Origin of the sequence: Pseudomonas tensinigenes (assembly GCF_014268445.2) — a bacterium.
GTDB classification, from domain to species: domain Bacteria; phylum Pseudomonadota; class Gammaproteobacteria; order Pseudomonadales; family Pseudomonadaceae; genus Aquipseudomonas; species Aquipseudomonas tensinigenes.
Window position 1 is genome coordinate 1,791,114 of the sequence record NZ_CP077089.1, and the last position, 55,529, is coordinate 1,846,642.

Here is a 55,529-nt window from a genome sequence, read left to right on the forward strand (position 1 = left end):
CAGCATCCAGGCTGGCGATACCGATGCGGGCGCCGTCGGTGCCGGTGAGTTCTTCGAAGTGCAGATTCATCGTGACCTCGATCGGGAATTTGAACGATCAGTATGATCGTTGTGTGGGAAAGTGCCGGATCTGCATCAGATCAATTGACAAGCGTGGTCGGCTTTCCTAGGGTTCGCCCCATTGTTTTTGCCGGGTATGACCATGACTGCTGACGACCGTATCAAACTCGAACCGAGCTGGAAGGAGGCACTGCGTGCTGAGTTCGACCAGCCTTACATGGCAGAGTTGCGCCAGTTTCTGCAGCAGGAGCGGGCGGCCGGCAAGGAAATCTATCCGCCGGGGCCGATGATTTTCAATGCCTTGAATTCAACACCGCTGGATAAAGTGAAGGTGGTGATCCTCGGCCAGGACCCGTATCACGGCCCGGGCCAGGCCCACGGTTTGTGCTTCTCGGTGCAACCGGGCGTGCCGGCACCGCCGTCGCTGGTCAACATCTATAAAGAGTTGAAACGCGACCTCAACATCGACATTCCCAATCACGGTTACCTGCAGAGCTGGGCCGATCAGGGCGTGTTGATGATCAACACGACCATGACCGTCGAGCGCGCCAACGCCAATGCGCACAAGGACAAGGGCTGGCAGTTCTTTACTGATCGAATCATTGAACTGGTCAGCGAGCGCCAGCCGCATCTGGTGTTCATGCTCTGGGGCGCCCATGCGCAGAGCAAGCAGAAACTGATCGACGCGACCAAGCATCTGGTGCTGACGTCGGTGCATCCGTCGCCGCTGTCGGCGTATCGCGGGTTTTTGGGGTGTGGGCACTTCAGCCGGACCAACAAGTTTCTCGAGCAGAATGGTGAAACGCCGATCGAGTGGCGTTTGCCGCCGATTTGATGGGCTGCCGGCCCCTTCGCGAGCAGGCTCGCTCCCACAGGGTTTTGAGGTGTACACATAATCTGTGGCACCCACAAGAACCTGTGGGAGCGAGCCTGCTCGCGAAAAGGGCGACGCGGTCTTACTCCGGATTACGGTTCCAGTACTTGAACAACGGCTCCGCCAGAAACAGCACAAACAACAACCGCATCACCTGCATCGCTGTCACCAGCGGCACCGACAATTGCAGGGTCTCCGCCGTCAGGCTCATCTCGGCAATCCCGCCGGGCATCATGCCCAGCGTCAGCGAACGCAGATCCAGATGGGTCAACGCACTCAGCCCCAACGCTGCCAGTGTCGCGATCAACATGGTCAACGCCGTGCCGATCAACGTCCGCCCCATGAATGAAGGCGCGCGGCGGAAAAACTGCCGGTTGAAGTGACAACCCAAACCGCTACCAATCAACCACTGACCAATCTGACTGCCACCATTGGGCAAACCAATGTGCAGATCCCAGCCAATGCTCACCGCCGCACTCACCAGCAACGGCCCGAACAACCACGGATTGGGTTGGCGCAAACGCTGCCAGAGCCACGCAAGCAAACCGCCCGCCGGAAACAGAATCGCCAGCCAGCGCCAATCGACGCTGCCGGCATGAGAAATCGGATTGCCGTCGCCCAGCAGATATTTGAACGCTGCCGGTACACACAGCACCACCACCAGCACCCGCAAACTTTGCCCTGCCGCGACATGGCTGAGCATCGCGCCATTACGCGCGCCAAGGTTGACCATCTCCCCGGAACCGCCGGGCATGCTCGAGAAAAATGCCGTGGCGCGATCCTCACCGGTGCTGCGCATCAACCACACGCCGACCACCGCCGAGACACTGGTGACCAGCGCACCAAAGAAGATCAAACCAAAATGACTGAGCACCTGCTCCATCACCACCGGGGTGAAGTGCAGGCCGATGCCGATGCCGACAATCCACTGGCCGCACTTGCGGCCGCCAGGGATTTCCGTGAGTTGCCACGGGGTCAGGCAGCGCACGAGGATGATCGCCAGCAACGAGCCGACCATCCACGGCAGTGGCCAGCCGATCTGGCTGGCGAGGTAACCGCCGAGCAGACCGACCAGCGGGGTTCCCCACCAGGATTTCAGTGAGGCGCGATCAAACATCGGCGATGGCGCGACGCGCGACCGAACGTTTGCGCCAGATGCGCAGCAGCGGCATCAGCAGCATGATCGCGGTCAGCACCCAGACACCGAAAGTGATCGGGCTCGACCAGAGGATTTCCAGCGCACCGTTGGAAATCGACAGCGCCCGACGCAGGTTCTGCTCCATCAGACCACCGAGGATGAAGCCCAGCAGCACCGGCGACAACGGGAAGTCGAGCTTGCGCAGGATGTAACCGAAGATGCCGATACCGACCATCAGGAACAAGTCGAACGTGGTGGCGTGCACCGCGTAAACGCCGATCCCGGTGATGATCGCGATCACCGGCACCAGTGCCCAGTTCGGCACGGCAAGGATGCGGGTGAAGATGCGGATCATCGGGATGTTGAGGATCACCAGCATGATGTTGGCGATGAACAACGACGCGATCAGGCCCCAGACGATGTCGGGTTGTTGCTGGAACAGCAGCGGGCCCGGCGTGATGTTGTACAGCGACAGGGCGCCGATCATCACTGCCGTGGTGCCCGAACCTGGCACACCCAGCGTCAGCATTGGCACCAGCGCACCGCAGGCCGAAGCACCGATGGCAGTTTCCGGCGCAGCGAGGCCACGGGCATCACCCTGACCGAATTTGCCACTGGCACCGGCGATGCGTTTTTCGGTCATGTAGGCCACGGCACTGGCCAGCGTCGCACCAGCACCCGGCAATACGCCCATGATAAAACCGAGCAGGCCGCAACGGATGTTCACCACGAACACCGACGACGCTTCCTTGAAGTTGAACATCATCCGCCCGGTGGCTTTCACCGCTTCCTGGCCGCGATGGGTTTTCTCCAGCAGCAACAGAATCTCGCTGACCGAGAACAGGCCCAGCACCAGCACGACGAATTGAATGCCGTCAGTCAGGTGAATGTTGTCGCCGGTGAAGCGGTAAACGCCGCTGTTGGCGTCGATGCCGACGCTCGACAGGAACAGACCGATCAACGCCGCGATAAAGGTCTTCAACGGTCGGTCACCGGCCATGCCGCCGAGACAGACAATCGCAAACACCATCAGCACGAAGTATTCCGCCGGGCCGAAGGCAATCGCCCATTTCGCCAGCAGCGGCGCGAACAGGACCATGCCGCAGGTGGCGATAAACGCGCCGATAAACGAACTCCACGCCGACAGCGACAGAGCCACACCGGCCAGACCTTTGCGGGCCATCGGGTAACCGTCGAGGGTGGTCATCACGGTCGATGCTTCGCCGGGAATGTTCAGCAGGATCGAACTGATCCGGCCGCCGTATTCGCAACCCAGATACACCGCTGCCAGCAGGATCAATGCCGACTCTGGCGGCAGGCCGAGGGCGAAAGCGATCGGGATCAGCAAGGCCACGCCATTGATCGGGCCAAGGCCCGGCAGCAGGCCGACGACGGTGCCGATCAGTGTGCCGGTCAGGGCCGTGACCAGGTTGTACGGGCTCAGCGCGACGCCGAAGCCTTGACCCAAATAACCGAGGGTATCCATATCAGTTCTCCAGCACGTCGAGCAGGCCAAGGGGCAGCGGAACGTCCATCACACGGTCGAACAACAGGTATAGACCGATGGCCATCAGCGTGGTCACCACGATGCTCGGCATCCAGCGACCGCCATACAGGCGCGCCATCGGAATGCCGATGAGGATGCTGCTGAGGATGAAACCCAGCGGTTCGAACAGACCGGCGAACACCAGCAGCAGTGCGACGCAAATGGCGATCTTGGTCAGGGTTTCGCGATCCAGTGGCGGCTCGTCGTCGCTGTGTTTGATCGGCGCCGGGCGGAACACCATGTACAGCAGCGCCGCGCCCATCAGGCCGAGCATCAGCAGGGGGAAGGCGCGCGGGCCGACCGGTTCGTAGGAAAAGGCCGCTTGGTACGGCCACGCCATCAATGCCAGGCCGGCGCAAGCCAGCAACAGCACGGAGGCGAAAATGCGTTGAATAAGCATGGGAGCTCCTGTGCCGCGTCCCCGCAACCGGGAACGCAGCCGCTAGACAGAGGCGATCACTGGATCAGGCCGAACTCTTTGGCCAGCACTTTGTAGTCCGCGACTTGCTTCTTCACGTAGGTGTCGAGTTCCGGGCCGGTCATGGCGAAGGGGAACAGTTCACGCTGGTCGCGCAGCGTGGCGAACTCGTCGGAGGCCAGCAGTTTGTCGAACGAGTCTTTCCACCAGGCGTAGTCTTCGTCGCTGACTTTTGGCCCGAGGTAGAAGCCGCGCACTACTGGCCAGACAATGTCGTAGCCTTGCTCGCGAGCGGTCGGGATGTCTTTCATTTCCGGCTCGTCGAGACGCTTGTCGGCGAACACCGCGAGCAGGCGCATGTCGCCGCTCTGGATGTGCGGCATGGAGTCGGAGATGTCGGTGCTGCCGACCTGAATGTGGCCGCCGAGCAGGGCCGTGGCGATTTCGCCGCCACCTTCGAGCGCCACGTAACGCAGGTCGCGCGGGTTGATCCCGGCAGCCTTGGCGATCAGTGCGGTTTGCATCCAGTCCTGGCTGCCAACGGTGCCGCCGGAACCGATCACCACCGAGCTTGGATCTTTCTTCAGTGCCTGAACGAGATCGTCGAGGGTCTTGTAAGGCGAATCGCTTTTCACCGCGATGGCGCCGTAGCTGGTGCCGACCGCTGCGAGCCAGCGCACGTTGGTTTCATCGAAACGACCGAACTTGCCCTGGGCCAGGTTCAACAGCGAACCGCTCGACCACGCCACCAGCGTGCCGGCATCCGCCGGACGTTGCGCGACCACGGCGTTGTAGGCCACCGCGCCGACACCGCCGGGCATGTAGGTCACGCGCATCGGTTTGCTCAGCAGTTTCTGGTTGACCAGTGCGCTCTGCACCAGTTTGCAGGTCAGGTCGAAACCACCGCCGGGGGAGGCCGGGGCGATACATTCCGGACGTTTCGGTTCGGCCATCAGTTGGCCGGCAAACAGGATGCAACTGGCGGCCAGTGCAACTTTACGCAGTGACAGGTTCATTCGATTCTCCACGGGCATTGTTGTTATTCGACGTGTTTTTCACTTACGGGCATTTACCAAAGGGCAACGCTGTAGCTCACCAGCAAACGCACTTCGTCTGCATCGCGAGCCGAGTAGTTGGAGCGGTAAGTGGCATTACGCAAACGCACGGCGACATCCTTCAAGGCGCCGCTTTGTACTACATATTTGATCTCGGTGTTGCGCTCCCACTCTTTGCCTTCTTCACCGTTCTTGAGCTTGATGTTGTCACCGCTCAAGTAGCGGCTCATGAAACTCAGGCCAGGAATGCCGAGCTTGGCGAAGTCGAAGTCATAGCGAGCCTGCCAGGAGCGCTCTTCAGCGCCGGCAAAATCGTTGATCTGCACGAAGTTGACCAGATACGGGTCGCTGCCATCGACGTAAGGGAAAGCGCTGTCGCCAGACATGTGCTGATAACCGGCGCTGAACTTGTGGCCGCTCAGGGCATAGCTGACCAGACCGTTGAGCGAGCGGTTGTCGATCTCGCCGCCACGGGCTGCGCCTTGGTCATCGCTGACGGCGAAACGCAGATCGGTTGCAAACGTGCCGGGGCCCATCGGCCGCGAAGCAACGAGGCCGAAGAAGTGCTGGTTATAGACTTCGTCGAGTTGGGCGAAGTGGTAACTGCCGGTGATCTTGTCGGTGAACTTGTAGTCCACGCCGCCAAAGTCGAAGTGTTTGCCAGCGGCGGTGCCGGCAAAACGGCTGTTCTTGTTGTTGAGGGCGATGTCCTCGAAATCGGTGCTGTCGCGATCCTTGGCTTTTTCCAGTCGACCACCGGTGAAGGTCAGGTTCTTGATCTCTTTGGAGGTCAGCAAGCCACCTTCAAAGGTCTGCGGCAGGATGCGCCCGTCGTTCGGTTTGAGAATCGGCAGTTCAGGAATCAGGCTGCCGATTTTAAGTTCGGTGGCGGAGATTTTAACTTTGCCGGTCAGGCCGACTTTCGAGTATTCATCCGCCGCGCGCCCATCATCGTGGGTCGGCAGCAGGCCAGTGCCGGTGCGGTCCGGGCTCGAATCCAGTTTTACCCCAAGCATGCCCAGCGCATCGACACCGAACCCCACGGTGCCGTCGGTGTAACCCGATTGCAGATTGAGCATGAAACCCTGGGCCCATTCGTCACGCTTGGATTGCTGGGCGCTGGTGCCATCGCGAAAGTCGCGGTTGAAATACATGTTGCGGGTTTCGAAGGTGGCGCTGCTGTCTTCAATGAAGTCGGCAAAACTCAACGGCGAAAAACCGGCGAGAGCGGCGGCACTGACGAGGGCGGTGTGGCTGAAACGGGAAGGGCGAACAGGCGTGGACGCCTGAGGCTGCATGGACGGCATGCGGGTGTACTCCGTTTATTGTTCTTATTGGTCGAAAACGCTTCGAGGCGTTTTTCGTTGCGCTGAGTGGCATCAGCGACGGCAGTCGGAACTGTCCGTGGGCCGACTGTAACCAGCTAACCTTTCGCTAACCTTTCAGCAGACTTTCAAGGTTTTCGGGCTTCACAGCGGCGGTTGCGGCTGTAAACTCCGCGGCAAAGCGTGGCGTCGGCCATCCCTGAACGAGGTAAAAATCCATGCGTGTCCTGCTCGTCGAAGACCATCTGCAACTGGCCGAAAGTGTCGCTCAGGCGCTCAAAAGCACCGGTCTGACCGTGGATGTCTTGCACGATGGCGTGGCCGCCGATCTGGCGCTGGGCAGTGAGGAATACGCCGTGGCGATCCTTGATGTCGGCCTGCCGCGCATGGACGGTTTCGAGGTGCTCGCGCGGTTGCGCGCACGTGGGAAAAATCTGCCGGTGCTGATGCTCACCGCGCGCAGTGATGTGAAGGATCGTGTCCATGGCCTCAATCTGGGTGCCGACGATTACCTCGCCAAACCGTTCGAACTGACTGAACTGGAAGCGCGGGTCAAAGCCTTGCTGCGCCGTAGTGTGCTCGGTGGCGAACGCCAGCAGCGCTGCGGCGTGCTGGCCTACGACCTCGACACCCGGCGCTTCACCCTTGGCGAAGATTTGCTGACCCTGACGTCGCGAGAACAAGCGGTGCTGGAAGCACTGATCGCCCGGCCAGGTCGGGTCATGAGCAAGGAGCAATTGGCCGCACAGGTGTTCGGTCTCGACGAAGAGGCCAGCCCCGATGCCATCGAGATCTACGTCCATCGCTTGCGCAAGAAGCTCGACGGTCAACCGGTAGCGATCGTGACCTTCCGCGGCCTCGGTTACCTGCTGGAAAGCCGCGATGCATAAGCCCAGCAGCCTGCGCTGGCGCTTGTTGTGGAACCTCGCGTTGTTGCTGGTGGTGTTGATGCTCGCCAGCGGATTGAGCGCGTACTGGAACGGTCGCGAAGCCGCCGACACCGCGTACGATCGTACGTTGCTGGCCTCGGCGCGGACCATCGCGGCGGGTCTGTCGCAACGTGACGGCACACTGAGCGCCGATGTGCCTTACGTCGCACTCGATACCTTCGCTTATGACAGCGCGGGGCGGATCTACTATCAGGTCAATGACATCCATCAGAAGCTGATTTCCGGCTATGAAAACTTGCCCGGGCCGCCGCCGGGGACGCCGCGCACGGACAGCTATCCCGCGCTGGCGCGCTTCTACAACGCCACGTACAAAGGGCAAAACGTGCGCGTGGTCAGCCTGCTGAAAGCGGTGACCGAACCGAACATGAACGGTATGGCGGAAATCCGCGTCGCCGAAACCGACGAGGCACGGGTGAGCATGGCGCGCAGTCTGGCCGCCGATACCTTGCTGCGATTGGGCATGCTGGCGATCGGCGCGTTGTTGCTGGTCTGGTTTGCGGTCAGTGCGGCACTGCGCCCATTGGAGCGTTTACGCACGGCGGTGGAAGAGCGTCAGCCCGACGACTTGCGCCCGCTGCCATTGGTTGAAGTGCAGCATGAGCTGTGGCCTTTGGTGCGCGGGCTTAATCATTTCACCGAGCGCTTGCGTGGTCAGTTCGAACGGCAGGCGCAGTTCATCGCCGATGCGGCCCATGAGTTGCGCACGCCATTGGCGGCGCTGAAGGCGCGGCTTGAACTGGGCCTGCGTTCGAACGAACCCGAGACGTGGCGCACGACATTGGAATCCTCGGCGCAAAGCACTGATCGCCTGACCCATCTGGCCAATCAGTTGTTGTCGCTGGCGCGCGTCGAAAACGGTGCCCGGGCGATTGCCGAGGGCGGTGCGCAGTTGCTCGATCTGAGCCAGTTGGCCCGGGAATTGGGCATGGCCATGGCGCCGTTGGCGCACAAGCGCGGGGTGGCGCTGGCGCTGGAGGCGGACGAACCCGTCTGGTTACGCGGTGAGCCGACGTTGTTGAATGAGTTGCTGAGCAATCTGGTGGACAACGCTTTGGCGCATACGCCACCGGGCGGTAACGTCATTTTGCGCGTGACCGCGCCGGCGGTGCTTGAGGTAGAAGATGATGGGCCGGGCATTCCGCTGGAGGATCGCGATCGCGTGTTCGAGCGGTTCTACCGACGTAATCAGCAGGTGGCAGGTTCAGGGTTGGGGCTGGCGATTGTCGGCGAGATCTGCCGGGCGCATCTGGCCCAGATCACTTTGCACGATGGCGAGCAGGCGGGGTTGAAGGTGCGGGTCAGTTTTATCGCCGGGTGATTGTGGTGGTTTTGCTGGCCCCTTCGCGAGCAGGCTCGCTCCCACAGGGGGAATGCATTTCAATGTGTGAATCAGCTGTGCCCCCACAGGGGAATGCATTTCAATGTGTGAATCAGCTGTGCTCCCACAGGGGGAATGCATTTCAATGTGTGAATCAGCTGTGCTCCCACAGGGGGAATGCATTTCAATGTGTGAATCAGCTGTGCTCCCACAGGGGAATGCATTTCATTGTGGGAGCGAGCCTGCTCGCGAATGGGGCGGCGCGGTTTCGGATCAGTAAAACATCGTCCGCGACTCTTCCAGATCTTCACACAGCGCTTTGTTCTCCTGATCAATCCCAAGCTTCCTGAACGCCGGAACGGTCATTGGATCAATCCGCGCAAACGGATGATCCGTGTCCTTGTGGCAATACAGGCTCGCCACCTGCACCAGATCGACGTAATCAATGGCCGTCGAATCGCGCTTGAAGTCCTGATAGCGCCCCGGCAATTCCACCAGTCGCTCCGGGAACTCCCAGACCCGCAACAACTTGTCGCCCAGCAACGGATGAATGTGATCGATCACATGGTTGAGGCTGACCGGGTCTGACAACAGTTCGTAGTGATCCTCGGCGTAAGTCAGAATCGGCAGCACGCCAATCTGATGCACCAGCCCGCCGAGCGCTGCCTGATCGGGTTTGAGCTGCGTGTAGCGGCGACACAGCGCATAACTGACCCCGGCAATTTCCAGACTCTTGCGCCAGACTTCGCGCATCTTCTGCTCGACCACTTCGGAGCGGGCGTGGAAAATCTGCTCCATCACCAGACCGATCGCCAGGTTGCTGCTGTAGTTGATGCCCAGCCGGGTGATGGCGGTGTGCAGGTCGGTGACTTCCTGTGCGGCGCGCAGCAGCGGGCTGTTGACCACTTTGATCAGGCGCGCCGACAGCGCCGTGTCCCGGCCGATCACTTTGCTCAGGTCGCTGACGCTGATTTCCGGGTCTTCAGCGGCCTTGCGAATCTGCAGGGCCACTTCCGGCAACGTGGGCAGAACCAGGTCATCGTTATCGATGGCCTCAACCAAATCCTGTTGGACTTTTTCCGCCAGTTCGCTCATTTAAACTCTCTAGGGTGTTGCAACAAATGCTGCGATCAGCGCTGGATTTCGCGGTCGCGATCCAGTTCGTAAGGCAGGTCGAGCAGATGCAGCGCGGGACCTTCGAGGGCGCCCAGATGCAAATCACCGGCTTCGGCAGCTTCGGCCTGCAGCACCGCCAGGAGTTCAATGTTTTGCCCGGCCTTGGCGGCCAGCACCACTTCGCCGATGGCGCTGTTGTGGCTCGGCGCAAACAGTTGTGTGCCAGGCTCTGGCAAATCAGCGGCGTCCAGGCTCAGGCGATACAAACGACGCTTGAGTTTGCCCAGGTACTGCATGCGCGCAACGATTTCCTGGCCGGTGTAGCAGCCTTTCTTGAAACTCACGCCGCCGACCGCTTGCAGGTTGAGCATTTGCGGAATGAACAGCTCGCGGGTGCTCGGCATGACCTGGCCGACACCGGCGCGGATCTGGCCCAGCAGCCACTGATTCAGCTCGGCTTCAGGCAGGGTGGCGGACAATTTGGCTTTGATCGCGTCAGCCTGATCGACCGGTGCCCAGAGCTCGGCGCGATCCGGCGAGACGCGAATCGCGATCAGGCTTTCATTACGCACGAGGCTGTCGGTTTCTGCCGGCAGGTCCAGACCGAGACTGGTCAAGGCGTTATCGCCATGCTCCAGGCCAAAACGTACCCAAGCGGCACTTTCGTCGGTCAGTTTTGATTTGGAGAACACCGCGTACTTTTTCAGATCCGCCAGTTGCGGTTCGAGCAGTTCGCTGGCCATCGCCAGGACCACGCCGTCACCTTCGAGCAGAATGCGGAAGCTCGACTGCATCCGGCCCTTCTGCGTGCAGCGGGCGCCGAGGCTGGCGCGGCTGTCGCTGAGGTAATTGAGGTTGCAGGTCAACTGGCCTTGCAGGAATTTTCCGGCATCCGCGCCGCGAACCGCGAGAACGCCTTCATGAGACAGGGTGCAGAAAAAAGCAGAATCGGCCATGGGTCTTCGCAGGGTAAATAGACTGGGGCACATCATAAGGGCGCGTTGGTGAAATGGGTAGTTGATAAAGGATCGGTGGTGCCCGACCAAAGCCGACTGTGCGACCCGCGCCGGGGCTGTATACTTGCCGGCAAATTTGAGGAGGGCCCCATGGTCGAACAAGTTGAACTGAATCGCCTGTTTTGGCACAGCCGTCGCGGCATGCTTGAGCTTGACGTGTTGCTGGTGCCGTTCGTGCAGGAGGTTTACGCGACGTTGAACCAGGTGGATCGCGATCTGTATGTGCGTTTGCTGACGTGCGAGGATCAGGACATGTTCGGCTGGTTCATGGAGCGCAGCGAGTCTGAAGATCCGGAACTGCAGCGCATGGTTCGCATGATCCTGGATCGTGTCCAGCCCAAGTAACACGTTCGAATGCCGCTGGCATGCCTCGCGGCAGTTGCTGGCGGCGTATCTGTTGGCCCAGGCGTTCGCACTGGGTGCTTTGTTTCTGCTTTCGATTCCACTCTGGGCCAGTCTGCTCGGGGTTTTCGCTTGCCTGCTTCACGGGATTTGGGTGTTACCTAGGCAGATTCTGCTGAATCACTGTCGAGCCTTTCGCGGTCTGCGCCGGGACGCCGATGGCTGGCAGTTGTGGAATCAGGCGGACGGCTGGCAGGCGGTACAGCTGCGCCCGGACAGTCTCGCGCTACCGCTGATTGTGGTGCTGAGGTTCAGATTGCGCGGCGAATGGCGGGTCAGATCGGTCTGCGTGCCACGGGACTCGCAAACGGCGGATATGCACCGACGTCTGCGAGTACGGCTCAAGTTCAGCCGGCGTAGGTGGGCGGCACCAGAATAGTGTCGAGCGCCTCGGGCAGCATGTCCGGATAGTCGAGGGTGTAATGCAGGCCGCGACTTTCCTTGCGCTCCATGGCTGAGCAGATCATCAGTTCGGCGACTTGCGCCAGATTGCGCAACTCGATCAGGTCGCGGCTGACTTTATAGTTGCTGTAGAACTCGTCGATCTCATCCAGCAGCAGGCGCACGCGGTGCTGAGCCCGTTGCAGGCGCTTGTTGGTGCGCACGATGCCGACGTAGTCCCACATGAATCGCCGCAGTTCATCCCAGTTGTGCGCGATGATCACGTCCTCGTCGGAGTCGGTGACCTGGCTGGCGTCCCAGGCGGGCAGGGCGCTTGGCGCGGCGACATCGTCCAGTTGCGCGAGAATGTCGGCTGCTGCCGAACGGGCATAGACAAAGCACTCCAGCAACGAGTTGCTGGCCATGCGGTTGGCGCCGTGCAGGCCGGTGAAGCTGGTTTCGCCAATCGCGTACAAGCCCGGCACGTCGGTGCGACCTTGTTGATCGACCATCACGCCACCGCAGGTGTAGTGCGCGGCGGGTACGACCGGGATCGGCTGTTTGGTGATGTCGATGCCGAATCCCAGGCAGCGCTCATAAACAGTCGGGAAGTGACTTTTGATGAACGCTTCGGGTTTGTGGCTGATGTCGAGATAGACGCAGTCGACACCCAGACGCTTCATTTCATGGTCGATGGCCCGGGCGACGATGTCGCGTGGTGCCAGCTCGGCGCGCTTGTCGAAGCGGGACATGAAGCGTTCGCCATTGGGCAGCTTCAAATGCGCGCCTTCGCCGCGCAGGGCTTCGGTAATCAGAAAACTCTTGGCCTGCGGGTGATACAGGCAGGTCGGGTGGAACTGGTTGAATTCCAGGTTCGCCACTCGGCAGCCCGAGCGCCATGCCATGGCGATGCCGTCACCGCAGGCGCCGTCGGGGTTGCTGGTATAGAGGTAGACCTTGGCGGCACCGCCCGAGGCCAGAATCACGAAGCGTGCGCCGTAGGTGTCGACCTCGCCGGTTTTGCGATTTAGTACATAGGCGCCGAGGCAGCGCTCGCCGTCCATGCCTAAACGGCGTTCGGTAATCAGATCAACGGCAACCCGCTGCTCCAGCAATTCGATGTTCGAACGCTCTTTGGCCTGGGCCAACAGGGTTTTGAAAATCGCTGCGCCGGTAGCATCAGCGGCGTGGATGATGCGCCGATGGCTATGGCCGCCTTCTCGGGTCAAATGAAATTCGAACCCGCCGTCTTCAGTGCCTGACTGATCGTCGCGGGTGAAGGGTACGCCTTGGTCGATCAGCCACTGGATGGCTTCGCGGCTGTGCTCCACAGTGAAGCGCACGGCGTCTTCATGGCACAGACCACCACCGGCGTTCAGGGTGTCCTCTACATGGGATTCGACAGTATCAGTGTCATCGAGCACGGCGGCGACGCCACCCTGGGCCCAAAAAGTAGAGCCGTTGGCCAGATCGCCTTTGCTCAATACCGCAATGCGCAAATGACCGGGCAGGGTCAGCGCGAGACTTAAACCGGCAGCACCGCTGCCAATGACCAGAACATCGTGTTGGAATTGTTGGCTCATTACAGGATTCCGCTCAAAGCGACCCGGGTCGGGGGTGGAGCAAGACAGCTGGATCGGCGAGTCAAGACAGCCACACAGCCCACTAGTATATAGAGGGGGGGGACGGCACAATAGCCGCGCCGATATGGCATTGTGAAACTACTGTGACGGGAAAAACGGGTGCTTCGTCGGAAGTTTTTTTCCCATGTTGGGGGAAAAGGCGACTGTATCGGCGCTGAAACAGACTTTTTCTGCACAGGGTTGCCCAATGTCGGGTGGCGACGGCTATAAATAATTGGAACTTTTGCCAAAGGCCCAAGATCAATAGTCGGTGCCAGAGATAAGGGACAGTGTCGGCTTCAGTGCGGAATCTGTGGTTGGATTCCTGCCGGCGAAACCGATGACAAGATTATTCGCGCAGCCGGTTTATCCCGAGCTGCGTTTTTCGTGCGTGCCAAATCAGAGCCCGCAGGAAACTTGCCTGGAGGGGGAGAACTTTTGCGAAAAGCCCGAGTCTATGTTTGCAAGTCTGGTCGTTTAGTTATGCAAGTCTCCTTCGGGCTTATCGAGGAGTGTTCATGCTAACCCAGGAAGAGGATCAGCAGCTGGTCGAGCGCGTTCAACGCGGCGACAAGCGAGCTTTCGATCTGTTGGTGCTGAAGTATCAGCACAAGATTCTCGGGTTGATCGTGCGTTTTGTGCACGACACCCATGAAGCCCAGGACGTGGCTCAGGAAGCCTTTATCAAGGCGTATCGAGCACTTGGAAACTTTCGCGGCGACAGTGCGTTTTATACGTGGCTGTACCGTATTGCCATCAACACGGCAAAGAATTACCTGGTTTCACGCGGCCGCCGGCCGCCGGATAGCGATGTAAGTTCCGAGGATGCAGAGTTCTATGATGGCGATCACGGCCTCAAGGATCTCGAGTCACCAGAACGTGCACTGCTGCGGGATGAGATCGAAGGCACCGTCCATCGAACCATCCAGCAACTGCCAGAGGATTTGCGTACGGCTTTAACTTTACGTGAATTCGATGGTCTGAGTTACGAGGACATTGCGAGCGTCATGCAATGTCCGGTGGGTACCGTGCGCTCCCGGATTTTCCGCGCTCGGGAGGCCATCGATAAAGCCCTGCAGCCGTTGTTGCAGGAAAACTGAGACAGCGGCGACAGCCAAGAGAGGAACGCCATGAGTCGTGAAGCCCTGCAGGAATCGCTGTCCGCAGTGATGGATAACGAAGCGGACGAACTGGAATTGCGTCGGGTGCTCAATGCACTGGACGACGTAGAAACCCGTGAGACCTGGGCTCGTTACCAGATCGCTCGGGCAGCCATGCACAAGGATTTGCTGCTGCCACGTCTGGATATCGCTGCGGCAGTGTCTGCTGCACTGGAAGACGAAACGGCTCCGGCCAAAGTATCTCGCAGCCCATGGCGCAACCTCGGCCGTCTGGCTGTTGCAGCCTCGGTAACTGTTGCCGTGCTGGCCGGTGTTCGCCTGTACAACCAGGACGAAATCGCTGGTGTCGAACTGGCTCAGCAATCCAATCAGCCAACCCTGGCGACCCCACAGGTCAAAGGTCCGGCTGTTCTGGCAGGCTATAGTGAGAGTTCGGAAGCCACTGGCCCAATGGCCAATGGCGTATTGCAAGGTCAACCAGGCTGGCATGATCAGCGTCTGCCAGGTTATCTGCGACAGCACGCTCAACAGGCTGCACTGAAAGGCACTGAGAGCGCACTGCCATACGCACGTGCAGCAAGTCTGGAAAACCGATAAGGAGGATCATGCGCGCCATACCTCTACTTTCGCTTCTGCTCAGCGGCTGGTTCGTTGTTCCAGCCCATGCTGATGAGGCCCAGGACTGGTTGACCCGTCTGGGCCAGGCCGAGCAGCAGCAAAGCTTTCACGGCACATTCGTTTACGAGCGTAACGGTAGCTTTTCTACCCATAACATCTGGCATCGCGTCCAGAATGGCCAGGTTCGCGAGCGTTTACTTCAGCTCGACGGTTCGGCACAGGAAGTCGTGCGCATTGATGGGCATACTCAATGCGTCAGCGGCACCCTGATAGCCGGACTGGGGGATTCTCCCAACTCAGCCGCTCGTCCTCTCGATCCGCAAAAGCTGAAAAACTGGTATGACCTTGCCGTCATCGGCAAATCGCGCGTGGCCGGGCGAGACGCAGTGATCGTATCGCTGACGCCTCGCGATCAGCATCGTTACGGTTTTGAATTGCATCTGGACAGGAAAACGGGTTTGCCACTGAAGTCGTTGTTGCTGAACGACAAGGGGCAGTTGCTCGAACGTTTCCAGTTCACCAGTCTTGTTACTGATGAAGTCCCTTCGGACAAAGACTTGCAGGCCGACGCCGACTGTAAAGCGATTACGCTCGACAGCGACAAGGCTTCGGCCGTCAAGACTGCTCAGGTATGGCACTCTGAATGGCTGCCGACGGGTTTTGAATTGACCAGCAGCACCTCGCACAAAGATCCGGAAACCAAGACCCAGGTCAACAGCTTGCTGTATGACGATGGTCTGGCGCGTTTCTCGGTGTTCCTTGAGCCGTTGAACGGTGCAACAGTGACCGATACCCGGACTCAACTTGGCCCGACTGTCGCCGTTTCTCGTCGCCTGACTACCCCCGAGGGCGAAATGATGGTCACGGTGGTTGGCGAGATTCCGATTGGCACCGCCGAACGAATTGCTCTGTCGATGCGTAATACCGATGGCGCTGCGACCAGCAAGCAGTGAGCTGATTTCAGTCATTACCACCTCTTCGTCGAGACGTAGATGAAATGTTTGCTGAGCATTTTCATTTGCAAATACCCCGAAAATTTTTTATAGGTCAGAGCCTCACGGCTCTGGCCTTGTTTGTTGTTCCTGGAACAAAAATGCCGGTCGGTGGTTTCCGGTGTTCCTTGCTCCATATCGCTTAACCCTGCTCGTCGTAACGGGAGCTGTATGTCGATACCAAGTTTGAAATCTTATCTCTCCATTTTCGCCACCGTGCTGTTGCTCGGTCAGGCGGTGCCTGCTGCGCAAGCGGCCGATCTGCCTGACTTCACCCAATTGGTCGAACAAGCTTCGCCAGCCGTGGTGAACATCAGTACCACGCAGAAGCTGCCGGATCGCAAAGTGAACCAGCAGATGCCTGACCTCGAAGGTCTGCCGCCGATGCTGCGCGAGTTCTTCGAACGTGGCATGCCGCCTCAGCAGCGTTCGCCGGGCGGCGGTGGTCGTCAACGTGAAGCGCAGTCGCTGGGCTCGGGCTTCATCATCTCTTCCGATGGCTACATCCTCACCAACAACCACGTGATCGCCGATGCCGACGAAATCCTCGTCCGCCTCGCCGACCGCAGTGAAATGAAAGCCAAGCTGATCGGCACTGACCCGCGCTCCGACGTGGCATTGCTGAAAATTGAAGGTAAGGATCTGCCGGTGCTCAAGCTCGGCAAATCCCAGGACCTGAAAGCCGGCCAATGGGTCGTGGCAATCGGTTCGCCGTTCGGCTTCGACCACACCGTGACTCAAGGCATCGTCAGTGCCGTAGGCCGCAGCCTGCCGAACGAGAACTACGTGCCGTTCATCCAGACTGACGTGCCGATCAACCCGGGCAACTCTGGTGGTCCGCTGTTTAACCTGAACGGTGAAGTGGTTGGCATCAACTCGCAGATCTACACCCGCTCCGGCGGCTTCATGGGTGTGTCTTTTGCGATTCCTATCGATGTCGCGATGGATGTTTCCAATCAACTGAAGAGCGGTGGCAAAGTCAGCCGAGGCTGGCTGGGTGTAGTCATCCAGGAAGTGAACAAGGATCTGGCCGAGTCGTTCGGCCTGGATAAGCCGGCCGGCGCGCTGGTTGCACAGATTCAGGATGACGGCCCGGCAGCGAAGGGCGGCCTGCAAGTCGGCGACGTGATCTTGAGCATGAACGGCCAACCGATCGTCATGTCTGCTGACCTGCCACATCTGGTCGGCGCACTGAAGGCTGGCGCGAAAGCCAATCTGGAAGTGATTCGTGAAGGCAAGCGCAAGAACGTCGAACTGACGGTTGGCGCGATCCCTGATGAAGACAAGGAACTGGATGCGCTGCCGAAGTCCGGTGCTGAAACCAACAGCAACCGCCTCGGTGTATCGGTGGGCGAACTGACTGCCGAGCAGAAGAAAACCTACGACCTCAAAGGTGGTGTGGTGATCAAGGAAGTGCAGGACGGTCCTGCAGCGCTGATCGGTCTGCAACCAGGCGATGTCATTACTCACCTGAACAACCAGGCCATCGGCTCCAGCAAGGAATTCGCCGAAATCGCGAAAGCACTGCCGAAGAATCGTTCGGTGTCGATGCGCGTACTGCGACAAGGTCGTGCGAGCTTCATCACCTTCAAACTGGCTGAATGATCAGGTTTGACAGGTAAATAAAAACCGCCTCGAAAGAGGCGGTTTTTTTATGCCTGAAGCTTTGTCGTGGCGGGTAACGATCAGCCCATCATGTCCTTGATCATCCGCTCCTGCTCCATCAGCTCACGCTGGCGGGCATCGATGCGTGAGGACAGTGGGAAGTTGCTGCCAGCCTTGCGCTTGGCAAAATCGAGCTGCTGGATCGCCTGGCGGTAATCGCCAACCAGTGCGAAGTACTCGGCACGAGCCTGGTGCAGTCCGATGATGTTGCCCGACAAGCCACGGGTTTCGGCAACCTGATACCAGACGTCCGGATCATCCGGGCGTGACTTGAGTAGACCTTCGAGTGCCTTCTCGGCATCGGCAGCGCGATTCTGTTTCAGCAGCAGATCAACGCGCACCTGATTGAGCGGATAGTTGCCCGGATACTGCGTAAGCATCCGGTCTACCCGCGACTGTGCGTCAGGCAGGCGATTGTTGGTGATGTCCAGATCGACTTGAGCGAGGTTGTAGATGATCTCGTTGGGTGACTTGGCCAAAAGCTGTTTGAGGTTCTCCCGCGCTTCATTCAATTGGCCGCCCTTGATCTGGGCGATGGCCAGTCCGTAACGAGCCACATCGTTCAGCGGGTTCTCGTCCAACTGCGCACGGAAGCGCTTGCCGCCCAGCCCCGGAGTTTCTTCGTAGATCAACTGCACGCGCGCGCGGATCAACTGATAGCGCTTGGAGTCTTCAATACCGCCCGGTTTGGCCTGTTCGGCACGGTTGCGGGTGTCGGCGATACGCGATTCGGTCACCGGGTGAGTCAGCAGGAATTCCGGTGGTTTGGCGTCGAAGCGATATTGACGCATCAGGCGTTCGAACATGGTCGGCATCGAACGCGGGTCGTACCCGGCTTTTTCCAGATTGAGAATGCCGATGCGGTCAGCTTCCTGTTCGTTCTGCCGGGAGAAAGTGCGTTGCGATTGGATTGCCGCCGCTTGAGTGCCGGCAATGGTCGCGATCCCGGCGTCACCGCCGCCGGCTGCCGCAATGACAATCCCGGCCAGCAGCGCGGCCATCATCGGCACCTGCATCCGCTGCGAGGCCTCGACGCCACGAGCAAAGTGGCGTTGCGACAAGTGAGCCAGTTCGTGCGCCAGTACCGAGGCGTATTCGCCTTCGGTCTGCGCATTGAGAAACAGACCGCCGTTGACCCCGACCACACCACCCGGCGCCGCGAAGGCGTTCAGTTGCGGGCTGTTGATCAGGATGAATTCGAGGCGCCGGTCAGTGACCTGGCTGGTCTCGACCAGCTTATAGACGCTGGATTCGACGTAGTCCTTGAGCTGCGGGTCGTTGAGTTGTGAAACCTGGCTGCGCAACATGGCCAGCCAGGCACGACCGAGCTGATATTCCTGTTGCGGCGAGACAATGGCAGAACTGGCGTCACCGAGTGACGGCAGATCGTCGGCAAAGCCTGGTGAGGCGAGCAGGCAAGCGAGCGTCAGCAGGGTAGGGCGCAGAAAAGTCATGCACAAAGCCTTAGAAGACAAAGACCTTACTGTAGCCGGACACCGGAGCTGCGACCAGATATTCTAGGCAGCTCGACGACCTGAACCGGAGTGACGCAATGACTGACGCTGTAGCCCATGACGTGGAACTGGACGCCAGTGGCCTGAATTGTCCGTTGCCGTTGCTCAAGGCAAAAATGGAACTCAACAAGCTCCAAAGTGGCGCCGTCCTCAAGGTGATCGCCACGGATGCTGGCTCGCAGCGCGACTTTCGCACCTTCGCCAGATTGGCCGGTCATACGCTGCTGCGCGAAGAAGACGAAGCAGGCGTTTACCGTTACTGGTTGAAAAAAACCTGAACCCGATAGCGTAAAAGACCTAAGGATTATTGATGTTCAAAGTGTTACGCGACTGGATTCAGCGCTATTTTTCCGACGAAGAAGCGGTGGTGCTGGCGGTGCTGCTGTTTCTCGCCTTCACGGCCGTGCTGACCCTCGGCGGGATGCTCGCGCCAGTGTTGGCAGGGATGGTGCTGGCGTATCTGATGCAGGGCCTGGTGGTCACGCTGGAACGTCTGCGCGTGCCGGGTGGCGTGGCGGTTGGACTGGTGTTTGCGCTGTTCATGGGCGTGTTGATGCTGTTTATCGTCGTGGTGCTGCCGCTGCTTTGGCATCAGTTGATTACTCTGTTCAATGAGCTGCCGGGCATGCTTGCCAAGTGGCAATCGCTGCTGCTATTGCTGCCGGAGCGTTATCCGCATCTGGTTTCCGATGAACAAGTCTTGCAAGCCATCGAAGCGGCGCGCGGCGAGATCGGCAAATTCGGCCAGTGGGCACTGACCTTCTCGCTGTCGAGTCTGCCGCTGCTGGTGAACATCATGATCTACCTAGTGCTGGTGCCGATTCTGGTGTTTTTCTTCCTTAAAGATCGGGCAATGATCGGTGAGTGGGTGCGAGGCTACTTGCCACGCGAGCGCGCGCTGATCACCCGGGTCGCGCAGGAGATGAACCGGCAGATCGCCAATTACATTCGCGGCAAGGTCATCGAGATCGTGATTTGCGGTGGCGTGACCTATATCGCTTTCGTCGCGCTCGGTCTCAACTATGCCGCACTGCTGGCGTTGCTGGTCGGTGTGTCGGTGGTGGTGCCGTATGTCGGCGCTGTGGTCGTGACCGTGCCGGTGCTGTTGATCGCATTATTCCAGTGGGGGTGGAGCGATCAGTTCATTTATCTGATGGCGGTCTACGGGATCATTCAGACACTGGATGGCAATGTGCTGGTGCCGCTGCTGTTCTCGGAGGCGGTCAATTTGCACCCGGTGGCAATTATCTGCGCGGTGCTGTTGTTTGGCGGATTGTGGGGATTCTGGGGTGTGTTCTTTGCGATCCCGCTGGCGACCCTGTTCAAGGCAGTGCTGGATGCGTGGCCGCGCCAGGAGCCGGCGGTGGCGCCGCTGCTGTAGCGATTGATCCAGATTTTGCAGGAAGGCTATTCGCGAGCAGGCTCGCTCCCACATTTGATCGATTCGCCCATGCGAACACGGTTTAATGTGGGAGCGAGCCTGCTCGCGAAGGTGTCAGTAAAAATGACGCAAAACCATCAGGCCTTGTTCAAATCCTGAGCAGCGGCCAGAACGGCATCCACGTGCCCCGGCACTTTCACACCGCGCCATTCCTGACGCAGAACACCGTCCTTATCAATCAGGAACGTGCTGCGATCAACGCCCAGGTATTCCTTGCCGTACAGCTTCTTCAACTTGATCACGTCGAACAACTGGCAAACGGCCTCGTCCTTGTCGCTGATCAACTCGAATGGAAACTCCTGCTTGCACTTGAAGTTCTCATGGGACTTCAGGCTGTCGCGTGAGATACCGAAAATCTCCGTGTTGGCAGCCTTGAACGCGGCGTACTGGTCACGAAAGCCCTGGCCTTCGGTGGTGCAACCCGGAGTGCTGTCCTTCGGGTAAAAGTAGATCACCACTTGTTTGCCCTTCAGGGCGGACAGGCTGACGGTCTGCCCACTGGTGGCAGGTGCTTCGAAATCGGCAACCGGTTGGTCGATGACAACGGCCATGAAAGCTTCCTTACATTGGGTTTTGTGGGCGCCAAGGCTCGATCAGTGCATCCAGGTTCATCGCGTCGGAGAAGTCGAGGAACTGGTCGCGCAGCCAACTGATCTGGGTGCCGGCCGGCAGGGTCACGGTGAACGTGGCGTTGAGCATGGTGCCGCCGGTTTGCGGTGCCTGATACGTGTCGCAGGTCAGGTTTTCCAGCTCGACGTTGTGATCCATGAAGAACTGGCACAGCTCATTGATGATGTCCGGACGATACGCCGAGCTGACATAGGCCACATACGGCAGCGCCTGCGGACGATTTTCCAGCGGCGCGCTGCGCACCACGTTAGCCGTGAAGGCATGTTTCTTGGCCAGGCCCGGGAGGCTGCCCTCCAGGCGGGCGAGGGCGTCCCAACTGCCGGAGATCTCGAGGATCAGCGCACTGCACTCGCCGTGGCGAGTCAGGCGCGAAGTAACCACGGCGCAGCGATTTTCATGGCTGGCGCGGCACAGGACGTTAGTCAGCTCCATGGGGTTGGCGCCAAGGGCACTGATGACAAGGAATTGTTCGCGAACTGTGGGGGTGGACATGCAGCATTCCTAAAGCGATGAGCGGTCGGTAGGTTGACGCGCGTTGGCTGCCGGGGAGTGCCTGTTCTGGCGGTCCGTACAAAGAGGCCCGGCAAGCTCGCGGCTCGCTCCACTATAGCGGGAACGCGCCGATGCGACGCAGGAACGGGGTCTGTGAGGCCGAAAAGGGAGGCTGGAACCCGGCGTACAAGCTGATCAGTACCGATCAAAGTCTGAAGGGTAGCGAAAAGCGGCGCCAAGGGGAATGGCGGCAGCGCAGTACTTCGCTTGTGCAAGCATCTTGGCGCCAGTACCATTACCGCTCTCTTTTTCCGGCAGGAGCGGTTTCATGATTGCGGGCAGTATGGTGGCACTGGTCACTCCCATGGATGCACAAGGGCGTCTTGACTGGGACAGCCTCAGCAAACTCGTGGACTTCCATCTCAAGAACGGCACCCATGCCATTGTCGCGGTCGGTACTACCGGCGAGTCGGCAACTCTTGATGTAGAAGAGCACATCGCCGTCATCAAGGCCGTGGTCAAACAGGTTGCCGGGCGTATTCCGGTCATCGCCGGCACTGGCGCCAACTCCACCCGCGAAGCCGTCGAGCTGACCCGCGACGCCAAGGAAGCCGGCGCCGATGCCTGCCTGCTGGTCGTTCCGTACTACAACAAGCCGACTCAGGAAGGCCTGTACCAGCACTTCAAACACATCGCCGAGTCTGTCGACATTCCACAGATTCTCTATAACGTTCCTGGCCGCACCTCTTGCGACATGCAGGCCGAGACGGTGATTCGCCTGTCCACCGTGCCGAACATCATCGGTATCAAGGAAGCCACCGGCGACCTGAAACGCGCCAAAGCGATCATCGATGGCGTGAGCAAGGACTTCATCGTGCTGTCCGGCGATGATCCGACCGCAGTCGAACTGATCCTGCTGGGTGGCAAAGGCAACATCTCCGTGACTGCCAACGTCGCTCCGCGCGAAATGGCTGATCTGTGCGAGGCCGCGTTGAAAGGCGACGCCGACACCGCACGGGCGATCAACGAAAAACTGATGCCACTGCACAAAGACCTGTTCATCGAAGCCAACCCGATTCCAGTGAAGTGGGCTCTGGTTGAAATGGGCCTGATGCACGAAGGCATCCGCCTGCCACTGACCTGGCTGAGCACACCTTGTCATGAAACGCTGCGCTCGGCCCTGCGCCAGTGCAGCGTCCTGGTTTAATTGAGGAAGTACAACGCATGAAGCGAATGGCCGGACTTTCCGCACTTGCCTTGATTATCTCCAGCACCAGTGGCTGCGGATGGGTCTGGGGCCCGGAAGGTTATTTCCGTGACCGTGGTAGCGATTACCTGGAAGCGCAACAGACTGCACCGATGCAACTGCCACCGGATGTCAGCACCTCCAAGCGTCTGGATCCGCTGCTGCCGATCCCGCGCAACGTCGCTGATGACACCGCCAAGGGCGAATACATTGTTCCGCGTCCTCAGCCGCTGTCGGCCGTTGCCGATGCCAGCGACTACTCGCTGCAGAAAAGCGGTGATTCGCGTTGGGTCGTGGCCCAGCACCCACCGGCCGAAGTCTGGCCAGTGGCTGTGCAGTTCTTCCAGGACAACGGCTTCCGTCTGGATGAACAGCGCCCGCAAACCGGCGAATTCACCACCACCTGGCAGCATTCCGACGAGCTGTCCGCCGCTATGGCCAAGCGTCTGAGCGCAGCCGGTATCGCCAGCGATAGCGAAACCCGCGTGCGTGTGCGTATCGAGCCGGGCGTGCAGCGCAATACCAGTGAAATCTACGTGGTCAGCGCCGAGCGTCCTGCCGGCAGCACTGCCGATGTGGCCTTCACCAATCGTTCGGTCAACACTGGCCTGGATGCCGCCCTGGTCGACGACATGCTCGCAAGCATGAGCCGTATCTCCGAAAAGGGTGGTTCGGTGTCGATGCTGGCTTCGCGTGATTTCGATACGCCGAGCCGTGTCAGCCTCAGCGAAGACGGCAGCGGCAACCCGGTGTTGAACGTCGGTACCGATCTGGACCGTGCCTGGTCGAGCGTTGGCCGTGCACTGGAACAAGGCGAATGGCGCGTTGAAGACATCAACCGCAGCCTTGGCCTGTACTACATCAACCTGGCCGAAAAAGCCGAGAAGAAAGACGACAAGCCTGGTTTCTTCAGCAGCCTGTTCGGCAGTGCGCCGACCAAGGAAGAAGTTGAATCCCGTGCCGAGCGTTATCAGGTTCGCCTGAGCAAGGTTGGCGAGAACATCCAGGTGACCGTCGAGAAAAACATCAACACCGTCGCGCCGGCCGAAGTGGCACGCAAAGTGTTGAGCGTGATTCAGGACAACCTGGGCTGATCAATCATGCGTTTTGCCGTTCTCGGCAGCGGTAGCCAAGGGAACGGCACGCTGATCGCCAGTGCTGATACGTATGTGCTGGTGGATTGTGGTTTTTCCCTGCGGGAAACCGAAAAACGCCTGTTGCGCCTGGGTGTGAACCCGGCGCAACTGAGCGCGATACTCGTAACCCACGAACATGCCGACCACGTGCATGGCGTGGGTTTGCTGTCTCGGCGCTACAATCTACCGGTCTACCTCAGTCGCGGCACACTGCGCGGGATGCGCAAACCGATTGAACCCGCAGGCTTCCTGGCTGGCGGCGAGCAACTGCAGATCGGTGCACTGAACATCGGGGTCATTGCCGTGGCTCATGATGCGCAGGAACCGACCCAGTATGTCTTCAGTGATCACGAGCAGCGGCGCTTCGGCCTGCTGACCGACCTGGGCTCCTACTGCGAGCGGGTGCTGGACGGTTATCGGGATCTCGATGCGTTGATGATCGAGTCCAACCATTGTCGTGACATGCTGGCCCGTGGTCACTACCCGTACTTTCTCAAGCAGCGGGTGGGCGGCGAGCTGGGACATTTGAACAACCATCAGGCGGCATTCCTGGTGTCCGAGTTGGGTTGGCAGGGTTTGCAACACCTGGTCCTGGCCCATCTGAGCAGCAAGAACAACCTGCCGCAGCTGGCCCGGCAATGTTTTGTCGACACCCTCGGGTGCGACCCGGACTGGCTGCAACTGGCCGATCAAGATTCAGGGCTCGACTGGCGCCACATCGCCTAGCCCACCTACTTAGCAAGCGGAGCCCATCATGGAAAAACGTGAAGAACTCTACCGCGGCAAAGCCAAATCGGTTTACAAGACCGACGACGCTGACCGCTTGATCCTGCTGTTTCGCAACGACACCTCGGCGTTCGACGGCAAGCGCATCGAGCAGCTCGACCGCAAAGGCATGGTCAACAACAAGTTCAACGCCTTCATCATGCAGAAACTCGAAGCGGCCGGCGTACCGACCCAATTCGACAAACTGCTGGCCGACAACGAAGTGCTGGTCAAGAAGCTCGACATGATCCCGGTCGAGTGCGTCGTGCGTAACTACGCCGCTGGCAGCCTGGTCAAGCGTCTGGGCGTTGAAGAAGGCCTGAAGCTCAACCCGTACACGTTCGAACTGTTCCTGAAGGACGACGCCAAGGGCGACCCGTTCATCAACGAATCCCACGTCGTGGCATTCGGCTGGGGCACCGCCGAGCAACTGGTTCGCATGAAAGAACTGTCGCTCAAGGTCAACGAAGTCCTGACCAAGCTGTTCGACGACGCCGGCCTGCTGCTGGTCGACTTCAAGCTTGAATTCGGCGTGTTCAGCGACGGCTCCATCGTCCTCGGTGACGAGTTCAGCCCGGACGGCTGCCGTCTGTGGGACAAGGACACCAAGAAGAAGATGGACAAGGACCGCTTCCGTCAGGGCCTCGGTGACGTCATCGAAGCTTACGAAGAAGTCGCCAATCGTCTGGGCGTACCGCTTTAATCGACGCAAGCATCTGATAGCACGAAGAAATTTTCGAAAGAGGGTTTGCTTTCGGTAAAAGTGTTGTTATGATGCGCGCCGTTGGAGAGATGCCAGAGTGGCCGAATGGGACGGATTCGAAATCCGTTGTACCTTCACCGGTACCTAGGGTTCGAATCCCTATCTCTCCGCCATTACATAGAAAAAGCCCCGTAGATGAAAATCTACGGGGCTTTTTCGTTTCTGCGAATCCGGTATTCGTGGCGATAGCGGAGGCGCTGAAGCGCGTCTTGCGCAGTGAGGTCGTTGGGCGCGAGGCAATTTAAGTAAATACAGCCTCTGCCGACATTAGAGATACGACGCTCACAGGACTCGCCGGCCCATTTAAAGCAGCGTTCGCAGAGTAGAGGGCTGTCATTATTGGCGAGCGATCAGCCGCCAGATCACACCTGTCATCGTTTATCCTCTGCCCAGCCATCAGGCCAGCGCTCTCACTAAAGTGGATACTTGCTCACCTCGCCGTGAAAGGCGCATCCAGCGAGTTCCAGCCTCGCTCCCTATTTGAATTGGTTTGAATATGATAATTCCACCATCAGCCCAAGGTGCTCACCGCGTATCTGAACTTCAGTCCGTCAAGTCAGCCAGCGGCGCCGTTTCCCAGGTCGAAGAGTGCGAAGTGCTGGTTGCGCAGTTGCCAGCATTCGAGGATGGCGAGCCGCCAGTCGGCGTGGTCATCCATGCGTTTTACCCCGAAGTGCTGAAAGATATTCTGCGCCGTTTGATTAAACTTTCTGAACGCCTGCATCTCTACGTGACCTGCGTAGCCGGATGTGAAGATGAGATCTGTGCTCAACTGACGGCCAGCACATTGAGTTTTTCGCTATACCGGGTGCCGAATCACGGCAGGGACGTTTTTCCGTTCCTGCGGGTGCTGCCGTTCTTGCGTGCCGATAACATCCGCACCCTGGTCAAGCTGCACACCAAGCGTTCGCTGCACTTGGGCGGGGAGATCGATTGGGGCGTTGAACTATTCGATGATCTGCTGGGCCCGGTACGATTCAGTCGAGCGCTGGAACACCTTGCCGACCCGGTGCACGTTCCAATGCTGGGTCCTCAGCGATACCTGGTGCCAGTCACCCGATTCCTCAGCGAAAGCAACCGTGCGTTGCTTGTCACCTTGGCCGAGCGTGGCGGTATTGAGCCGCAGGGCATCAACGAAGCGGATTATTTTGCCGGCACCATGTTCTTTGCGCGCATTGAAGTGTTTACGCCTCTGGAGCGGATTCAACTGACGGGCAGCGATTTCGAAGTTGAATGTGGCCAGCTCGACGGTACCCTGGCACACACGTTAGAGCGGTATTTCGGCGTTCTGGCGAATGTTGGCCGTCAGCAGCGCAATATCGACCTTTATCAGCGCTGGCTGGCGAGTCGGCAACTGGCTGCCGTCGAGGTCGAAGGTTTGCCCGCGCGACTGGCGAGCTGGCCGCGGCAACCGGATGTGTTGTTGGTGTTGACCGACACGACGGGTGATATCGGACTGTTGCGTTCCAGCCTGGACAGCATCGACCGCCAGCTTTATCGGGCGGCGGCCATCGTGGTCCTGTCCAATGCCGAACCTGTAGGCGTGACGCCAGCCGATAATCTGGTCTGGCTGCCGTTGGCCGAATCCTGGCCGAGCCAGCTCAATGAACTGTTGCAGGAGATCGACGTTGACTGGTGGTATCTGTTGCGCGGAGGAGACGAACTGGATCCCCATGCGCTGCTTTTGCTCGCCGAAGGCATCGCCCTCAATCCCGGTGTCAGCGCTTGCTACAGCGATGAAGATTCACTGACCGCTGAAGGCTGCCAGAGTCCGGTATTCAAGCCGGACTTGAATCTGGATATGTTGCGCAGTTATCCGTATGTCGGCCGCGCACTGGCTTTCAGTCGCGAGGCCGCGTTGTCTGCTGACGGCTTTGATCCCGCCTTCAGCGAACTGGCGCCCCATGATTTGCTTTTCCGGCTGATTGAAAATCACGGTCTGGGCACTGTCGGGCATCTCGCGGATGTGCTGGTGCACCAAGCCATCAATTTCCCCCAGTGGCTTGGTGAACCCCAAGTCATCGCGAACTCGGCAGCCATCGTCGGGGCGCACTTGCAGCGCCTGGGCGTGGCTCATGAGCTGCAGGCCGGACCTTTGCCAATGGCCAACCGTGTGGTCTACCAACATGCGGAACAACCGCTGGTCTCGATCCTGATTCCCACCAAGGACTGCCTGCCGATGCTGCTGCGCTGCATCGAAAGCATCATGGAGAAAACCAGCTATACGAATTACGAACTGATCATCGTCGACAACAACAGCGAAACCGACGAAGCCCGGGACTGGTTCAGCGGTATGGAGCTGTTGAACAATCCCAAGGTGCGCATCCTGCGTTATCCGCATCCGTTCAACTATTCGGCGATCAATAATTTTGCCGTCAACCATGCCCGCGGCGATTACCTGGTGCTGCTCAACAATGACACGGTGGTCATTGATGGCGACTGGCTTGGTGCGATGCTCCATCACGCCCAGCGGCCAGAAGTGGGGGTAGTCGGCGCCAAGCTGTTATTCCTCGACGGGACTGTTCAGCATGCAGGCGTGGTACTCGGGTTGCGTGGCGTTGCAGACCACCCGTTTATCGGCGATTCAATGCAGTCCAACGGCTACCTTCACCGCTTGCATCTTGATCAAAACTACAGCGCGGTCACCGCCGCCTGCCTGATGATCAGCACCGAGTTGTACCAGCAAGTGGGTGGAATGGACGAGGTCGACCTGGCCGTTTCCTATAACGATGTGGATCTGTGCCTGAAAGTCGGCCAGGCCGGGCGGTTGATTGTCTGGACGCCTTATGCGCTGCTCGTTCACGAAGCCAGTGTGAGCCAGAACAACGTCGACACGACCAAGGAAGAAGCCAAGCGTAAAAGGTTCAAGGGCGAACAGTCGGTGATGTACCAGCGCTGGCTTGGGCAAATCGCCAACGATCCGGCCTACAACCGCAACCTGACCCTGGAGGGCAGCGGCTTCTCCTCCAAATACCGCACCGATACCGACTGGCACCCGTTTGCCAGTCGTGAGTTGCCTCATGTGCTGTGTCATCCCGTCGACTCTTTCGGCAGTGGGCACTACCGCGTGCGTCAGCCTTTCGCTGCCCTGAAAGCCGCGCAGCTGATCGGCGGAACGGTGAGCGACGAGGGGCTGCAACCGACAGAACTGGAGCGCATTGCGCCGGACACGATTATTTTCCAGGGGCAGCACACAACGCCTCATCTGGAGTACATGCAGGACACCAAGGCATTCTCCAGGGCGTTCAAGGTTTACGAGCTGGATGACTATATTCTTGACGTGCCCGCTGGCAACTTGAACCACGAATTGCTTCCCAAAGACATCACCAAACGCTTGAAGAAAGCCGTAGGGCTGTGCGATCGGTTGGTGGTGTCGACCGAGCCGCTGGCCAATGCGCTGAAGGGTTTCAACGCCGACATCCGGGTGATGGAAAACCGTCTGCCGAGCCATTGGTGGAGCGACCTGACCAGCCATCGCCAACAAGGTCGCAAGCCTCGGGTTGGCTGGGCCGGCGGCTCGAGTCACAGCGCCGATCTGCAAGTCCTTGCCGAAGTGGTTCGTGCGCTGGAAGGAGAAGTTGAATGGGTGTTCATGGGGATGTGTCCACCGGCACTGCGGCCTTATGTCCATGAGTTCCATAGGGGGGTGAGTATTGAAAAGTACCCGCAAAGACTGGCCGGCCTGAACCTGGACCTGGCTTTGGCACCTCTGAAAGACAACTTTTTCAACGCCTGCAAAAGCAATTTGCGCTTGTTGGAATATGGCGCTTGTGGTTTCCCCGTGATCTGCTCGGACATCCCTTGTTATCGTGGTGATTTCCCGGTGACGAGAGTCAGGAACCGATCGCAAGACTGGATTGCCGCTATTCGCGAACACCTGGCTGAGCCCGATGCCAGCGCCAAGGCTGGAGACGCCCTGCGCAGCGTTGTACTCGATCACTGGATGCTCAATGACGAACATCTGTTGGCGTGGCGAAACGCCTGGCTGGCGGACTGAACAAGAGGCCAGCGTTGCGCGCTGCTTCTTCAATGTCTTTCGATACCGGCCCGAAAAAAAGCCTCACAGCCTTGAAACTGTGGGGCTTTTTCATATCTGCAGGATCGTGCTGAGCGGTTAGATCTCCTTGATCGGAGCCTCCCCCTGGACAGCCTTGATCAACCCGATCACGTGCAAACAATCCGCCTTGTTCACATACGACTCGCCACTGGCGATGGTCTCGTGGTTACCCGCCCGCAATCTCCAGCGCCATTGCCCTTTGCCGGTGCTCGGGGTGCCTCTGGATTGCCTGTAAATCTCGAAATACATTCGTTTCGCTCCATGCGATTCATTTGTGCGACAGCCTGTGTGGCGCATGGTCGCAAGCCTAGCGCAGACGGTTTTTTTGGCTATCGGACATTTGTTTCCAATCGTTCGCGGATGTTTCTGAAGGGCGCGGGCTAGAGCGCCGCAATAGGCCTGTGGATTGGCCAAAATGACGCCGTCTGCGCCTTGCAACACAGTCGACGCTGCTGCTTAATACGGGACGGCTCATGGCGTCGAATATCGTTCGACGACCGACAAACACTATAAAAAGAGCATTCCTTTTGACTGAGCACGGAACGCAACAGCACAGGCAGGTGACGTTATCGCTGGTGGTCCCCGTTTTTAACGAGGAGGACAGCCTCGACACGTTTTTGCGGCGCATCAATGAAGTCTTCAAGACGCAGACGTTGATCGATCTTGAGTGGGTGTTCGTCAACGACGGCAGCACCGATGCCACGCTCGAACGCCTGCTCGAACATCAGCGACACGATGCACGCCTGCGCATCGTCGACCTGAGCCGCAACTTCGGCAAGGAAGCGGCGTTGTCCGCTGGTTTGCAGACCGCGACCGGGCAGATCGTGGTCCCGATCGATGTTGACTTGCAGGACCCGCCCGAAGTCATTCTGCAGATGATCGAGCGCTGGCGAGAAGGCTTTGAGGTGGTGCTCGGTCATCGCATCAGCCGTCGCAGCGACACCTGGGCCAAGCAGACGTCGGCCCACTGGTTCTATCGCTTGCACAACAAAATTGCCGAACAACCTTTACCTGAAAACGTCGGCGATTTTCGTCTGATGGATCGCTGCGTCGTCGATGCGTTGCTGACGCTGCCCGAATCCCGGCGCTTTATGAAAGGCTTGTTCGCCTGGGTCGGGTTTCGCACCACCCACGTCGATTACGAACGCCCGGAGCGCGTGGCGGGGCAGAGCAAGTTCAACGGCTGGCGCCTGTGGAATTTTGCGTTGGAAGGCATCACCAGTTTCAGCACCGAGCCGCTACGGATCTGGACGTATGTCGGCGCGCTGGTGTCGCTGGTGTCTTTTGCTTTCGCCATGTTCATTGTGGTGCGCACGCTGATTCACGGTGTCGACATGCCCGGTTATGCCTCGCTGATGGTGGCCGTGACCTTTCTCGGTGGGCTGCAATTGATCGGCATCGGAGTGCTCGGTGAGTACCTGGGCCGCACGTATATCGAATCCAAACGCCGACCGGTTTTTCTGGTGCGTCGCGTCTACGACTCCAAGGACTGATTCATGGATCTCAAGGAAACCGACATCCTCGGCGACAGCATCAACGAGCATTGGTATTACTGCTCGAAAGCCGCGGCCACCCGGCGTTTGCTGGGAGATGCAGCCATCGGCCGAATCCTCGATGTCGGCGCCGGCTCGGGGTTTTTCTCCCACCACTTGCTGACGCATACCGATGCACGCGAAGCGTGGTGCGTGGATATCAGCTATAGCGCCGACTCCAGCGCCACCACCGCCGGCAAACCTGTGCATTACCGTCGCGGGATTGAAACCATCGATGCCGATCTGGTGCTGTTGATGGACGTGCTGGAGCATGTCGATGACGACCTCGGTCTGCTCAAGATGTATGTCGATAAGGTGCCATCGGGCAGCCGCTTTCTGATGACCGTGCCGGCGTTCCAGTTCTTGTGGAGCGGGCACGATGATTTTCTCGAACACAAGCGCCGCTACACCCTGGCGCAGTTCGAAACACTGGCGCGCGCTGCCGGTTTGTCGGTGCAGCGCGGTGCGTATTATTTCGGCGCGGTGTTTCCGATTGCGGCGGCGTTGCGCTTGTTGCCGCAAGGCGCACAAACCCAGCCACCGCGTTCGCAACTCAAGCGTCATCATCCGCTGGTGAATACGTTGCTCAAGACACTTTGCAGCCTTGAATTACCGTTGATGGGTATGAACCGTCTGGCAGGTTTGAGCGTTTTTGTCCTGGCGCAAAAGCCGTGACCTCAGCTGAAAAGTCAGCGTTGATCCAGCGGGGTTTGCGTTTTGCCGTGACCGGTGTGTTTGTCACCGCGTTGCATGCGTTGGTCGCGGTGCTGTTTATCCATTTCATCAGTGCGCCGCCGCCCCTCGCCAACGGTGTGGCGTTCGCCGTGGCGACAGTGGTGTCGTATGTGATCAACACCACCTGGAGCTTCTCGGCCCGATTGCATGGGCGGACCCTGGTGCGGTTTCTGCTGGTTTCGGTCGGTGGTTTTTTTCTGGCGATGTTCGTCGCCTGGGCTGCGCAAATGGCCGGCCTCCACTATTTGCTGGGCATCGGCGCGGTGGCGCTGACGATCCCGGCATTCACCTTCGTACTGCACAACTTCTGGACGTACCGATGAGGGCATTGAACAAGCATCCGGCCCTCGCGCTACTGCCATTGTTGCTCGGTGTGCTGGCGTTTTTTCTGGTGATCGGCCCGCGCGCCCTGGATCCGCAGAACATCGCTTGGCTGAAGGACGGTGACCCGGCGACGCATTACTTGGGCTGGGTGTATTTCCGGCACTCGCCCTGGACGTTTCCGCTCGGGCTCAACCCGTCTTATGGACTGGAGTTGGGCAGTGCGATCATTTTTTCTGACTCCAATCCACTGCTGGCACTGTTGTTCAAACCGTTCAATGGCTGGTTACCGGAAACGTTCCAGTATTTCGGCTTTTGGTTGCTGGCCTGTTTTGTCCTGCAAGCGTGGTTTGCCTGGAAGCTGCTCGGACTCATCAGCGACAACCCCGTGCTGCGCCTGTTGGGCACCGGTTTGCTGGTGTTTTCGCCGCCGATGTTTGTGCGTACCGGTGGGCATCTTTCTCTGGCCGGCCACTTTCTGATCCTGGCTGCTTTGTATCTGGCCCTGCATCCGGCGCTGACGCGACGGCGACTGGCATGGGGTGCCTTGCTTGCAGCCACCGCGCTGGTGCATGCCTACCTGTTGGTCATGGTGGCTTTGATCTGGATAGCCGATCTGTTTGGCAAAGTCATGCTCGGCACTCTGACTCGTCGGCAGGGGCTGACAGAGTTCGGCAGTCTGTTTGCCCTGGTCAGCGTATGTTGCTGGCAGGCGGGTTATTTCAGCATTGTCGACGGCGCCGGTGGTGGCGGTTTCGGTTGGTATCGGATGAATCTGATATCCCTGTTCGACGCTGAGGGGTGGTCATACGTACTGCCAAGCTTCGTGACGGGCGGCGGCGACTACGAGGGCTTCAACTATTTGGGCCTTGGGGTGCTGCTGCTGGTGCCCGCCGCGGGTTTTGCCATGCTGCGCAGCAATATTCGCGTCAAGGCGTTGCTTAGCCGTTGGCCATGGCTAATGTTGGCGATGCTCGGGCTGACGGTATTTGCCTTGTCCAATCAAATTGGCCTGGGCGCTCACACGTTCAGTTATCCGCTGCCGAAAACCGTTGAGGGGCTGGCGAGTATCTTCCGTGCCTCGGGCCGGATGTTCTGGCCGGTATTCTATGCCATCGTTTTACTGGTTACGTTTCTGGTGGTGCGTGGCTATCGACCGGCGTTCGCCATGGGGCTGCTGGCGCTGGCGCTGACGACCCAGATCGTCGACACGCGAATTGCCTGGGCGGGGTTGAGAGCGACAAAAATGGTCCCGCAAACTTCGGCCTGGGCCAGCCCGATGCACGATCCGTTCTGGAACAGTGCGGCCGCTCACTACAAGAATATTCGTGCGTTGATCCCCAAAAACCAGTCGGATCAGTGGCAGGTCCTTGCCGATTTTGCCGCGGCTCATGGTTTGAAGACCGATGCAGTTTATATGGGGCGCATGAGCCCCAAGGCGCTCGAAGAGGCTCAGCGTGACGCGCAACGCCGGCTGAGTGCCGGCCAATACGAAGCCGATTCGCTATACATCCTCGACGATGATTCGCTGGACCTGGCCATCCAGAATGTTCATAGCGATACCGATCTGCTGACCCGGGTCGATGACTTTGTCGTACTGGCCCCAGGCTGGAAGCGCTGTGATCAATGTGTGGCGATGGTCGATGAGGGGCGCTCAATGTCAGCTGTTCCGTTGAGCCAGCCCGGCCTGGTGCAAGCGTTCAATCGCAAGAGCCGGCAGTTGGTCAAAGGCTGGGCCGCTCCGGAAACGTGGGGCACCTGGAGTGAAGGGCAAGACGCCGAAATCGCGCTGCGTGTGGCGCCAGATACCCGCTCGATTGTCATCGACGTGCTGGCTTTCGTCATGCCGCCCAAACTGACTCAACGGGTCATCGTCAGTGTCAATGGCGTTGAAGTCTTGTCGACTCGCCTGACGCAGGTTCAGGGCAATCTGCTGGAAATTCCGCTCAACCCGGCTGTCCGCGAAACGCTCGTCGATGGCCGGGTCGTGACGATCCAGGTGCATTTGCCCGATGCCACCAGTCCACGCAATCTGGGGTTGAACGATGATGCTCGGGTGATGGGGCTGGGGCTGAAATCGCTGACCGTTCGCTGAGGCTCGGCCGGCCGTGCAAAGGTTGATGGACGCCGGGCCCAAGGCCTTTCTACACTGCCCGTATTCCGGGGAGCAGGGGGCAATGGATGAACCGCAATGAACTACGCAAAGCCGACATCAACCTGATGGTGGTGTTCGAAACCTTGATGCTTGAACGCAATGTGACCCGGGCGGCCGAGAAGCTGTTTCTCGGCCAGCCGACCATCAGCTCGGCGCTCAACCGCTTGCGGACGATGCTCAACGATCCGCTGTTCATCCGCGTCGGCCATCGCATGGAACCGACTGCCCGTGCCGAAGATATCTTTCGCCATCTCAAGCCGGCGCTGGATTCGCTATCCGTGGCGCTGAGCCTGACCCGCGATTTCGATCCAGCGGTCAGTACCATGACTTTCCGTATCGGTCTGTCCGATGACGTCGAGTTCGGCCTGTTGCCGCCGCTATTGCGTGCACTGCGTCAGGAGGCACCCAACGTGGTGTTCGTGGTGCAACACGTCGATTACTGGCGGATTCCCGATCTGCTCGCCGCTGGCGACATTACTGTCGGCATCAGCCAGACCCGAGGTCTGCCGGCCAATGCCAAGCGCAAACTGCTGCGGCATATTCAGCCGAGCATCCTGCGTGCCGACGCCAGTGATACGCCGCTGACGCTGGATGAATATTGCGCACGTCCGCATGTGCTGGTTTCGCACACGGCCAACGTCAGTGGTTTCGCCGATGAGTGGCTGGCCGAACTCGGTCGTACTCGCCAAGTGGTGCTGTCGGTGCCGCAATACAGCGCGTTGCCGGCGCTGTTGGCGGGTACGGACCTGATCGCCAGTCTGCCGGATTACACTGCGGCGGCCATGGCCACTTCCGGATTACTGTTTAAGGAGCCGTTTCCGTTTAAAACACCGACGCTGGATTTGTCGATGGTCTGGCTCAGTCATGTGGACAGCGATCCGGCTGAGCGCTGGTTGCGTTCGCGGCTGGAGCAATTCATGAGTGAACGGCCATTGACCGCAGCCTGAGCCATGACACCGTGTAGGAGCTGCGGCACGCTGCGATCTTTTGATCTTCAAATCTCACGATCAAAAGATCGCAGCCTCGTTTCACTCGACAGTTCCTACAGGGATTGGTGATGAGCCGCATGTGCTATATGTACGACCTTTCTGCCAACTGACTGGGGATATGCAATGCCACACCTGCACATGGAATACACCGCCAACCTGCCACAGTTGAACGCCGACGTCGCGTTGATCCGCCTCAACAACACGCTGGTGGGCTCCGGTCAGTTCGCGGCGGAGTTCGATATCAAAAGTCGTGCGGTGAAAGTCGAGACCTTCAAGGTCGGTACCGCCATGGCCGAGCGCGCCTTCGTCTATGTGAAGCTGGCGCTGCTCAGCGGACGTTCGCCACAGATCAAGAAGCAGTTGTCAGAGAGCCTGTTGGCAGTCTTGCAGGAGCTGTGCGAATGGCCGGCCGGTGTCGAGGTGCAGCTGTGCGTTGAGCTGGTCGACATGGATCGCGAGTCCTACAGCAAAACCGCGATTGGCGTGTAGGACTCAGGCCGCTTCGAGTTCGCTGCACACCTTGACCACCTGCTCGCGCAACCACAGGTTGGCGCTGTCCTGATCCACGCTCTGGCTCCACTGCATGTCGAGGGTAAAGCCCGGCAAGCCGTTTGGCGCCTCACAGTGATTGAACACCGCCTCGTTGGTCAGCAAACGCTGGATACGGCGGGGCAGGGTGAGGATGAAGTCGGTCCCGGTGATCATTTTCAATGCCGCGCTGTAGCTGTTCGAGCGCGCGACGATCTGGCGCTTCTGCGCCTGCCGCGCCAGCCAGCCATCGACCATGTTGGTGGTTGACGTCCACGGTGTCGGGAACACATGCCGGCGTTCGGTAAAGGCCTGCAGACTCAAGCGCGGTTCCAGTGGCGTGGCACGTTTGTCGAAGACGCAGACCAGATCATCCTCCAGCAACATCCGTGATTTCAGGTCGGTGTGATGGCGGTGGAAGTTGGGGCCGAAGCTGATCACCAGATCGAGGCTGCCGTCGCGCAACTCATCCGCCGGGACGTCGGTCTCGAACTTGTGCATGTTGACCATCACCGGCAAATCATCGAAATCGAAACGCTTGAGCAGGCGCGGCAGGATCAGTTGCTCGAAGTATTCCGGGGCGCAGATGTTGAAGGTGACGGCTTGCTGGGTCGGGTCGAACGTGGGGGCGCCGGCGTGGCACAGGTTGATGCTTTCGAGGATCTTCTGCACATGGCCGTACATGGTGCTGGCCTTGTAGGTCGGACGCATGCCGGTGCGGGTATTGATAAACAGTTCGTCTTCGAAACTGGTGCGCAGTTTTTTCAAACAGTAACTGACGGTGGACTGGCTGACGAACAGGGTTTCTGACACGTCGGTAACGCTGCTTTGCTCATAAACAGCGATAAACACCATGAGATCCTGCATGTCGAGCTTTCGTAGCAAGTTACTGTTCAGCATCCGTTCCGTCTCGCTGTGCTCCTTGCGCTGAATCCGCGCAAACGTGTGCGAACGATCCTAACGGAACGATGGTGCCAGGACAAAGCCCTGTAGGACGTTTCACGGTCAGTTGTGGGACAGAAAGTTTTACTAACACGACGTCGCCGACAAAACCGCTGTAAGGTGGCCAGAAGCCTTTATCTCGACGAGGGAAAGTGTCGGGCGTAATGCCTGGGATCGAAGCGCCACACCATCAACAGCATCACCCCCATCACAGCGGTCAGCGACCACCATGCCCATTCGAAGCTGCCGAGTCGGTCGCGGATCACTCCAGCCATTAGCGGCGAGAGGCCAGCGATCAGGTAACCGATGCCCTGCACGAAGGCGGTCAGGCCACCGGCGCGTTGCGGGTTGTCGAGATGATCGAGCGAGACGATCAGGCTCATCGGAAACAAACCGCCAATGCCCAGCCCCAGCAGGCACGGCCACAGCAGGCTGAGCTGTTGTGGACTGAGGATCAGGCCGCAAAACCCGGCGATGATCAGCGTCAGTAACGCCATCAGAATCACGCGGCGATCCCGGCTGCGATTGGCGATAGCGGGAACCACCAGGCCGGAAATCACCTCCATGGCCGTCAGAAAACCTAACAGCAGTCCGGCGTTTTGTTCGCTCCAGCCTTTTTCCACGTAGTACGGGGCGAGCCAGGCGAGAACACAGGTGTAGGACGCTGTCCCCAAACCAAAGAAGATTGCCAGTAACCAGGCGCGGGAATTGCCTAAGAACCAATCTTTCCTCGCTGCCGCCATTTCCGTGGAGGGTTGCTGGCGGCGTTGGAACCACCAGAACACAATCGCGAGTAAAGCCAGAATCGCCCAGAAGGCCAGACCGCTGCGCCAGCTTCCGGTTTGCACCATCACCAGTGGCGCCAGCGAGGCGGCAAGCGCGGCGCCACCCATGATCGACGTGACGTACAAGCCCATGCACAGAGCGACGTTGTCGGCGAAGCGCGATTTGATCAGCGCCGGCATCAACGCCTGAATCAGTGCAATGCCGATGCCGGCCAGCACGGCGCTGGCGATCAGTTCGGCTGCCGATTCGATAAACAGTCGCGACAGCGTCGCCAGGCCAATGATCAGCAACGACAGCAATACCGTCCGTTGCTCACCCAGCCGTTGACTGATGCCAATGCCGAAAAACATCGCCAGCCCCATGGCCATCACCGGCAGCATGGTCAGCAAAGAAGCGACACTGAAGCTCAGCGGGATGTCGCCGCGAATGGCCGACAGTAGGGGGCCGACCGCCGCCATCGACGGACGCAAATTGAGCCCGACGAGAATGATGGCGAACATCAACCAGACAGCGGGGCGGGCGGTGGCGCGGAGGTTTTCCATCATCAGACCTTTGAGCGGGGCCAACGATTAGGCGCGGAACCGCTTGTGCCGGGCAAACCAGAAAATCCACGGCAGTATTTAAAAATTCGATAACCCCATTACCCCTGTGGGAGCGAGCCTGCTCGCGAAAGCGGTTTATCGGTCATCGAAATATTGCATGTGCCGGCCTTTTCGCGAGCAGGCTCGCTCCCACAATAGACAGCAGTGTTATTTTTCTGAATAAAACCTGAACCATTCTCAAATACTTCACAAGTTTCAGCGTAAAGGTATAAGCCAACTAATCATTGGCGTCTTTTTCACAAAAAATTGATGGTTGCCTGCTTAAAGTTTGTCATGCCTTAGTTAATGAAATTTTCACAATTGAATTTTCCATCATTGACCGAGGCTCGTCTTTTCAGGAATGACCCCTTCTATGTTGAAGTTAAAAGCCGTGCGCCCGGAATGGGTGACGTTGATTGCCAGTGCCTTTCTTTTACTGGGCTGCAATGTTGTGCTCTGGCAGCACCTGTTCGAGATCACCGCTGCCGATGGCAATGGCCTCGCCATGCGCTTGGCGTTCGGGGTGATGATCCTCGCCGCGTTCAACATCGTGCTGACGGTTCTGGCTTTTCGTCCGGTGCTCAAACCGCTCTTGACGCTGATATTTCTGATCAGCGCCGGTGTGGCTTATTTCATGAGCCAATATGGCGTCATGATCGATGCCGGCATGTTTCGTAACTTTGCCGAAACCAATGCCACGGAAGTGCGTGACCTGCTCTCGTGGAAGTTGTTTGCTTATATTCTGTTGCTCGGTGTTTTACCGTCCTTGTTACTGTGGAAAGTGCCAGTCAACTATCGTCGCTGGCACCGCGAGTTGATCAGCAAAGTTATTGTCAGTGTCGTTTCGGTCGCGGTGATTGGCGCGGTGGCATTGGTCAACTATCAGGGCCTGTCCTCGCTGTTTCGCAATCACCACGAAATTCGTTTGATGCTGGTGCCCAGCAACTACATCGGCGCTTCGGCCGGTTACCTGCGTGAGCAAGTGGTCTCGGCACAGCAACCGTTCATCAAGATCGGCGAAGATGCCCGGCGCAATCCCGAAGTGCAGCTTCAGCCGCGTAGATCCCTGACCGTGCTGGTCGTGGGCGAAAGCGCCCGAGCGGAGAACTTCGGCATCCTCGGTTATGACCGGGACACCACCCCGCAACTGGACAAGGAAGCCGGGTTGATCGCCTTTACCGATGTGCACTCCTGCGGTACGGAAACGGCTGTTTCGGTGCCGTGCATGTTCTCCAATATGGGCCGCAAGGATTACGACGCGAGCAAGGCGAAAAATGAAGAAGGCCTGCTCGACGTGCTCAAGCGTGCCGGCATCGATGTGATCTGGCGCGACAATCAGTCGGGCTGCAAAGGCACTTGCGATCGGGTCACTCTGCAAGATGTGAGCAACCTGAAAGATCCGGCACTGTGTGCCAACAGTGAGTGCCGTGATGAAATCCTCCTGCAAGGTCTGCAAAGTTTTATCGACCATCTGGACAAGGACACCGTGCTGGTTTTGCACCAGATGGGCAGCCATGGCCCGGAATACTTCAAGCGTTATCCGAAGGAATACGAGCACTTCACCCCTGTTTGTGAAAGTAACGCGCTGAACAATTGCAGCCGTGAAAGTATCGTCAACGGTTACGACAACACGCTGGTGTACACCGACCATGTGCTATCGAGCCTGATCGATGTATTGCGCAGCAATCAGGACAAAGTCGATACCGCCATGTTGTATCTGTCGGACCACGGCGAGTCGCTGGGCGAATACAACTTGTTCCTGCACGGTACGCCTTACATGTTGGCGCCAGAGCAACAAAAGCATGTAGCGATGCTGGCGTGGTTCAGCGACAGCTATCAAAAGGCCTATTCGGTCGATACCCATTGCCTGCAAATGAGCCGCGACAAACCGCTGAGCCAGGACAACCTGTTCCACTCGATGCTTGGCCTGCTCGAGGTCAAGAGCAAGGTCTATCAGCCGGATCTGGACATGTTTGCCGGTTGCCGTGGTGCGGTGATCGACGGCGTACTCGCCAAGGACTGAGTCCAATCGGCTCCGTCGTTCTGATACGACGGGGCTTTCTGCTTCTTTTGTCAGACTATTCTTGCTCTCTGGCAGGACATTTCGTTACAGCTCTTGCCCTTCACAGGCGCGTAAATCGCCGGTGGCGATATATACTGCGCGCCATTCTTCAAGGGAGAGCCGTGTGGCCATCGATATTCACTGGATTCGCGACAACGAAAGCCTCGCGCAGTTTTGCGCCGAGTGGCAGCAGCTGCCGTTCGTTGCCCTCGACACCGAATTCATGCGGGTCGACACCTTCTACCCGATTGCCGGCCTGTTGCAGGTCGGCGACGGCAAACGCGCCTACCTGATCGACCCGTTGACCATCAACGCCTGGCAACCGCTGGCCGCCTTGCTGGAAAACCCGGCGGTGCTCAAAGTCCTGCACGCCTGTAGCGAAGACCTCGAAGTGCTGTTGCGTCTGACCGGCAGCCTGCCGGCACCGATGTTCGACACGCAACTGGCTGCCGCTTACTTGAACCTCGGTTTCTCGATGGGCTATTCGCGGCTGGTGCAGGAAGTGCTTGGCATCGAACTGCCGAAGGGCGAGACCCGTTCCGACTGGTTGCAGCGCCCGTTGTCCGAGACGCAAATCAGCTACGCCGCCGAAGATGCCGTGCATCTGGCCGAGGTTTTCGTACAGCTGCGGCCGAAACTGTCTGACGACAAATTTGCCTGGGTATTGGAGGACGGTGCCGAACTGGTCGCCAACCTGCGCCGCGAAACCGATCCTTACGAGGTCTATCGCGAGGCCAAACTGGCGTGGAAACTGTCCCGTGCGCAGTTGGCCGTTCTGCGTGAGTTGTGCGCCTGGCGTGAAACAGAGGCCCGCGCCCGCGATCTGCCGCGCAACCGCATCGTCCGTGAGCATTCGCTGTGGCCGCTGGCCCGCACACAACCGGACAACCTTGCAGCGCTGGGCAAGATCGAAGACATGCACCCGCGTACCGTGCGTCAGGACGGCCAATTTCTGCTTGATCTGATCAAGCGCTCTGGCAGTGTGGGGCCTGATCAATGGCCGCCAGCGGTGCCGGAGCCATTGCCGATCGAAGCCGCTGCGTTGATCAAACAACTGCGCGCATTGGGTCAGGCTGAGGCCGAGCGTCTGGGTATTGCCCCGGAACTGATGCTGCGCAAGAAAACCCTCGAAGCCCTGGTCAAAAGCGGTTATCCCGAGGGTCCTTACCAATTGCCTGAGTCGTTGCGTGGCTGGCGCCGCGAACTCATGGGCCAGAAGCTGCTCGACAGCCTGGCCACCGCCGGAGAACAGCCTTGAAACGTATTTGTTCCATCTACCAAAGTTCCAAGCGCAGCGGCATGTACCTTTATGTGCTCAAAAGTGATGCGCTTGAGCGTGTGCCGGAAGCGCTGATGCTGGCGTTCGGCAAGCCGAAGCATTCCTTCGATCTGGTGCTGTCGCCCGAGCGCAAACTGGCCAGCGAGGACATCGTCGTGGTCCTGGAAAACCTCGACAAGCAGGGCTATCACCTGCAAATGCCGCCAGCCGAGGATGAGTACATCGAGCACTTGCCCGAAGAGTTGCTGCGACGCAACGACCCGGTCTGATCTGCGCGGCTCTGTTCTGAGTCTCGGTTTACCCTGGAACTGTTTTTACCGCGATGGCCGTCCGAATCCGGCGGCCATCTGCACGGTTTGCGAAAGGTTTGAAGATGCGCGTTCTGATTGCCGAACACGACCACGCGATTTACGCCCGGCTGCTGCGTCAGGCAGCGCCGGAGCTTGAAGTACTGACCAGCGGCGACTCCGCCGAGCTGGCCCGTCAGGCCGCCGATTGCCCGGTGTGGCTGGGCCAGCCGGACCTGCTTGCGACCCTGCTGCGCCAGGGCCACCAGCCACAATGGCTGCAATCGACCTGGGCCGGCATCACGCCGTTGCTCGCGGACGGTTTGCGCCGTGACTACCGTCTTACCCGCGCGGTGGGGATTTTCGGTCAGGTGATGGCTGAATACGTGCTGACCTACATCCTCGGCCATGAGCGCGAAGTGCTCGCACGACTGGTCAGCCAGGTCGAACGCAAGTGGGACCACCGCAGCGGCCAGAGCCTGGCCGGGCGCAAGGTGTTGATCGTTGGCACCGGTGATATTGGCCAGAGCGTGGCGCAGTTCCTGCTGCCATTTGGCATTGAGTTGTACGGCATCGCCAGCAGCGCCCGCGAGCAGGCGCCGTTTGTCGAGGTCGGCTCGATGGCCGATCTGCCACGGCTGGTGGGCGAAGTGGATTACGTGGTCAATCTGTTGCCGAACACCGAGCACACCCACGATATCTACGATGCGGCGCTGTTCAAGCAATTCAAACCGACCGGGTTGTTTATCAACGCCGGACGGGGTGTCGCGGTGGTTGATGCCGATCTGGTGGACGCGTTGAAGGAAGGCCATCTGGCGGGGGCGGTGATCGACGTTTGCCGTCAGGAGCCACTGCCACAGCGTCATCCGTTCTGGACCGCGTGGGGTTTGCTGCTGACCGGGCACAGCTCGGCACCGACGTCGCCGGCGCTGATGGTGCAGTTGTTTGTCGAGAACCTGAAGGCGTATCAGGCAGGTGAGGCGTTGCGCGGGGAAGTGGATTTCAACCGCGGATATTGAGTGTTCGCCGAATAAAATGTGGGAGCGAGCCTGCTCGCGAAGGGGGAGTGTCAGCCAACATCATCGTTGTCTGACACAGCGCTTTCGCGAGCAGGCTCGCTCCCACATTTGTTTTTGTGCTGGCTTAGAGGCTGAAGTCGCCTTCCGCCGCCAGTTCATCCAGCGGGCGGCGCGGGCTCGGCTCTTCACGGGCCTGCAGGTATTCAGCCAGCGTTGCCTTGTCACCGAGTTTGCCGACCGCCACGGCCGCGTGCAGCGCGTAACCTTCAGGAATATTCAGCTCTTTGCGCGTCAACTCCTGATCGAAACCAGCCATGCCGTGGGTGTGCCAGCCGCTGAGGCTCGCTTGCAGCGCCAGATGGCCCCACGCTGAACCGGTGTCGAAGGTGTGCCACAACGCTGGGGTTTCTTCCGTCGCGCCTGGTGCAGTGAAGGTGGTTTTCGAAATCACGATCACCAGCGCCGATGCGTGCTGCGCCCAGCTACGGTTGAATTCATTGAGCAGACCCAGATAACGCTCCCAGTTCGGCGTATCGCGACGCGCATAGAGGAAACGCCACGGCTGCGAGTTATACGCCGAAGGCGCCCAGCGCGCGGCTTCGAAGAAGCTCAGCAGGGTTTCTTCCGGGATCGCTTCGCCAGTGAAGGCGCGCGGCGACCAGCGTTCGGTGAATTGCGGGTGAATGGCGTAATCGGCAACGCGAGGGTTGGCACTCATGGAGAGATTCCTTGCTACGGTTGATTCAGGGATTTGAATGAAAACCCGGCGAGATCAGTTGCGCTGAACGATGGGGTTTTCCGAGCCTGAGGGTTCACCACAATGCAACGCGGTCGAGCGTTAATGGCTTGCGGGCAAGGCTCCTTGCGACTGGCAAAGCTACGCGCCGCCACAAAAACTGACAAGTCCCGCACAACCGGCAGTCGCCAACGCTTGGCCCGCAAGGCCTTGAGCACTAGACTGGCGGCCTTTTCACCACCTGATGTTGATGCTTGAGCCATGGCCGCCGAAGTCGAACCGTTCTGGAAACGCAAAACCCTCGATCAGCTGAATCACCAGGAATGGGAATCGCTGTGCGACGGCTGTGGTCTGTGCTGCCTGCAAAAGCTCGAGGATGAGGAAGACAACAGCGTTTACTACACGCGCATCGCCTGCAAACTGCTGGACCTGAAAACCTGCCAGTGCAGCGATTACCCGAATCGCATCAAATTTGTCCCGGACTGCATCCAGCTCACCCCGGGCCAGGCCGAAGAATTCAAATGGCTGCCGCCGACCTGCGGTTATCGACTGGTCAGCGAAGGCAAGGATCTGCCGTTGTGGCACCACCTGGTTTGCGGCGATCGCGACGCGGTGCACCACGAGCGGATTTCCCAGTCCGGGCGCATGCTCGCCGAAGGCAGCGTGCCGGAGGATGACTGGGAAGATCACCTGATTTTCCGCGCGGGCTGAACACCTGCGGATTCAAGCTTTACCAAGGAGTGTGTATGGCTGTCGGATTGTCGCGAGCGTTGATGATTGCGCTGCTGGCGGTGAGCGCGCCGGCATGGGCGGCGAAGAAAGTCGATCTGGATTATCACGTGCGCCTGTTGCCACAGAGCGATCAGGCCGAAGTACGCCTGACCCTGGCCAAAGGCGAGGCGGTGCGCAGTCTCGACTTCGATCTTGGCGACGGCAGCCATTACAGCGACTTCAAGGCTGACGGCCAGTGGCTGCTGACCCCGGGCAAAAACGCCCGGGGCGTCTGGCGCCCGACCAGTGACAAGTCCAGCCTGACCTACCGCGTACGCGTCAGCCACGGTCGCAAGAACGGCAGCTTCGACACGCGCATGACCCCAAGCTGGGCGTTGATGCGCGGCGATGAACTGGTGCCGCCAGCCAAACTCGATCAGCAGGACGGCACCGAACTGGTCGCGCGTCTGCAATTCGAATTGCCCGACGGTTGGAAGAGCATCGAAACCGCTTGGCCGCGCATCGGCAAAAACAAGTTCCGCATCGACAATCCTTCGCGCCTGTTCGACCGCCCGACCGGGTGGATGCTCGCCGGCCACCTCGGCAGCCGCCGCACTCGCTTGGGTGAAACCGAGGTCACCGTGGCCTCGCCGCAAGGGCAGGGCATGCGTCGAATGGACGTGCTGACATTGCTCACGTTCGTCTGGCCGCAGGTGCAGGCGGTTTATCCACGACATCCGGCCAAACTGTTGATTGTCGGTGCCAGCGACCCGATGTGGCGCGGCAGCCTCAGTGCGCATGAGTCCATCTACGTGAATACGCGATTGCCGCTGGTCAGCGAAAGCGGTAGCAGTGCGCTGGTGCGTGAGCTGGCACAGGTGTTCGGGCGGATCAACGACGAGCAGCGCAGCGACTGGATCAGCGAAGGCTTTGCCGAGTATTACGCGATTGAACTGGTGCGCCGCGCGGGCGGCATGAGCGATGAGCGTTATCAGAGTTTGCAGGCGAAACTGACCAGGGACAGCCAGAAAGTCACGACCTTGCGCGGCGAGCAGATCAGCCCGGCGCAGGTGGCGAAAGCGGTGGTGCTGTTGCAGGAACTGGATGGCGAGATTCGTTTGAAAACGCGCAACAAGCGTTCGCTGGATGATGTCTTGCGTGGGGCGATGCATCTGGGGGCGGTGAGTACCAAGGAGTTTGTGCAACTGGCCGAGAGCGTGCTCGGCGAGTCTTCCAAAGTCCTCGATACCGCGTTGCTACAGTAAAGATCAAAAGATCGCAGCCTGCGGCAGCTCCTACCTGTGGAATGCGTTTTCCCTGTAGGAGCTGCCGCAGGCTGCGATCTTTTGCTTTTAAGCTATCAAACCCCGGCTTTCGGCGATTTCACTGAATCATTGCCGGTCACGGTGGCGGTGCTGGTCGCCGCCTCGGCATTGGCTTTGAGCTTGCTCAACTCTTCCCCGGCCCGCTCGATCTTCGCCCGCACATTGTTCATGTCCTGACGACTTTTCTCAAACAGGCTCTTCACCGAACTGTGCCCGGTAATCCCGCGCGCCATGGCCACGCCGCCAATCGCCACCTGAATCAAGCCGAACACACCGCCACGGCGCAGGCCCTTACCGACCATGATCACGCCGCCCGCGAGCGAGCCGATACGCTCCCAACCTTCCACGTTCTGCTCGGAACGGCTCTGGAACGGGGTGGATTCGATACGTTCGACACGTTTGAGCTCGGTCATGATCTTTCTCCAGGCAATAAGTAATGGATAAACAAGCTGACTGCCAGAGCGGTCAGCTCGTTCCATCAAATGTGCGACGCTTCAGCGGAATTTCGGCCCGGAGCGGGTGTTCAAGCCCTTGGCCATGCGGTCGTAGAGCACGACGTTGACCGTGGCGGCGAGGTTCATGCAGCCGGTGGTCGGGATGTACACGACGTCTTCGCACCAGTCGCGGATGTCTTTGTCCAGCGAACCGTCTTCGGGGCCGAAGATATACAGGGCGCGATCCGGGTGGGTGTATTCCGGCAGCGGGCGGGCGCCCTCGACCAGTTCCACGGCGACCGGTACGCAGTTGAGCGGGAGGATCTTTTTCAGATCGTCGATGCCGATCAGCGGGATGTCGTAGTGCACGCGTTTGGTGTCGGTGACGAAGTCGGCGGCGCGTTCATAACGCTTGCCGGTGTAGAACACCGACGCCACGCCATAGCAGCCTGCGGCGCGCATCACCGAACCGACGTTCTCCGGTGATTTGGGGTTATACAAACCAATGCAGCTGTACCGTTTGTCTGCCACGAGCGAGGTGCCTTCGGGAAAAAGAGCGCGATTATACGGGGATTGGGGGAGGGTGGGCAGATTCGAGGTCTGCGGTGTCTGGCCGGCCGCCTTCGCGAGCAGGCTCGCTCCCACATTGATTTCGTGTACACCACCGATCAAATGTGGAAGCGAGCCTGCTCGCGAAGGGGCCAGTTCAGGCGCTGAAGATCATCAGTCTTCTTTCTTCATCAACCCGGCCAATGCGGCAAACGGGTTATGCGTTGCCTTGGCGATCTTCGGCGTGCTCAGCGAGCCTTCGCTGAAATACTGCTGATCGGTATAGCGCGAGTGTTCGTTGTCGTGGCAATACAGGCACAACAATTCCCAGTTCGAGCCGTCCTGCGGGTTGTTGTCATGGTTGTGGTCGCGGTGGTGCACGGTCAGTTCGCTCAGGCGCTTGCCGGAAAACTCACGGGTGCAGCGGCCACAGACGTGCGGGTACATTTTCAGGGCCTTGTCGCGGTAGCCCATTTCCTTGTCGCGCTGGTTGTCGGCGAGGATGCGATCCAGCTTCGACGTGTTGGTTGGGGTGGACGAACTCATGGGTTCACCTTTGTAAAAGACTAATGACGGTTATGCGCAGAGTTTAGCTCAGCCCTTGAGCTTCTCGGCAATCCAGATCGTGTGGCGGGTGCCCTTGTTGCCGTGGGCGAAGACCTGGACTTCTTCGGCCTTGAAGCCGGCCTTCTTCAATTTGTCGGAAAACAGCCGGTCGGCGCTGGCCGACCATACCGCCAGCACGCCTTTCGGGCGCAGGGCTTTGGCGCAGGCATTCAGACCGGCGGCCGAGTACAGCCAACTGTTGGCCTTCTGAGTCAGGCCTTCGGGGCCGTTGTCGACATCGAGCATGATCGCGTCGAAACCGTTCGGCTCACTTTGCAGGACCTTGGCCACGTCTTCCTGACGGATCACCGTGCGCGGATCCAGCAGCGGTCGGCCGGACTTTTCGCCGAGCGGGCCACGGTTCCACTCGACCACACCTGGCACCAGCTCCGCGACCACCACTTCGGCAGTCTTGCCCAGATGCTTGAGTGCCGAGGCGAGGGTGAAACCCATGCCCAAACCGCCGATCAGCACTCGCGAATCCGGCCGGCCCGCGACCTTGCGGCACGGAATCTCGGCCAGTGCATCTTCGGAACCGTGCATGCGCGTGTTCATCAATTGTCCGCCGTCGCCGCCCTGGATCTTGATGACAAAATCCTCGCCATATTCGAACAGGCACAGGGCACCGCCGCTTTCAGGGATCGGGGTGGTGTCGAGCAGAACGAAACGTTTCATGGAAATCTCTACAAGGGGGAAGGCAAGCAGGCCCGTTGGGAGTAGCCTGAGCGCAGACTAGAGGCCAAACGGAGCCCTTGATGAAGCGCACCATTCTAACGGTCATTGCCCTGGCCGCGCTCTCGATTACTGCAGTGCAGGCGCAACAGGCGATTCCGCTCAGCCCGGCGCCGCAACCCGGCTCGCCCGGAACAGCGACACCGACGCCGTATCCGCAGATCACGCCGATCAACATTCCCAAGTCTGGCGCCGGCAGTGGCAGTCCACCGCTGGTGCCGATCGAAATGCCCAGCCCGCCGAGCAAGGATCAGCCGGTGCCGGGCATTGAACCGAGCGGCACCAAGGCAAAATCCCCCGGCGGTTAAACCTGTTGCGCCGCCAGTTGACCGTCGGCCATACGCAGGCGTTTCGACAGGGAGACGGCGAGGGCGCGGATGATCTTCGCGGCGATCTTCGGCGCGTCGTTGAGCATTTTTTCCAGCGAATCCTTGCCGAGGTTCAATAGCTGGCAGTTAGTCGCGGCGACGCAGGTGGCCGAGCGTCGTTCACCGTCGAGCACGGCCATTTCGCCGAACGCCCGGCCACTGCGCAGGGTGGCCATGGTGATCACCTGACCATCGGGCCCGGTTTTCTGCACGGCGACCTGGCCGGTGTGGAGGATGCACATGAAACTGCCGGCATCGCCCTCACGGAAAATCGCCTCGCCTTCAGCCACGGTGCTGATGCTGAAGTAGCCGGAAGCGGCCGCAAAATCGGCCAGCTGCAATTGATCGAACAGGCCGCAGTCCATCAGCCAGTCGCGGATTTCGTTGTTCAGTAAGGTCGGTTCTGACATGTCGTCACGGTCTTTTTGTTTTTACATTTTCAAGGCTGTACACCGCCCCTGTGGGAGCGAGCCTGCTCGCGAAAGCGTAGTGCCAGTCACCGACGATGTGGATGACAGGTCGCATTCGCGAGCAGGCTCGCTCCCACAAAGGATCTTGGGGGTATCGGCCTCTTGGGTCTGGAATTAAGACCCAAGTGACCGACGGAGTTCCTCAGGCCAGGCCCAAAACCTTGAAAACAAATGCGTATTCGAGCGCTACGTCACGTAATCCCTGATAACGCCCGCTCATCCCGCCATGCCCGGCGCCCAGTTCTGTCTTGAGCAGCAGCACATTGTTGTCGGTCTTGGTCGCGCGCAATTTCGCCACCCACTTGGCCGCTTCCCAGTACTGCACGCGGCTGTCGTTGTAGCCGGCGATTACCAGCGTTGCAGGATAGTCCTGCGCGCTGACGTTTTCGTAGGGCGCGTAAGCCTTGATCCGCTCGTAAACCTCCGGCTCCTCGGGATTGCCCCATTCGTCATATTCGGTGACGGTCAGCGGCAGCTCCGGGTCGAGCATGGTGTTGAGCACGTCGACGAACGGCACTTCGGCAATCGCCACGGCGAACAGATCCGGGCGCTGGTTGAGCACCGCACCAATCAGCAAACCACCGGCGCTGCCACCGCTGATCGCCAGTTTTTCAGCCGTGGTAATGCCGTTGAGGATCAGAAACTCGGCGCAGGCGATAAAATCGCTGAAGGTGTTGTGCTTGTGTTCCTGCTTGCCGGCGCGATACCAGGCTTCGCCCAATTCACCGCCGCCGCGCACGTGAGCAATGGCGAAGGCCATGCCACGATCCAGAAGACTCAGGCGCGCATGGGAGAACCACGGATCAAGGCTCGAACCGTAAGCGCCATAGCCATAGAGATACAGCGGCACCGCTTGGCCGACCATTTCGCGCTTCATCACCAGGCTGATCGGTACTTGCGTGCCGTCCGGTGCCGTCGCCCACAGACGCTGACTGACGTATGCGTCGGCGTCGAACGGGCCGAGCACCGGGGTTTCTTTCAACACCGCTTGTTCGCCGCTGGCGAGGATCAGTTGGCGAACCTGTGCCGGACGATTCAACGCCTCGTAGCGCAGACGAATGCGGTCGCTTTCAAATTCCAGGCTGTTTTGCACATACAGGCTGTAGGCCGCGTCCGGCAATTGCACGCGATAAGGCGTCAGACCGTGTGGGTGCACTTCGATGATCGGCAGGCCACCCTCGCGCAGACTCAGGGTCATGGCCTCGGTGTTGAGGCTGACGCCATCAAGCATCACTGTGTCGCTGTGGGGGATCAGGTTCTGCCAGTCGGCCTCGATCGGCGCGGTGCCGCTGTCCGGGGCCTGATACAGGGCGTAGTTGATGCCGTCGCGGTTGGTGCGGATAAACCACGTCCACACGCCATCGAGCAGGCCGTGATCGACATCGTATTCATGATCCTCGACCCGTGGCGCCAGGCAGGTGAACGGCAGGTGCGGCTGATTGGCGTCGAGTGCCCAGACTTCACTGGTGGTCTTGCTGCCCAGCGACAGCAGCAGTTGCTGCTCGGAGCTGGAACGGTAGCAATGCAGGAAGAAACGCCCGTCTGCCTCGTGGAAAACTTCTTCGGCAGCAGTGCCATCGAGGCGATAGCGGAACAACTTGTGTGGACGATGGGTGTCGTCGAGCACGCCAAAAAACAGGGTCAGGCTGTCATTGGCCCAGGTCATGCTGCCGTCGCAGTCTTCGAACTCCAGTTCGCTGACCTTGTCGTTGGACAGTTCCTTGACGAACAGCGTGTAAATCTCATCGCCCGAGGCGTCGACGCTGTAGGCCAGACGTTGATGGTCCGGGCTGATGCTGAACGCGCCCAGCGAGAAGAACCCGCCGTTGGCCAGCACATTCGGGTCCAGCAGCAGTTGCTCGCGGCTTTCGTCGAGGGTCAGGCTGTCGTCCGCCGGTCGCGGGCAACGGTAGTGCCGGGCGTATTCGTCACCCGCCGTGGTGCGCGTGTAATACAGGTACGGGCCCCACGGCGATGGCAGGGACAGGTCGGTTTCGAGAATCCGGCCCTTGATCTCTTCGAACAGGGAGTCGCGCAGGTCGGCCTGATCGGCAGTTTGCGCCTCTTGATAAGCGTTTTCGGCCTTGAGGTAATCGAGCACCGCGTCGGTGTCGCGCTCCTGCAGCCAGGCATACGGGTCGGCACCGGGCGCCTTGTGGGCAATCGGGGCACTGATGACGTTGGCGGATTGGGGCATGGAAGGCTCTCGGACAAATTACGGAATAGGGTTTTCGCAGCTTTTGAAACCGTCGCAGGCCCCTGTGGGAGCGAGCCTGCTCGCGAAAGCGGTGGGTCAGACAACAATGTTTCAACTGACAGTCCGTATTCGCGAGCAGGCTCGCTCCCACAGGTCGCATGTCTATTGGGACAAGCCGGATGGGCGAAAAGTCGTTACTATAAGCGCCTCTTTGCCTGCCTTGCCATGGACACCATGACCGAGAACGACTATCTGATCGCCTGGGGCCTCTACGCCTTTGCCGCTGTGGGCTGCCTGTTGGTATGGATGCGCCTGACCACCTGGATGTGGCGCTGGTTGCGCGAGCCGCTTCGCGTGCTGATGGCGGTGTTGCTGTTCAGCCCGACCATCATTGATCCGGTGAAAGCCAAGGTTGCGCCGTCCATTGCCATCACCGCGCTGGATTTGGCCTTCAAGGTCGGCAACAACGCCTGGCGTGCAGTCTCCGATCTGTTCATGTACAGCATGATCGCGTTCGGCATTTACCTGATTTTCGTGGCGATCCGCTTCCCGATCGAGCGTGCTTCGCGTGCGCGTCGTGAACAGGCAGAAGCCGCCAAAGCCGCCGCTCGCGCCGATGATCGCGATGACGATCAACCGTTCGGCGGCGCCGGTGATGACCGTTACGGTCGCCCGCCAGTACCGAACAATCCGCAGCGCATGCGGGTCGAGCCGCGCCTGTAACCCGAGAGTCCGCACATGTGTGAATTACTGGGCATGAGTGCCAACGTGCCGACCGATATCGTGTTCAGCTTCACCGGCCTGATGCAGCGCGGCGGCCGCACCGGCCCGCACCGTGACGGCTGGGGCATCGCTTTCTATGAAGGCCGTGGCTTACGGCTGTTTCAGGATCCGGCGGCGAGTTGCGAGTCGGAAGTCGCCAATCTGGTGCAGCGTTATCCGATCAAGAGCGAAGTGGTCATCGGCCACATCCGCCAGGCCAACGTCGGCAAGGTCTGCCTGTCCAACACTCACCCGTTCGTCCGCGAACTGTGGGGGCGTAACTGGTGTTTCGCGCACAACGGCCAGCTCGCCGATTTCACTCCGATCAAAAGTTTCTACCGCCCGGTCGGCGATACCGACAGTGAAGCGGCGTTCTGCGATTTGCTCAACCGCGTGCGTGCAGCATTCCCGGAGCCGGTCGATATAGAAGAGCTGTTGCCGGATCTGGTCGCTGCCTGCGCCGAATACCGCAGCAAAGGCGTGTTCAACTGCCTGCTCAGCGATGGTGACTGGCTGTTCTGCTATTGCTCGACCAAACTCGCACAGATCACCCGCCGCGCACCGTTCGGCCCGGCGCGTCTGAAGGATGTCGACGTGATCGTCGATTTTCAGGCGGAGACCACGCCCAACGACGTGGTCACGGTGATCGCCACCGAACCTTTGACCGAAAATGAAACCTGGACCCGCTACGAACCGGGCCAATGGAGCCTGTGGCGACGCGGCGAATGCGTCAGCCAGGGCAAGACCGAATAAGGATTGCACCCCATGTTGCTCAGTTATGTACGGCTGGTGTTGTTTGCGGCGGGCCTGTTGATCGGTGTCCAGGTGCCGGGATTCATCAATGATTACGCGAAGCGGGTCGAGGCGCATCTGATCGAAGCGCAGACCGGTTTGCGCGGTTTTCAAGGGACTGCCGAGCAGTTCTTCAAGGGCGATATGCAGGCACTGGTCGCGCATTACCGCGCCAGTGAAGATCCGATCTTCCGCAGCGACGCCGACAGTCTGAACACCTTGCTCACGCGTCAGGTGGCGTTGGACAAGCAGTTCCAGGCGATGCAAGGCCCGTGGTACATCCGCTTCCTGCAAGTGGTGCTGGCCGCTGACCCGGATATTCGCAAGGAAACCTGGAACGGCTACAGCTACCAGATCCTGCTGACCCCGGAAGCGATGATCTGGGGCATGAGCGGGGCGTTGCTGCTGTCGTTCGGCATTGAATGCCTGTTCCGACTGATCGACTGGGTGGTGCTCGGTGGTCGACGTTTGCGCCAGAGCCGGCCGATCGAAGACCGCGACGTGCGCGGCCTCTGATGATCATTCCCACGCTCCGCGTGGGAATGCCTCAACGGACGCTCCGCGTTCGGCTTTCGAGGGACGCGGAGCGTCCCGGGCTGCATTCCCACGCGGAGCGTAGGAACGATCAACTTAACGCGATGTAGTCCTTGCCCACCTTGTGTGCATACCCTTCAAGCACCTGCTGACACAACGTCACAATCTCCTCGACCCACTCAACCCCCACCCGCCACGACACCACCACCTGCAGGTTTGGCGGTCGCTGATCAATATCCAATAACGTCAATTCCCCCCGCGCCAATTCCTCAGCCACCAACACTGGCGGCAGCACACCAATCCCAAATCCATCACGCAATAACCGGGTAATCGCCGACACCGAGTTCACGCAATTCAAACGTGGCGCCAGTACGCCATTGGCTTGCATCAACGCCAACAGATCCTGATGCGGCCGGGAGTTTTTCGAGTAGGTGATGATCCGTTCCTGCGCCAGTTCGGCGAGGTCGGCGTAATCGCGGTTGTAGATAGAATTGCTGGCGACAATCCAGCCCAGCGGATGACTGGCCAGCTCCAGACTGCGCACGCTTTCATGGCGGATCAGATCGGTTTGCAGAACGATGTCGAGAAAGCCTTTTTGCAGCTGATCGCAGAGGTTCAGCGAGGTATCCGCCACCAGCTCGATTTCCACCCGTGGGTACAGATCGGTCATCTGCGCCACCAACGGGCTGAGCCAGGTGTGGATTACCGTGTCCATTACGCCGATACGGACGCGACCAACCTTGCTCGAGCGGGTCTCGATTGACTGTTTCAGGGCGGACATGGTGTCGAGCATCTGCTCGGCATACTCCAGCACTTTCAGGCCTTCGGGCGTCAGGCTGACACCGCGTGAATCGCGCAAAAACAGCTTCACCCCCAGCTCACCTTCCAGTACCGCGATGCGGCTGGAAATCGACGCCTGGGTGGTGAACAGCTTATCGGCGGTCAGACGAAAACTCTTCAGTCGGGCGACCCAGACAAAGGTCTCGAGAAACTTCAGGTTCATGGGCAAGGCTCGGGTGACAAATTTTTCTTATGGCTAAGGCGGGTTTTTATTCGTTGGACGCAGCAGGGCCGCGCGACGAAAAATCGACGCATCCGGTCCCCACGATAGGCGTCGTCGGGGCTACGAACAAGACCAATAAAAAACCTGCGGAGATAAGCCATGCGTGCTCCCGACACCCTAGAAGTACCCAAGGCAACGGCGCGTCCGGGGCCGTTCGACTGGTATCGCAACATCAACCAACAGGAGCGCCGCACGTTCTGGAGCTGCAAGATCGGCTACGGTCTGGACGGCATGGACACGCAGATGCTCAGCTTCGTCGTGCCGACGCTGATCGCGATGTGGGGCATTACCACCGGTGAGGCCGGGCTGATTCACACCAGCACCTTGATCGCTTCCGCCATCGGCGGTTGGGTCGCCGGGATTCTCTCTGACCGCATCGGTCGCGTGCGCACCCTGCAACTGACCGTGCTGTGGTTCGCCTTCTTCACCTTCCTCTGCGGCTTCGCGCAAAACTACGAACAACTGCTGATCGCGCGGACGTTGATGGGCTTCGGTTTCGGCGGCGAATGGACCGCCGGTGCGGTGCTGATCGGCGAGGTGATCCGCGCCAAGGACCGTGGCAAAGCGGTGGGCATGGTGCAATCCGGGTGGGCACTGGGCTGGGGGCTGACGGCGATTCTGTATGCGCTGCTGTTCTCGGTGTTGCCGCCGGAAGACGCCTGGCGTGCACTGTTCATCCTCGGCATCGTGCCGGCGATTTTTGTGATTTTCGTCCGTCGACTGGTGAAAGATCCGGAGATCTACCGCGAGGCCAAGGCGCAGCAAACGCCGGAGACTCAATCGAAATTCTACGAGATCTTCGCACCCGGCATGCTCTTCACCACGTTCCGCGCTTCGCTGCTGACCACGGGGGCGCTGGGCGGTTATTACGCGATCACTTCCTGGCTGCCGACCTTTCTGAAAAACGAACGCGGCTTGAGCGTACTCGGCACCGGCGGCTATCTGGCCATGGTGATTGTCGGTTCCTACGTCGGCTATGTGATTAGCGCTTATCTGACTGACCTGCTGGGGCGTAAGAAGAACTTCATTCTCTTTGCGGTCGGCTCGTTCACCATCGTTCTGCTCTACACGCAGCTGCCGGTGAGCAACGGCGTGATGCTGTGGCTGGGCTTCCCGCTGGGCTTCTTCGCCTCGGGGATTTTCAGCGGTATGGGCGCGTTTCTGACTGAACTGTTCCCCACGCGAATTCGCGGTTCGGGGCAGGGCTTTTGCTACAACATCGGTCGGGCGCTGGCTGCCCTGTTTCCGCTGCTGATCGGCCTGCTCAGCCAGACAGTACCATTGAGCGTAGGCATTGGCGCCTTTGCAGCGGTGTCGTACGGCGTGGTGATTATCGCGGCGTTGAGTCTGCCGGAAACGCGCGGCAAGCAACT

The 55,529-nt window shown here is 59.3% G+C and carries 56 protein-coding genes and 1 tRNA gene (2 of these 57 cut by a window edge); 34 read left to right on the plus strand and 23 right to left on the minus strand.

Features of this window, described 5'->3' with window-relative positions:
• Nucleotides 1-70, minus strand: partial view of an enoyl-CoA hydratase/isomerase DspII gene (dspII, locus tag HU718_RS07910; protein WP_186612681.1) — the beginning only. It extends 1,043 nt beyond the left edge of the window; the window shows 70 of its 1,113 coding nt (coding positions 1-70); its start codon is at nt 68-70; the stop codon falls past the left edge of the window.
• Nucleotides 71-202: 132 nt separating this feature from the next.
• Between dspII and ung the strand changes: the two genes are divergently transcribed.
• Nucleotides 203-895: a uracil-DNA glycosylase gene (gene ung / locus HU718_RS07915; RefSeq protein ID WP_007911441.1), complete on the plus strand. Its 693-nt coding sequence runs from the start codon at nt 203-205 to the stop codon at nt 893-895.
• A gap of 121 nt (nt 896-1,016) precedes the next feature.
• Here the strand turns inward: ung and HU718_RS07920 are convergent, their stop codons facing one another.
• From HU718_RS07920 to HU718_RS07940, 5 genes are read right to left on the minus strand one after another with little or no spacing between them, the layout of a single operon-like run.
• The gene (locus HU718_RS07920) at nt 1,017-2,051 is read right to left on the minus strand and encodes an AbrB family transcriptional regulator (RefSeq protein WP_150730343.1); all 1,035 of its coding nucleotides are present in this window, start codon (nt 2,049-2,051) and stop codon (nt 1,017-1,019) included.
• Nucleotides 2,044-3,558, minus strand: a complete 1,515-nt coding sequence (locus HU718_RS07925) for a tripartite tricarboxylate transporter permease (RefSeq protein ID WP_007911435.1) — start codon at nt 3,556-3,558, stop codon at nt 2,044-2,046. Before HU718_RS07925 ends, HU718_RS07920 begins: the two co-directional genes overlap by 8 nt.
• A gap of 1 nt (nt 3,559) precedes the next feature.
• Entirely contained in the window at nt 3,560-4,018 is a 459-nt protein-coding gene (locus HU718_RS07930; RefSeq protein ID WP_134178114.1) for a tripartite tricarboxylate transporter TctB family protein, read from the minus strand.
• A gap of 56 nt (nt 4,019-4,074) precedes the next feature.
• Nucleotides 4,075-5,052, minus strand: coding sequence for a Bug family tripartite tricarboxylate transporter substrate binding protein (locus HU718_RS07935; protein ID WP_095119118.1), 978 nt, complete (start codon nt 5,050-5,052; stop codon nt 4,075-4,077).
• Nucleotides 5,053-5,105: 53 nt separating this feature from the next.
• Nucleotides 5,106-6,398 (minus strand): OprD family porin, encoded by a 1,293-nt coding sequence (locus HU718_RS07940; RefSeq protein ID WP_007911430.1) that lies wholly within the window; start codon nt 6,396-6,398, stop codon nt 5,106-5,108.
• A 236-nt stretch (nt 6,399-6,634) separates the two neighbouring features.
• On the opposite strand from HU718_RS07940, the gene HU718_RS07945 reads away from it, so the two are divergent.
• Nucleotides 6,635-7,306 (plus strand): response regulator, encoded by a 672-nt coding sequence (locus HU718_RS07945; protein ID WP_102900255.1) that lies wholly within the window; start codon nt 6,635-6,637, stop codon nt 7,304-7,306.
• Nucleotides 7,299-8,684 carry a sensor histidine kinase gene (locus HU718_RS07950; protein ID WP_150706210.1) on the plus strand — a complete coding sequence of 462 codons (1,386 nt, stop codon included), beginning with the start codon at nt 7,299-7,301 and terminating at the stop codon, nt 8,682-8,684. Before HU718_RS07945 ends, HU718_RS07950 begins: the two co-directional genes overlap by 8 nt.
• Nucleotides 8,685-8,957: 273 nt before the next feature.
• On the opposite strand, the gene HU718_RS07955 is transcribed toward HU718_RS07950, so the two are convergent.
• Together HU718_RS07955 and ygfZ are read right to left on the minus strand one after the other, a co-directional pair.
• Nucleotides 8,958-9,779 (minus strand): HDOD domain-containing protein, encoded by an 822-nt coding sequence (locus HU718_RS07955; RefSeq protein WP_064388478.1) that lies wholly within the window; start codon nt 9,777-9,779, stop codon nt 8,958-8,960.
• A gap of 35 nt (nt 9,780-9,814) precedes the next feature.
• Complete coding sequence (ygfZ, locus tag HU718_RS07960; protein ID WP_186612683.1) at nt 9,815-10,756, minus strand: CAF17-like 4Fe-4S cluster assembly/insertion protein YgfZ; 942 nt, start codon at nt 10,754-10,756, stop codon at nt 9,815-9,817.
• 150 nt (nt 10,757-10,906) lie between these two features.
• On the opposite strand from ygfZ, the gene HU718_RS07965 reads away from it, so the two are divergent.
• The gene (locus HU718_RS07965) at nt 10,907-11,161 is read left to right on the plus strand and encodes an FAD assembly factor SdhE (protein ID WP_007911418.1); all 255 of its coding nucleotides are present in this window, start codon (nt 10,907-10,909) and stop codon (nt 11,159-11,161) included.
• Nucleotides 11,145-11,597, plus strand: coding sequence for a protein YgfX (locus HU718_RS07970; protein ID WP_186612686.1), 453 nt, complete (start codon nt 11,145-11,147; stop codon nt 11,595-11,597). The genes HU718_RS07965 and HU718_RS07970 overlap by 17 nt, the downstream gene beginning before the upstream one ends.
• Here HU718_RS07970 and nadB read toward each other — a convergent pair.
• Nucleotides 11,566-13,182, minus strand: coding sequence for an L-aspartate oxidase (gene nadB / locus HU718_RS07975; protein ID WP_186612687.1), 1,617 nt, complete (start codon nt 13,180-13,182; stop codon nt 11,566-11,568). The two genes, HU718_RS07970 and nadB, sit on opposite strands and share 32 nt — an antisense overlap.
• A 557-nt stretch (nt 13,183-13,739) precedes the next feature.
• On the opposite strand from nadB, the gene rpoE reads away from it, so the two are divergent.
• The 4 genes from rpoE to HU718_RS07995 all read left to right on the plus strand — a co-directional run bounded on the left by rpoE (nt 13,740) and on the right by HU718_RS07995 (nt 17,557).
• Complete coding sequence (gene rpoE, locus HU718_RS07980) at nt 13,740-14,321, plus strand: RNA polymerase sigma factor RpoE/AlgU (protein WP_003172477.1); 582 nt, start codon at nt 13,740-13,742, stop codon at nt 14,319-14,321.
• A 30-nt stretch (nt 14,322-14,351) separates the two neighbouring features.
• A complete protein-coding gene (locus HU718_RS07985) occupies nt 14,352-14,939 on the plus strand; it encodes a sigma-E factor negative regulatory protein (RefSeq protein WP_007911408.1) in 588 nt (195 codons plus the stop codon).
• Nucleotides 14,940-14,947: 8 nt separating this feature from the next.
• The gene (locus HU718_RS07990) at nt 14,948-15,913 is read left to right on the plus strand and encodes a MucB/RseB C-terminal domain-containing protein (protein ID WP_186612689.1); all 966 of its coding nucleotides are present in this window, start codon (nt 14,948-14,950) and stop codon (nt 15,911-15,913) included.
• Between the two features lie 210 nt (nt 15,914-16,123).
• Entirely contained in the window at nt 16,124-17,557 is a 1,434-nt protein-coding gene (locus tag HU718_RS07995) for a DegQ family serine endoprotease (protein WP_102900260.1), read from the plus strand.
• An 80-nt stretch (nt 17,558-17,637) separates the two neighbouring features.
• Here HU718_RS07995 and HU718_RS08000 read toward each other — a convergent pair whose 3' ends face one another.
• The gene (locus HU718_RS08000; protein ID WP_150730348.1) at nt 17,638-19,071 is read right to left on the minus strand and encodes a M48 family metalloprotease; all 1,434 of its coding nucleotides are present in this window, start codon (nt 19,069-19,071) and stop codon (nt 17,638-17,640) included.
• A 98-nt stretch (nt 19,072-19,169) separates the two neighbouring features.
• On the opposite strand from HU718_RS08000, the gene HU718_RS08005 reads away from it, so the two are divergent.
• Together HU718_RS08005 and HU718_RS08010 are read left to right on the plus strand one after the other, a co-directional pair.
• Nucleotides 19,170-19,409 carry a sulfurtransferase TusA family protein gene (locus tag HU718_RS08005; RefSeq protein ID WP_150708150.1) on the plus strand — a complete coding sequence of 80 codons (240 nt, stop codon included), beginning with the start codon at nt 19,170-19,172 and terminating at the stop codon, nt 19,407-19,409.
• 32 nt (nt 19,410-19,441) lie between these two features.
• Nucleotides 19,442-20,512 carry an AI-2E family transporter gene (locus HU718_RS08010; protein WP_034153151.1) on the plus strand — a complete coding sequence of 357 codons (1,071 nt, stop codon included), beginning with the start codon at nt 19,442-19,444 and terminating at the stop codon, nt 20,510-20,512.
• A 137-nt stretch (nt 20,513-20,649) separates the two neighbouring features.
• On the opposite strand, the gene HU718_RS08015 is transcribed toward HU718_RS08010, so the two are convergent.
• Together HU718_RS08015 and HU718_RS08020 are read right to left on the minus strand one after the other, a co-directional pair.
• Nucleotides 20,650-21,123 carry a peroxiredoxin gene (locus HU718_RS08015; protein ID WP_095119107.1) on the minus strand — a complete coding sequence of 158 codons (474 nt, stop codon included), beginning with the start codon at nt 21,121-21,123 and terminating at the stop codon, nt 20,650-20,652.
• A 10-nt stretch (nt 21,124-21,133) separates the two neighbouring features.
• The gene (locus HU718_RS08020) at nt 21,134-21,694 is read right to left on the minus strand and encodes a glycine cleavage system transcriptional repressor (protein WP_038358363.1); all 561 of its coding nucleotides are present in this window, start codon (nt 21,692-21,694) and stop codon (nt 21,134-21,136) included.
• A 328-nt stretch (nt 21,695-22,022) separates the two neighbouring features.
• On the opposite strand from HU718_RS08020, the gene dapA reads away from it, so the two are divergent.
• From dapA to HU718_RS08050, 6 genes are all read left to right on the plus strand, one after another.
• Nucleotides 22,023-22,901 carry a 4-hydroxy-tetrahydrodipicolinate synthase gene (gene dapA / locus HU718_RS08025; RefSeq protein ID WP_186612691.1) on the plus strand — a complete coding sequence of 293 codons (879 nt, stop codon included), beginning with the start codon at nt 22,023-22,025 and terminating at the stop codon, nt 22,899-22,901.
• 17 nt (nt 22,902-22,918) lie between these two features.
• Nucleotides 22,919-24,034: an NlpB/DapX family lipoprotein gene (gene bamC / locus HU718_RS08030; protein ID WP_095119105.1), complete on the plus strand. Its 1,116-nt coding sequence runs from the start codon at nt 22,919-22,921 to the stop codon at nt 24,032-24,034.
• A gap of 6 nt (nt 24,035-24,040) precedes the next feature.
• Complete coding sequence (locus HU718_RS08035) at nt 24,041-24,802, plus strand: MBL fold metallo-hydrolase (protein ID WP_007911390.1); 762 nt, start codon at nt 24,041-24,043, stop codon at nt 24,800-24,802.
• A gap of 28 nt (nt 24,803-24,830) precedes the next feature.
• Complete coding sequence (gene purC / locus HU718_RS08040; RefSeq protein WP_007911389.1) at nt 24,831-25,544, plus strand: phosphoribosylaminoimidazolesuccinocarboxamide synthase; 714 nt, start codon at nt 24,831-24,833, stop codon at nt 25,542-25,544.
• A gap of 83 nt (nt 25,545-25,627) precedes the next feature.
• Nucleotides 25,628-25,717: transfer RNA gene (locus HU718_RS08045), tRNA-Ser, on the plus strand.
• Nucleotides 25,718-26,100: 383 nt separating this feature from the next.
• Nucleotides 26,101-29,601 (plus strand): glycosyltransferase, encoded by a 3,501-nt coding sequence (locus HU718_RS08050; RefSeq protein WP_186612693.1) that lies wholly within the window; start codon nt 26,101-26,103, stop codon nt 29,599-29,601.
• Between the two features lie 117 nt (nt 29,602-29,718).
• Here HU718_RS08050 and HU718_RS08055 read toward each other — a convergent pair whose 3' ends face one another.
• Nucleotides 29,719-29,910 (minus strand): YegP family protein, encoded by a 192-nt coding sequence (locus HU718_RS08055; RefSeq protein ID WP_186612695.1) that lies wholly within the window; start codon nt 29,908-29,910, stop codon nt 29,719-29,721.
• 278 nt (nt 29,911-30,188) lie between these two features.
• On the opposite strand from HU718_RS08055, the gene HU718_RS08060 reads away from it, so the two are divergent.
• The 6 genes from HU718_RS08060 to HU718_RS08085 all read left to right on the plus strand — a co-directional run bounded on the left by HU718_RS08060 (nt 30,189) and on the right by HU718_RS08085 (nt 35,882).
• Nucleotides 30,189-31,154 (plus strand): glycosyltransferase family 2 protein, encoded by a 966-nt coding sequence (locus tag HU718_RS08060; RefSeq protein WP_186612697.1) that lies wholly within the window; start codon nt 30,189-30,191, stop codon nt 31,152-31,154.
• A gap of 3 nt (nt 31,155-31,157) precedes the next feature.
• Nucleotides 31,158-31,868 carry a class I SAM-dependent methyltransferase gene (locus HU718_RS08065; protein WP_102900267.1) on the plus strand — a complete coding sequence of 237 codons (711 nt, stop codon included), beginning with the start codon at nt 31,158-31,160 and terminating at the stop codon, nt 31,866-31,868.
• A complete protein-coding gene (locus HU718_RS08070; RefSeq protein WP_095119099.1) occupies nt 31,865-32,251 on the plus strand; it encodes a GtrA family protein in 387 nt (128 codons plus the stop codon). The genes HU718_RS08065 and HU718_RS08070 overlap by 4 nt, the downstream gene beginning before the upstream one ends.
• On the plus strand, nt 32,248-34,344 hold the full coding sequence (locus HU718_RS08075; protein WP_186612699.1) for a DUF6311 domain-containing protein: 2,097 nt from the start codon (nt 32,248-32,250) through the stop codon (nt 34,342-34,344). Before HU718_RS08070 ends, HU718_RS08075 begins: the two co-directional genes overlap by 4 nt.
• Nucleotides 34,345-34,430: 86 nt before the next feature.
• A complete protein-coding gene (locus HU718_RS08080; RefSeq protein WP_077571542.1) occupies nt 34,431-35,351 on the plus strand; it encodes a LysR substrate-binding domain-containing protein in 921 nt (306 codons plus the stop codon).
• Nucleotides 35,352-35,516: 165 nt separating this feature from the next.
• Nucleotides 35,517-35,882, plus strand: coding sequence for a 5-carboxymethyl-2-hydroxymuconate Delta-isomerase (locus tag HU718_RS08085; protein WP_150730356.1), 366 nt, complete (start codon nt 35,517-35,519; stop codon nt 35,880-35,882).
• 3 nt (nt 35,883-35,885) lie between these two features.
• On the opposite strand, the gene HU718_RS08090 is transcribed toward HU718_RS08085, so the two are convergent.
• Both HU718_RS08090 and HU718_RS08095 read right to left on the minus strand, forming a co-directional pair.
• Nucleotides 35,886-36,821, minus strand: coding sequence for a LysR family transcriptional regulator (locus HU718_RS08090; protein ID WP_034153164.1), 936 nt, complete (start codon nt 36,819-36,821; stop codon nt 35,886-35,888).
• 176 nt (nt 36,822-36,997) lie between these two features.
• On the minus strand, nt 36,998-38,191 hold the full coding sequence (locus tag HU718_RS08095; protein WP_150730357.1) for a cyanate transporter: 1,194 nt from the start codon (nt 38,189-38,191) through the stop codon (nt 36,998-37,000).
• Nucleotides 38,192-38,603: 412 nt separating this feature from the next.
• On the opposite strand from HU718_RS08095, the gene HU718_RS08100 reads away from it, so the two are divergent.
• From HU718_RS08100 to HU718_RS08115, 4 genes are all read left to right on the plus strand, one after another.
• The gene (locus HU718_RS08100) at nt 38,604-40,253 is read left to right on the plus strand and encodes a phosphoethanolamine transferase (RefSeq protein ID WP_186612701.1); all 1,650 of its coding nucleotides are present in this window, start codon (nt 38,604-38,606) and stop codon (nt 40,251-40,253) included.
• A 163-nt stretch (nt 40,254-40,416) separates the two neighbouring features.
• Entirely contained in the window at nt 40,417-41,550 is a 1,134-nt protein-coding gene (gene rnd / locus HU718_RS08105; RefSeq protein ID WP_186612703.1) for a ribonuclease D, read from the plus strand.
• Nucleotides 41,547-41,840: a YcgL domain-containing protein gene (locus HU718_RS08110; RefSeq protein WP_007911350.1), complete on the plus strand. Its 294-nt coding sequence runs from the start codon at nt 41,547-41,549 to the stop codon at nt 41,838-41,840. The genes rnd and HU718_RS08110 overlap by 4 nt, the downstream gene beginning before the upstream one ends.
• A 104-nt stretch (nt 41,841-41,944) precedes the next feature.
• A complete protein-coding gene (locus HU718_RS08115) occupies nt 41,945-42,877 on the plus strand; it encodes a D-2-hydroxyacid dehydrogenase (protein WP_110720068.1) in 933 nt (310 codons plus the stop codon).
• A 124-nt stretch (nt 42,878-43,001) separates the two neighbouring features.
• Here the strand turns inward: HU718_RS08115 and HU718_RS08120 are convergent, their stop codons facing one another.
• A complete protein-coding gene (locus HU718_RS08120) occupies nt 43,002-43,595 on the minus strand; it encodes a nitroreductase family protein (protein ID WP_186612705.1) in 594 nt (197 codons plus the stop codon).
• A gap of 279 nt (nt 43,596-43,874) precedes the next feature.
• Between HU718_RS08120 and HU718_RS08125 the strand changes: the two genes are divergently transcribed.
• Together HU718_RS08125 and HU718_RS08130 are read left to right on the plus strand one after the other, a co-directional pair.
• A complete protein-coding gene (locus tag HU718_RS08125; RefSeq protein WP_038358388.1) occupies nt 43,875-44,324 on the plus strand; it encodes a YcgN family cysteine cluster protein in 450 nt (149 codons plus the stop codon).
• 35 nt (nt 44,325-44,359) lie between these two features.
• Entirely contained in the window at nt 44,360-45,589 is a 1,230-nt protein-coding gene (locus HU718_RS08130; RefSeq protein WP_186612707.1) for a hypothetical protein, read from the plus strand.
• Nucleotides 45,590-45,684: 95 nt separating this feature from the next.
• Here HU718_RS08130 and HU718_RS08135 read toward each other — a convergent pair whose 3' ends face one another.
• The 4 genes from HU718_RS08135 to HU718_RS08150 form a co-directional block, all read right to left on the minus strand.
• A complete protein-coding gene (locus tag HU718_RS08135; protein WP_095049253.1) occupies nt 45,685-46,062 on the minus strand; it encodes a YgaP family membrane protein in 378 nt (125 codons plus the stop codon).
• Nucleotides 46,063-46,143: 81 nt separating this feature from the next.
• A complete protein-coding gene (locus HU718_RS08140; protein ID WP_150730362.1) occupies nt 46,144-46,614 on the minus strand; it encodes an RNA methyltransferase in 471 nt (156 codons plus the stop codon).
• 192 nt (nt 46,615-46,806) lie between these two features.
• Entirely contained in the window at nt 46,807-47,178 is a 372-nt protein-coding gene (locus HU718_RS08145) for a YajD family HNH nuclease (protein ID WP_007911336.1), read from the minus strand.
• A 48-nt stretch (nt 47,179-47,226) separates the two neighbouring features.
• Nucleotides 47,227-47,913, minus strand: coding sequence for a spermidine synthase (locus HU718_RS08150; protein ID WP_007911335.1), 687 nt, complete (start codon nt 47,911-47,913; stop codon nt 47,227-47,229).
• A gap of 80 nt (nt 47,914-47,993) precedes the next feature.
• Between HU718_RS08150 and HU718_RS08155 the strand changes: the two genes are divergently transcribed.
• On the plus strand, nt 47,994-48,278 hold the full coding sequence (locus HU718_RS08155; RefSeq protein ID WP_186612709.1) for a hypothetical protein: 285 nt from the start codon (nt 47,994-47,996) through the stop codon (nt 48,276-48,278).
• Here HU718_RS08155 and HU718_RS08160 read toward each other — a convergent pair.
• Together HU718_RS08160 and HU718_RS08165 are read right to left on the minus strand one after the other, a co-directional pair.
• Nucleotides 48,275-48,748 (minus strand): cyclic nucleotide-binding domain-containing protein, encoded by a 474-nt coding sequence (locus tag HU718_RS08160; RefSeq protein ID WP_077571551.1) that lies wholly within the window; start codon nt 48,746-48,748, stop codon nt 48,275-48,277. The two genes, HU718_RS08155 and HU718_RS08160, sit on opposite strands and share 4 nt — an antisense overlap.
• A 202-nt stretch (nt 48,749-48,950) precedes the next feature.
• Nucleotides 48,951-51,005: a S9 family peptidase gene (locus tag HU718_RS08165; protein ID WP_186612711.1), complete on the minus strand. Its 2,055-nt coding sequence runs from the start codon at nt 51,003-51,005 to the stop codon at nt 48,951-48,953.
• Between the two features lie 225 nt (nt 51,006-51,230).
• On the opposite strand from HU718_RS08165, the gene HU718_RS08170 reads away from it, so the two are divergent.
• Genes HU718_RS08170 through HU718_RS08180 form a run of 3 tightly spaced genes read left to right on the plus strand, consistent with a single transcriptional unit; the run spans nt 51,231 to nt 53,075 of the window.
• Entirely contained in the window at nt 51,231-51,728 is a 498-nt protein-coding gene (locus HU718_RS08170; RefSeq protein WP_186612713.1) for an MFS transporter, read from the plus strand.
• Nucleotides 51,729-51,743: 15 nt separating this feature from the next.
• Complete coding sequence (locus tag HU718_RS08175) at nt 51,744-52,520, plus strand: class II glutamine amidotransferase (protein WP_007911322.1); 777 nt, start codon at nt 51,744-51,746, stop codon at nt 52,518-52,520.
• Nucleotides 52,521-52,532: 12 nt separating this feature from the next.
• Complete coding sequence (locus HU718_RS08180) at nt 52,533-53,075, plus strand: DUF2937 family protein (RefSeq protein WP_034153178.1); 543 nt, start codon at nt 52,533-52,535, stop codon at nt 53,073-53,075.
• Nucleotides 53,076-53,184: 109 nt separating this feature from the next.
• Here HU718_RS08180 and HU718_RS08185 read toward each other — a convergent pair whose 3' ends face one another.
• A complete protein-coding gene (locus HU718_RS08185) occupies nt 53,185-54,096 on the minus strand; it encodes a LysR family transcriptional regulator (protein ID WP_110720063.1) in 912 nt (303 codons plus the stop codon).
• Nucleotides 54,097-54,255: 159 nt separating this feature from the next.
• On the opposite strand from HU718_RS08185, the gene HU718_RS08190 reads away from it, so the two are divergent.
• Nucleotides 54,256-55,529, plus strand: partial view of an MFS transporter gene (locus tag HU718_RS08190; protein ID WP_175555078.1) — the 5' portion only. The gene runs 13 nt beyond the window's last position; only the first 1,274 of its 1,287 coding nucleotides appear in the window; its start codon is at nt 54,256-54,258; the stop codon falls past the right edge of the window.

What these genes read in the sequence shown, in the direction of transcription:
- HU718_RS08085 (WP_150730356.1), top strand. Translation starts at nt 35,517, where the DNA reads ATGCCACACCTGCACATGGAATACACCGCCAACCTGCCACAGTTGAAC.
- dapA (WP_186612691.1), top strand. Translation starts at nt 22,023, where the DNA reads ATGATTGCGGGCAGTATGGTGGCACTGGTCACTCCCATGGATGCACAA.
- HU718_RS08015 (WP_095119107.1), bottom strand. Translation starts at nt 21,123, where the DNA reads ATGGCCGTTGTCATCGACCAACCGGTTGCCGATTTCGAAGCACCTGCC.
- HU718_RS08080 (WP_077571542.1), top strand. Translation starts at nt 34,431, where the DNA reads ATGAACCGCAATGAACTACGCAAAGCCGACATCAACCTGATGGTGGTG.
- HU718_RS07965 (WP_007911418.1), top strand. Translation starts at nt 10,907, where the DNA reads ATGGTCGAACAAGTTGAACTGAATCGCCTGTTTTGGCACAGCCGTCGC.
- HU718_RS08050 (WP_186612693.1), top strand. Translation starts at nt 26,101, where the DNA reads ATGATAATTCCACCATCAGCCCAAGGTGCTCACCGCGTATCTGAACTT.
- HU718_RS08150 (WP_007911335.1), bottom strand. Translation starts at nt 47,913, where the DNA reads ATGAAACGTTTCGTTCTGCTCGACACCACCCCGATCCCTGAAAGCGGC.
- HU718_RS08120 (WP_186612705.1), bottom strand. Translation starts at nt 43,595, where the DNA reads ATGAGTGCCAACCCTCGCGTTGCCGATTACGCCATTCACCCGCAATTC.
- HU718_RS07935 (WP_095119118.1), bottom strand. Translation starts at nt 5,052, where the DNA reads ATGAACCTGTCACTGCGTAAAGTTGCACTGGCCGCCAGTTGCATCCTG.
- HU718_RS07920 (WP_150730343.1), bottom strand. Translation starts at nt 2,051, where the DNA reads ATGTTTGATCGCGCCTCACTGAAATCCTGGTGGGGAACCCCGCTGGTC.
- HU718_RS07995 (WP_102900260.1), top strand. Translation starts at nt 16,124, where the DNA reads ATGTCGATACCAAGTTTGAAATCTTATCTCTCCATTTTCGCCACCGTG.
- HU718_RS08075 (WP_186612699.1), top strand. Translation starts at nt 32,248, where the DNA reads ATGAGGGCATTGAACAAGCATCCGGCCCTCGCGCTACTGCCATTGTTG.
- purC (WP_007911389.1), top strand. Translation starts at nt 24,831, where the DNA reads ATGGAAAAACGTGAAGAACTCTACCGCGGCAAAGCCAAATCGGTTTAC.
- HU718_RS08165 (WP_186612711.1), bottom strand. Translation starts at nt 51,005, where the DNA reads ATGCCCCAATCCGCCAACGTCATCAGTGCCCCGATTGCCCACAAGGCG.
- HU718_RS07940 (WP_007911430.1), bottom strand. Translation starts at nt 6,398, where the DNA reads ATGCCGTCCATGCAGCCTCAGGCGTCCACGCCTGTTCGCCCTTCCCGT.
- HU718_RS08095 (WP_150730357.1), bottom strand. Translation starts at nt 38,191, where the DNA reads ATGGAAAACCTCCGCGCCACCGCCCGCCCCGCTGTCTGGTTGATGTTC.
- HU718_RS08035 (WP_007911390.1), top strand. Translation starts at nt 24,041, where the DNA reads ATGCGTTTTGCCGTTCTCGGCAGCGGTAGCCAAGGGAACGGCACGCTG.
- HU718_RS07990 (WP_186612689.1), top strand. Translation starts at nt 14,948, where the DNA reads ATGCGCGCCATACCTCTACTTTCGCTTCTGCTCAGCGGCTGGTTCGTT.
- nadB (WP_186612687.1), bottom strand. Translation starts at nt 13,182, where the DNA reads ATGAGCCAACAATTCCAACACGATGTTCTGGTCATTGGCAGCGGTGCT.
- HU718_RS08055 (WP_186612695.1), bottom strand. Translation starts at nt 29,910, where the DNA reads ATGTATTTCGAGATTTACAGGCAATCCAGAGGCACCCCGAGCACCGGC.
- HU718_RS08155 (WP_186612709.1), top strand. Translation starts at nt 47,994, where the DNA reads ATGAAGCGCACCATTCTAACGGTCATTGCCCTGGCCGCGCTCTCGATT.
- HU718_RS08090 (WP_034153164.1), bottom strand. Translation starts at nt 36,821, where the DNA reads ATGCTGAACAGTAACTTGCTACGAAAGCTCGACATGCAGGATCTCATG.
- bamC (WP_095119105.1), top strand. Translation starts at nt 22,919, where the DNA reads ATGAAGCGAATGGCCGGACTTTCCGCACTTGCCTTGATTATCTCCAGC.
- HU718_RS08125 (WP_038358388.1), top strand. Translation starts at nt 43,875, where the DNA reads ATGGCCGCCGAAGTCGAACCGTTCTGGAAACGCAAAACCCTCGATCAG.
- HU718_RS08145 (WP_007911336.1), bottom strand. Translation starts at nt 47,178, where the DNA reads ATGAGTTCGTCCACCCCAACCAACACGTCGAAGCTGGATCGCATCCTC.
- HU718_RS08180 (WP_034153178.1), top strand. Translation starts at nt 52,533, where the DNA reads ATGTTGCTCAGTTATGTACGGCTGGTGTTGTTTGCGGCGGGCCTGTTG.
- HU718_RS08175 (WP_007911322.1), top strand. Translation starts at nt 51,744, where the DNA reads ATGTGTGAATTACTGGGCATGAGTGCCAACGTGCCGACCGATATCGTG.
- HU718_RS08135 (WP_095049253.1), bottom strand. Translation starts at nt 46,062, where the DNA reads ATGACCGAGCTCAAACGTGTCGAACGTATCGAATCCACCCCGTTCCAG.
- HU718_RS08170 (WP_186612713.1), top strand. Translation starts at nt 51,231, where the DNA reads ATGGACACCATGACCGAGAACGACTATCTGATCGCCTGGGGCCTCTAC.
- HU718_RS07925 (WP_007911435.1), bottom strand. Translation starts at nt 3,558, where the DNA reads ATGGATACCCTCGGTTATTTGGGTCAAGGCTTCGGCGTCGCGCTGAGC.
- rpoE (WP_003172477.1), top strand. Translation starts at nt 13,740, where the DNA reads ATGCTAACCCAGGAAGAGGATCAGCAGCTGGTCGAGCGCGTTCAACGC.
- ung (WP_007911441.1), top strand. Translation starts at nt 203, where the DNA reads ATGACTGCTGACGACCGTATCAAACTCGAACCGAGCTGGAAGGAGGCA.
- HU718_RS07945 (WP_102900255.1), top strand. Translation starts at nt 6,635, where the DNA reads ATGCGTGTCCTGCTCGTCGAAGACCATCTGCAACTGGCCGAAAGTGTC.
- HU718_RS08115 (WP_110720068.1), top strand. Translation starts at nt 41,945, where the DNA reads ATGCGCGTTCTGATTGCCGAACACGACCACGCGATTTACGCCCGGCTG.
- HU718_RS08130 (WP_186612707.1), top strand. Translation starts at nt 44,360, where the DNA reads ATGGCTGTCGGATTGTCGCGAGCGTTGATGATTGCGCTGCTGGCGGTG.
- HU718_RS08005 (WP_150708150.1), top strand. Translation starts at nt 19,170, where the DNA reads ATGACTGACGCTGTAGCCCATGACGTGGAACTGGACGCCAGTGGCCTG.
- ygfZ (WP_186612683.1), bottom strand. Translation starts at nt 10,756, where the DNA reads ATGGCCGATTCTGCTTTTTTCTGCACCCTGTCTCATGAAGGCGTTCTC.
- HU718_RS07930 (WP_134178114.1), bottom strand. Translation starts at nt 4,018, where the DNA reads ATGCTTATTCAACGCATTTTCGCCTCCGTGCTGTTGCTGGCTTGCGCC.
- HU718_RS08000 (WP_150730348.1), bottom strand. Translation starts at nt 19,071, where the DNA reads ATGACTTTTCTGCGCCCTACCCTGCTGACGCTCGCTTGCCTGCTCGCC.
- HU718_RS08010 (WP_034153151.1), top strand. Translation starts at nt 19,442, where the DNA reads ATGTTCAAAGTGTTACGCGACTGGATTCAGCGCTATTTTTCCGACGAA.
- HU718_RS07985 (WP_007911408.1), top strand. Translation starts at nt 14,352, where the DNA reads ATGAGTCGTGAAGCCCTGCAGGAATCGCTGTCCGCAGTGATGGATAAC.
- HU718_RS07955 (WP_064388478.1), bottom strand. Translation starts at nt 9,779, where the DNA reads ATGAGCGAACTGGCGGAAAAAGTCCAACAGGATTTGGTTGAGGCCATC.
- HU718_RS08065 (WP_102900267.1), top strand. Translation starts at nt 31,158, where the DNA reads ATGGATCTCAAGGAAACCGACATCCTCGGCGACAGCATCAACGAGCAT.
- HU718_RS07950 (WP_150706210.1), top strand. Translation starts at nt 7,299, where the DNA reads ATGCATAAGCCCAGCAGCCTGCGCTGGCGCTTGTTGTGGAACCTCGCG.
- HU718_RS08100 (WP_186612701.1), top strand. Translation starts at nt 38,604, where the DNA reads ATGTTGAAGTTAAAAGCCGTGCGCCCGGAATGGGTGACGTTGATTGCC.
- HU718_RS08185 (WP_110720063.1), bottom strand. Translation starts at nt 54,096, where the DNA reads ATGAACCTGAAGTTTCTCGAGACCTTTGTCTGGGTCGCCCGACTGAAG.
- HU718_RS08160 (WP_077571551.1), bottom strand. Translation starts at nt 48,748, where the DNA reads ATGTCAGAACCGACCTTACTGAACAACGAAATCCGCGACTGGCTGATG.
- HU718_RS08020 (WP_038358363.1), bottom strand. Translation starts at nt 21,694, where the DNA reads ATGTCCACCCCCACAGTTCGCGAACAATTCCTTGTCATCAGTGCCCTT.